Below are 54,770 nucleotides of genomic sequence, written 5' to 3' on the forward strand. Positions count from 1 at the left end.
AGGTGCGGGTGGGCCCGGCTCGCCAGGCCACTTCGGGCGCCGCCGAGGGCGGCCCGGGGTCAGGGGGTGGCCGTGAGGAGGGTCGCGGTGGCCGCGCGCGCGTGGGCCGCCGGGGCCGGGTCGCCGGTGATGGCGGCCGTCACGATGGCCCCCTCGGCGAGCAGGTGGACCGGTTCGACCACTGGCAGTCCGGTGGCGTGGACCCAGAGCGCGATCTGGTCGTGGAACGCCTGCTTGTGCGACCGGACTTCGGCCAGCACGGCCTCGGAGGTCGGGGCGAGTTCGCCGAACGCGTTGATCCAGGCGCAGCCGCGGAAGCCGGGCTCCGCGAACCACCCGGCGAGCCAGTCGAAGACCGCGAGCACCCGCTCACGCGGATCGCCGACCTGCTCGACGTGGGCGGCCAACTGTCCGCGCCACCGCTCGTCGCGGCGCCTGAGCACGGCCACGACGAGGTCCTCCTTCGCGGCGTAGAGCCGGTAGATGCGCTTCAGTGGCAGGCCGGAGGCGGTGCGGACCTCGTCCATGCCGACCGCCTGGATGCCCTTCTCGTAGTAGAGCCGCTCCGCGGCGTCGAGCAGTGCCTCGCGGTCCAGGCGGGTCTGCTCCTCGGTGATCGGGGCCGGCATGCGGGACTCCTTGACGTTGAGAACGGTCGTTTCCTATCGTAGGCGCCAGCGATGGAGAACGTACGTTCTCAACATGAGGAGGCCGTCATGACCGAAGCCCGTCCGCCCTATCCCCCCTTCACGCACGAGACCGCCCTGCAGAAGGTGCAGGCCGCCGAGGACGCCTGGAACACCCGCGATCCCCAGCGGGTCGCCCTCGCCTACACGCCGGACTCGCAGTGGCGGAACCGGGACGCGTTCGTCAGCGGCCGCGAGGAGATCGTCGCGTTCCTGACCCGCAAGTGGGAGCGCGAACAGGACTACGCGCTGCGCAAGAGCCTCTGGAGCTTCGACGGGAACCGGATCGCCGTCCGCTTCCAGTACGAGTGGCACGACGCGGACGGCCAGTGGTGGCGCAGCTACGGCAACGAGCTGTGGGAGTTCGACGGGCACGGCCTCATGCGGCGCCGCGAGGCGAGCATCAACGACGTCGCCATCACCGAGGCCGAGCGCCGCATCCTCGGCCCCCGGCCCGCGGACGAACGCGGGGTGGACATCCCGCTCCGTTAGGCCGGGGCGCTTCCGGGTCGGCCCCGGACCGGCCGGGACGCGGCGGTCGGTCAGCCCAGGTCGAACTGCCAGTACGCGGTCTCGCGGAAGCCGGCGGACTTCGGGGCGACCTGCACGGTGATCGGGCTCCCCGTCGTGCCGGGCCTGACCCGCACGGGCACGCTGAGCTTGCGGCCCTTCCCGAGCGGCGGCGCGAGAGCGGCTGCGCAGGCGTCCGGGTTCAGCCAGGTCAGGGCCGGGACGGTGGTGTGGTCGTCGAGGGACTTGCCCGCGCGGACGACGAGCGGGGCGGAGCCGGTCGTGCCGACGCTGCTGCCCGGCCCCGCCCCGCCCGGGCGGACCTCCTCGTCGGTGCCGTTGTCATAGGTGACCGTGAAGCCGTAGGAGCCGTCGGGCTCCTGCTTCGGCCGGCTGACGGTGATCTTCAGTCCGTCCTCGTACCGCGCCGTCGTCCCGGCGCCGAGCGGCTCGGCGACGCTTCCGGCGAGACCGCCCTCCAACTGCCCGTACCCGTCGATGCCCTTCTCGAACTCGGTCAGCGCCATGCCTCCCAGGCCGAACAGGACGAGGAGGACGATCGCCGCGATCGCACAGCAGTTGAACCCTCGCGAGCGTGGCCCGTCCGGCGCGGTGGTGGGGGTCTGGTCCGTGTTCATGCAGGTCACGCTAGGGAACGGCGGGCGTGCGCCACATGGGCGCAGGTACTCAACCAGCGGCTGAGTAGCCCGCGTTCCGCGGCGTGCCGCCGTTCCCGTCCGGCCGCGGCCGGTCGCCGACCGGTCGACGAACCCCGTACCGCTCGAGCGGTACCTCGGCTTCTGACCTGGACCGCACGGCGAGGACGAGGGAGCGCCGACCTGGCGCGGGCTCGCCGCAGAGCGTCGCATCCTGGGGAAGGGTGGTTCCCAGGGCAGGTTCCGCGGGGACCCCTCGCGCCGCTCACGCCGCGGCCCGCGGTCCCGCCGGCCGTCTCGGCCCGCCGGGGTCAGGCGTCCGGGTTCATCCCTTGCTGGACCTTCTTGATCCGTTCGGCCTGGAGTGCGGTGAACTGCTGCAGCGTCTTGTGGTCGCGCTCGTCCTCGTCGAGCTCGATCAGGGCCACCACGGCACCGACCCGCAGCACCATGGCCGAGGCGAGGGCCCCACCTGCCGAGTCACTCGAGTCGGCGGGCCTCTCGAAGCCCTGCGACTGCTCGGCGGCCACCTTCAGGCTGATCCGGCGCGCCTTGGCGTCGTCCTTCTCCATCGATGTCACCACTGCCTCGAAGGCGGGGCCCGCGTGCTCAGCGGTGTCGAAGGTCAGCAGGGTGAACCTGATGTCGTTGTCGGTGTTCGATGCCAGCTCGTACCGGGCGGTGCCGCCCAGCTGGATGCCGGAACAGCCGATGGACAGCTTCTTCTGGCAGTCTCTGGAAACATCGGCATGTTCGATGACCTTCGGCGGCTTCGCACCGGGGGCTTGGCGCCACCCCGGGGGGAGCGAGGACGGGCTCGGCAGCGCGTCCACCACCTGGTCCGGCTGTGACAGCACCACCGCGGCCCGGAACGGCAGCCCGCCGTCGCCGGAGCTGCACGCGCCCATCCCCAGGGCGAGCCCGGCGACCGTCCCTGCCAACGCGAGATCGCGTCCTCGTCGCTTCCATAGGTCCACGTCCATCGCGGTGCCTCCGTTTCGCTCTTCGCCTCGAAGACCGGCAGCGGCCATCAAACCATACGATCACCTGGGCTTTCTGGCTGATCGTCAGCATCCGAGTCCCTGGCCCGGACAGGGCCGCCCGGGGCGGGTCGAACGTCCGAAACCGCTGGTCCACCGCCGCCGGACGGGACTTCGACCGAGGCGCTACCGGAGTCAGCTCGAACGGACCGTCTTCCTCAACGGGCGCAGCTCGTCTTCGTATACCGGGAGTCACCGCGCCGGGTGCGGGTGGCCGCGATGCGCGCCCCATTCCTCGGCGAGGATGGCCATCGTGTGCCCGTCGATCCATTCGCCGTTCCAGCACAGCGCGTCGCGTCGGGTCCCCTCGTGGACGAATCCGATCTTCTCGTAGACGTGGCGGGCCCGGGGGTTGAAGGCGAAGACCTCCAACTCGATCCGGTGCAGGCCGACGGTGTCGAAGGCGTGGCCGAGGATCAGCCGGCTCGCCTCGGTGCCCAACCCCTGGCCGAAGAAACGGCGCTCGAACAGGCTGATGCGGAACGAGCAGGAGCGGTTGTGGACGTCGAGGCCCGACAGGACGACCTCGCCGACGCACACGCCGGCGGTTCGCTCCACCACGGCCAGGTCCAGCCGGTCGGGGTGCTCGGCACGGGAGCCGTACCAGCGTTCCAGCGTTTCGAGGCTGAACGTGCCATGGGTGCCGGTCAGCCGATCCGCTTCCGGATCGGCCGCCGACGCGGCGAGCGCGTCGGCCGTGCGGACCGGACGCAGAACCACGCGCTCGCCGGTGAGCGTCGGCTTCTCGACGAAGGAAATCTCGGGATGCATGAGAACGATCATGACTGCTGGCCGCCCGCCCCTGTCAACACGTTACTGACCGAACTCCCGCCGTACCGGACGAGAACCTCGCCCGCACGCTCGGCGCGATGACGGACCGCGTGGTGGAGAAGCCACCCCGACGCGGACCGGTCGGCCGTCGACAGGGCCGACCACGCCGCGCCTGACGGGCTCCCGGAGTCGTCAAGGAGCCGTGCCCGCGTTACGCGCCGGTCCGGTACCGGCCCGGGGTCGTGCCGACGAGGTCGGTGAAGGCCGCGATGAAGCCGCTGGGGTTGGCCCAGCCGCAGGCGTGGGCGGTGTGCGTGGTGTCGTGGCCCTCGGCCAGGAGCACGAGCGCGTGGTGCACCCGCAACTGCGTGCGCCACTCGTAGAACGTCATGCCGAGTTCGTCGCGCAACAGCCGGCTCAGGGTGCGGGCACTGGCCCCGACCTGCCGGCCGAGCCCGGCCAGCGTGGTGGAGTCGGCGGGAGTCCGGGACAAGATCCGCTCGATCGCCCGCAGCCGGTCGTCGCGCGGGTGCGGCAGGTGCAACGGCCGCTCGTCGGCCTCACGCAGCTCCTCGACCAGGACCCGCAGCAGGCGTTCACGCGCGGCGCGGCCGTAACCGGGCACCGCCCCGGCCCCGTCGCCCCCGTCGCCCGCGCTGCCCGAGCCGTCGCCGCGTGGGCCGGTCAGGGCGAGCAGGACCTCCCGCGCCAGGCCGGAGACGCAGAACACCGCCGGACGCTCCGGCACCAGCCGGGCCAGGGACGGCGGCAGGAACACGATCCGCATGTCCGTGTCCCCGTGGGCGCGGTGGCGGTGCGGGAACCCGGCGGGCGTCCAGGCGACCCGGTTGGCCGGGACGATCGACGTCCCGCTCTCGGTGTGCAGCACCAAAACACCCTTGGCCGCGTAGACCAGGTGCCCGCGCGCGTGCGCCCGGGTCTCGCTGCTGCCGCCCGAGGGCCACAGGTGACGCCCGCCGGAGGGCCACGTCAGCGACGTGGCGGCGGCGTCCGGGCGGGCTTGGCGGCGAACGGGCATCGGTTGGCATCCTATCGGTAGCACGCCATCACGCGGGCCGATGAGACTTTCCGTCATGAGCGGTGGCTCCCGGTGCCACGGCCGACGAAAAAGGGGGAAGTCCCATGGCGACGTTCGTTCTCGTACCCGGTGGTTGGCACGGCTCCTGGGCGTTCGAGGCGGTGGTCCCGCTGCTGGAACGGGCCGGCCACACCGTCCACCCCCTGACCCTGACCGGTCTGCGCCCCCACGACGACCCCGCCACGATCGCCTCCGCCAACCTCGACACCCACGCCGACGACGTGCTGCGCCTGCTGGAGCGCGCCCGGCTCGACGACGTGACGCTGGTCGGCCACAGCTACGGCGGCATGGTGATCACCGCCGCCGCAGACCGCGCCGGCGGCCGGGTCCGCCGCCTGGTGTACCTGGACGCCTGCGTGCCGCGCGACGGCGAGTCGTGCTGGTCGATCATGAACGAGGGCTACCGGCAGTCGTTCGTCGCCGGCGCCGCCACCACCGGCTACGCCGTCCAGCCCCCGTGGCGGCCGGACGGCGACCCGCGCCGCCGCCCCCATCCGCTCGCCGCCCTCCTGCAGGCCGTCCACCTCACGGGTGCTCACGCCGACGTCCCCCGCCGCGAGTTCGTCTACTGCGCGGGATGGGAGGACCGCACGCCGTTCGCCGGCCAGCGCACCCGGCTGCTGGCCGACCCGGGATGGACCGTCCACGACCTGCCGACCGCCCACAACGCGATGCGCGAGGCCCCGCGGGCGGTCGCCGCGCTCCTGCTCGACGAGGCAGACGGCCCCGGCGGACCTGCCGGACGCGGCGGACCTGGTGACTACGCCGCCCTCGTACCGGGCCGGACGGTCCAGCCGGGGGCGTGACGTGCCCTGCCGACCGGGCGACACGGGCACCAGGGGGCAGGACGACCGGTGACCTCCGGTCCTCGCTCCGGTGCACAACGGGCGCTGACCCTCGCGAGTTTCGTCGACCCGGTCGGCCACGGCCCGTTCACCAGGGTGCCGGGCCTCGCGCGATCATCTGATGCGCTGGAATGGGCAGAGAAGCCGCCGACGGCAGAGATCGTGCCAGCGAGGTCCGACTGCTCGGCGGCTGTGAGAGAAAGGGCCTGGCCGGTGCTGAACCCGTTGGATGCTCCTGCGGCGGTCGAGGCCGCGGCCGAGCCGCTCGGAGACCTGCTCGACGACCTCAACCACGGGGTGGTCGTGGACCTGTATCCGGTGGTCGGGGTGGCGGCATCCGGGCGGGACGACCTCGCGAAGCTCGCCCAGGCGGTGCTCGACGCGGGATGCCGGAAGGACCGCTTCCTCTCGGTCCTCTCCGTGGTGGAGCCGGCCCGAAGCTGGCGGGAGGTGCTGCGCCGGGACGCCACCGGGGGCGGGCTGATGCCCTGGTACCGGACCATCGACCGCACGCCCGAGCGGATCAGGCGGGCCGGCGAACTCGCGGACGGCATCGCCGACCTGATCGAGTCGCACCTCGGCCCGGTCCGGACCGCCGCCGAGGTCGCCGTGATCTTCGAGGGCCTGGGCGCCTTGTGGACGCGGCAACTCCTGCTGGTCTCCGACGAGTGGGCGACCATCCTGCACCTGTGGGCCGGGGACTGACGGCCCGACCTGGGGGTGGTCCCGTGCTCCTCATCGCCGCAGCGCAGAACCAGCGCAGAACCAGCCCACCGCACCCCACCCTGTGGCCGGCTTCGAGGCAGAGCCCGCTGTCCGCGCTGCCGTCCGGCGGCCCGTGCCGCGTGCGGCTTGGTGCTGCGCCGTGTGGTGCCTCGCACCTGTGGTGATGTGCAGAATTCGGGGGTCGGCCGGTCGAAGGGTCGAGCGGGCGAGTCGGTCGCGTGGTGGAGACGGGGGAGTGGAGTTGGCGGGGAAGTGGATGTCGGCGCGGGTGGCGGCCGGGGAACTGGCCGCATTGCTGGAGCGGCGCCGCCCAGGGGCTACGGCGGACCCGTCGGGGAGCTTGGCCGGGGCGTGGGAGCGGGTGCTGGCGTCGTTCGGGCCGGACGGGGATCGGGTCCGTCGGCTGCTGGCACCGCTGGTGCTGGCCGAGGGCCCCGCGGGCATGCCCGACGAGCTGAGGTTGCGGGCCGCCGCCGTGGTGTGCGGCGGAATGGCCGGTGCGCAGGAGTTCGCCGCGGCCGAGGACGCGATCGCACCGCTGGTGGCCCGGGAGGCGGGCGGTGCCCGGCTGGCGGACGCCGCGCTGGCGCAGGTGGCCGGGCGGGCCCTGGGCGCGGACCTGGCCGGGGTGCAGCGGAGCATCACCGAAGTGCTCCTGGCGTGCGTGCCGGCGGACGTGGACGCGGGCGTGGACGTGGACAGGGACGTGGACGTGGCGGCGGTGGCGGCCGGTCGGACGCTCCGCGCGGCGCAGGCGTACGCCCTGCGGTACGGCGCCGGGCACGCCCTGGCCGGCGGAGTGCTGGACACGTGGCTGGCCGACGCGGCCGCCGTCGTGCTGGGGGATCCTCAGGCGCTGGCCGAGGCCGCGGCGGCGGCCGGGGAGACCTCGGACCCGCCCGCGCGCCGGCGCCGCGGCGCGGTGGTCGAGGCGGTGCGGGGGTTCGGTGCGGAGCCGGGGCGGGGGATTGCCGAGCGGGTCGCCCGGCTGCGGTTCGCGGCCCAGGCCTGGGGCGACCACGACCTGGTCGCGGCGGTGGACGGGCTCGGCCTGCCGCTTCCGTGGCGGGCCGCGTGGGCGCGCTGGCGGCCGGTCGGGGTCTACGACCCGCGAGAGTTCGGCCCCGGCTGGACGGGGCCGGTGGACGTGGCGGGCTGGCGTCCCGGTGTGACGGGGGCGGCGTCCGGCGGCGAGGTCTGCCTGCGCTCGGAGTACGACGGGCGGTACCGCTGGTACGCCGTGGACGACGGCGAGCAGGTCGGCGGGCCACGGAGCGCGCCGCCGTCGGCGGATGTGCGTCCGGTCGGCGCGGACACCCCGGAGGTGGACGTCGAGAACGGGCTGATCGTGGCCCGGGCCGCCGGGGAGGACACGCGCGGGTACCCGCTCTGCGGCAGGGGCCCGGGTGCGTGGGCGCACCCGCTCCCGGGCGGCCGGGTGCTGCTCGCGGGGCACAGCGGCGCCGCCCTGGTCCACCTCGGTCCCACGGCGGCGGGGCCTGTCGCGGGGCCTCTTGCGTGGCCTGTCGAGGGGCCTCTTTCGTGGCCCGTTGCGGAGCGGGACCGGGCCGGGTGGCGGACCGACCCGGCGCTGCTGCCGGAGCCGGGCTGGTGGGCGGACGCCGAGGAACTGACGGCCGAGCAGCTCCACCCGTACTTCGCGGGCGGGGTGGTGCGGGCCGACCGGGAGCGGCTCGGCGCGGCCGGCGAGCGCCCGCGGGTGCTGCGGGCGCTGTGCGGGACCGGTCTGCCCGGGTTCCCGGTGTTCTGGCAGGCGACGGCCGGGTGCCTGGAGTCCCCGGTGACCCTGGAGGAGTACGAGGACGGGGAGTTCGCCGAGGAGGAGGGCGGGGGCGACGGGTACACCGTGATCGCGGTCTCGGCGGACGAGAGCACCCCGCTGTGCGTGGAGCACGCCACCGGCGCGGTGGTGCAGTGGGAGGGCGAGCCGGAGCCGGTCAACCGCTCGGTGGCGGCCTTCGCGGCCTGCCAGGCGCTGACCCGCTGGGCGTTGGCCGTCTCGGCGACCCGGCAGTTCGAGCAGCGGGCCGCGTTCGAGGCCTTCGTCCGTACGGCGCTGACCCGGATCGACCCGGGGACGGCGGCGCGGCAGGGGCGGGACTGGTGGTGGTTCCAGGCCGTCGAGGACGGGAGCATGTACACCCTCTACGGCTGACCGGCCCGTTGCGCGAGGCCGCTGCGGGTGCGTCGGGCCGTCAGGAGCCGCTGCCGACCCGGGGAGGGCACCCGGCCGCGAGTACCCCCGGCCGCGAGTACCCCCGGCGGCGGGCGCGCCGGCCCGCCGGCGTCCGCCCGCGTCCGCTGCGGCCCCGCCCCGGGGGGCCGTCAGGCCACCGCCGTCCCTCTCCGGTGCCTACACCTGCTCGAAGTGGAAGGAGCGGATGAAGCAGTCGCGCGGTTGGCCGATCGCGAAGAGGACGCAGTCGAGCACGGATCGGGCGGTCAGCGCGTCGTTCGCGGTTCGGGGGGCGTGCTCCCAGGTGGGGTGGAGCGGATCGCCGTCCGTGAAATCCGGCGGGTAGAGCGAGATGACCCGGATGCCTTCGGGGCGGAGCCGATGAGAGAGGACGTCCGCGAAGCCGGCCTGGGCGGCCTTCGCCGCGTAGAACGCGGGATGCGCCAGGGAGCGGTGGTTCTGGGCCTCTGCGGCCGAGGAGACCAGGTTGACCACATCCGCTCCCGCGGAAGCCCGCAACAGGGGCAGGAAGTGCTTGACCGCCAGCAGGGTGCCGGTGGCTCCGGAGGCGATGGTGTCGGTGATCGCGTCGTCCTCCGCGTCCCACAGGTCCGGGCCCTGCAAGTAACGGGCACCATTGTTGATCAGGACGTCCACCCGGTCGGTGTGGGCGGCAACCCCTTCCGCGAAGGCCCGCACGGTGGCCGGATCAGCCAGGTCACAGGCGAACGCGTCAACTTCCGCACCGCTGTCGGCCGCCGCTTCGTCGGCCACCCTCCGAGCACCAGCCACGGTGCGGGCAGACACGAACACGCGCGCACCCAAGCGGCCCGCCTGCAAGGCAACCGCCCTTCCGAACCCGCGCCCGGCCCCGGTGACCACCACGGTCCTCCCGGCGAGATCCATCCGTGCCCCTCCCCCTGCCCAGTCTTGATCACCGTCAGCCTAGCCGTGATGCCGGAAGCACCGACTTCCGCCTTGGCCCGGGCGCGGCCGGGGAGGTCCACCGGGCACGTCCGACGGACAGGCGCGAGAACGCGCAGGTCGGGGGCGCCGCTCGGAGCGGAGGGCATCACGGCAGGACCGGCACAGGTTCGAAAGCACACCGGGGTGACGCACGTCACGGGCCGTCCGTGTCACAACCCGGTGAGCTGCCGTGTCATAGATGTGCAACCGTCGGACAACGGCATTGGAGAGCATCGTGGAAGCACGCCTGAACCCCTTCACCAACCCGGTCCTGGGCAAGGTCTTCAAGCACATCATCGCCGCGGGCAAGGTACTTGAGGGCTCGACCTTGCCGGCCTCCACGCAGGAGCTGGTGAAGCTCCGCGCCAGCCAGATCAACGGCTGCGGCTTCTGCACCGACATGCACTTCAAGGACGCCGTGCACGCCGGGGAGTCCGCGGAACGCCTCAACCTGGTCGCGGCTTGGCGGGAGGCCACGGTGTTCACCGAGGCCGAGCGCGCGGCGCTGGAGCTGGCGGAGGAGGCCACGCGCATCGCCGATGCGGCCGGCGGCGTCCCGGACGCGGTCTGGGCGAACGCCGCCAAGCACTACGACGAGGACCAGCTCGCCGCCCTGGTGGGGGTCATCACCGTCATCAACGCCTTCAACCGCGGGAACGTCATGCTCCAGATGCCCGCGGGCGACTACCAGCCCGGCCAGTTCGGATGACCGGGAGCGCCGTCTGAGGCGACGGCTCCGCCCCGGAACCGGTCGGCTTGGACGGCATTCGAGCCGCGCAGGTCAACTGCCGCGGCTGCGGTCCTCCCGCTCGGGAGGACCGCGTCCACCGACTGCCCGGTGAAGCGGTTCACCTCCTCCCGCCCCCGGTCCGCACTCCGGACCGGGGGCACGGCAGTCTCCGCGCCGCCGGGCCAACCCGCGGGGCGGCGCCAAGGCGCTCCGGCTCGAACCGTGATCAGCCCGCTTCCGGAGCGTCGGACCGCTTTGCCGGCTCGGCAGCGACCTGGCCCAGCAGCACCGTGGGAGATGCCGTGACGGCGTACCAAGTGTTGGCGCTCTCGTCCGTGACCGGGGCCCAGGCCGCCATCACCGGGAGCTCGCAGTGGTCGCCGGCCTCCAACGAGGGCAGCGTCCAGGAGATGGCGTGGGAACCCACGCAGTCAACGCCCCAGCTGCTGAACGAATGGTCGTGCACCTCGTCGATCAGTGCCGCCCACCGCCGGGGTGCCTCGCCCTTGTCGGCCGCCCAGCAGATCGCCTCCTCGTCGTGGCCGCCGACGGTGAGCCGGGTCCTCTCGTCGTCCACCGTGATCGCGCACAGTCCCTGCCCCCCGTCCCACCCCGCATCGGCGTCCTCCGGGAGCGGCAACGGCAGCCCCGCCGAGAACTGCACCCGGCCGAGCGGCGCAAGAGCGTCTATTCGCCAGACCGCCGCCTGGCAGCCGGTCAGCGGCCCCCATTCCTCGGGGTCGAGCTCGGGATCGTGCGGGGTCAGGAGCAACTCGACGCGGGCCGCGGGATGGACCCAGCGGGCGACCGTGCGGCCGCCCGGCAGCTCGAACAGCTCGTCGGGCAGCAGCGGAAGGCCCGTGTACCCAAGGGTCGTCGTGAAGGTCAGCGGGCCGAACGGCGTGTCGATCGCCGGCCGAACGCCGACCCGCCGGCGGATGCGCGGAACACCGGGAAGCAGCATCGCCCCAGGGTAACGGGCCCCGTTCCCGGGGACCTTGTGAGACCCGCCTGGCTGCTGTCTCCGCTGCGTGCGTCTGTCGCCCGGTGGAGAAGGGAGCCACGCGGAGCACGGAAGCGACGACCACCCGGCGAGGCACGGGCCCGTGCGGTGTGGCCGGTGACGATCCGCCGGACAGCCCCCAAGTCCACAGAGGACCCCCTACCCGTGACCCGCAGGCCCACCCTCTACCTCCGCCACGGTGGCGCCGTCCTGGGCGACGAACGCCCGGTGGTCCAGCCAGCTTCGCGCCTGGGGAGAGCATCTGCCCTGGCCGACGGCGATCCTGATGTCTCCGCGCGCCGGGAGGACGCCCCGCTCACCATCGGCGCGACCACCACCGTGCCGCTCACCTACGACTTCCGGAGCCTGCTCGGGCGTTACTGCAGGGTCACCTACCCCGCCCCCTGAGCCCCTGACCTGCCGACACGTCCGAGGGCTCCTGCCCACATCGAGTGGTGGCGGTGGGCGCGGCGGATTGTCAGTCCCGGTCGGCAGGATGGGGGTGCCACAGCAGCCCGCACCGAGGAGTACCGTGACCGCCGCCGCCGAGCCGACCTACCACCCCGTTTTCCAGTCCCTCTGGTGCGCCACCGACCTCGGTCCGCACCGCCCGTGTCGTGGCACGTACGAGTGGTACGACCCCGAGGCGCTGCCGCCGCTGGACCCGGCCCGTTTCGACGGCGGGTTCGGGTGGCTCGGCGGTACGGGCCCGGTGGTGCCGGAGCTCGCCGGGCACCTCGACGCCGTTGCCGCCGAGCTGGCGGGCGCCGGGATCGTGCTGCCCGCCGACTTCGTCGCTTTCCAGACCGGCGCCGACAGCCACCGGGCCCTGGACGCGGTGTCGGCCACGGCCTGCTGGACGGACGTCTCCTCGCCGATGCCGAGCCCGGTGGAGCCCGGTGCCTTCCTGGTCCGCTTCCTGCGCGACCAGCAGGACTGCGTGCACTGGTACCTCTATCTGCGCCCCACCGGTGAGGCCTTCGTGGTGGCCTCCCCGCTGGACCTCGCGGATGCGCCCGCGTGGGACGAACCGGGTGTGCCGGTGGACTGGTTCGGGGCCATCGCCCAATGCGCTTCCTCGTTCGAGGAGTTCGCGTACCGCTTCTGGGTGGAGAACCGCCTGTGGTGCGCGCTGAACGGCTACGGCGGGGAGAGCATGGACGACGAACTCGCGGGGTACCTCGCGCACTACGAGCGGGCCTGATCCCGACGGCGACGAGCTCGACGGCCGGGAGGCCGGCCTGCTCGGCGAGGTCCGTCGCCGGGTGCGCAGCCGGGCGGCGGGGAGGACTCCGGCGAACATCGGGACGAGCTGGAGGTCGTCGGCCTGCTGCCCACACGTCGCCTCACGGTCAGGGCGCTCGCGTTCCACAAGCCGCGGACCGAGGCCCGGGCCGGCGCGACCATCGCCGTACCGGTCCCCGGCGTCACCCGCGTGTGGGTCTCGGCCGGCCAAGTCCTCCGCACCCCGGGCACGATCCGGCCGCACACCCGGCTGCGGGTCACGCTGCACGCCGAAACGGTACTCGGAGCAACCCTCCAGTTGCATTTCTCCCCGCACTCGCCGGCGGTGGATGCGACCGTGGACCTGCCGTGGGGCGCCGACCCGATCACACCCGGCGTCGACGTCGACGTCTCCCCGAGCCGGACGGTCGTCGGCGAGGAAGGGGCGGACTTCGGCGTGGTGACCGACACCGGCTACCCCATCCGCTCCACCCGCCGCGTCCTCACCGGCCGGATCACCGCGATACGCGACTGACCCCTGCCCGACGACGACGCCGACCGAGCGCCCGCCCACGTCGAACGCCGGCTGCCGGCCTGCGCGGGGGCCGGTGGTGTCTGCGGCGTCCGACGTCCGGCGTGTGTCGAACGGTTGCAGGCGGCACGGCGCGGAGAGACGCTCGGAGCGGCCCTGCTCACGGCTAGGAGCGCTCATGTCCACGATTCACCTGCACCAGACGATCGCCGCTACGCCCGAGGAGTTCGTCGCCGGGCTCACCGACTTCGGGCCCGGGCGCTCGGAGCTCTTCGGCAACAGTGCCGACAAGTACCTCAAGGTGCACGACCGGGGGCCCCACGAGGCCGATGTCACCGAGGGCTCGGCGGGAATCTGGGAACGGCTGCACTACGACTGGTCCGATCCCCACCGCGTCGTCATGACGACCACCGACTCCAACGTGTGGGGCGGCAGATCGGGCCACACGTACACGTTCACACCGAAGGCCGACGGGACGACAGAGGTGGACGCCGTCGTGGTCCGCGAGGGCAAGAACTTCAAGGGACGCGTGCTCGGCGCGGTCGTCGGCACCGTCGGCAAGCGCCATCTCTCGAAGGCCTTCGCCAACACCGGCAAGGCCATCGAGGCCCGGCACCGGACCGACGGAGGCGGGTGACCACCGAGCTCGCGGCACGGACCGGCTGCACAGCCCCGCGGGGGTTTCACCCGGGGGCCGTGCGACCGGCCGGCCGTACCGTACACGGCGAACGGTGTTCGGCCCGAGGCGGGCGGCTGCGAAGGGGTGTGAGCCGGTGCCGGTCGGTGACTGGGCGGCCGACCGGGCCCCTTCCGTGCGGGCCGTCGACGTCCTCGTCCCGGTCGCCTACGACGAACTGCGCGACGCCACAGCCCGGACGTTCATCCTGACCCTCCCGGAGCGTCGCGCCAGAGCCCTGCTCGCCATGCCACCACTGGACCCGGCTCGCCTCGACACCCGGCTCGCCCCGGAGAGCTGACCCCGGCGCTCCCGCGGGGCCGTCCCGGACCTCGCTCGCCCGGTCCTGCCCGCGGTCGGCCTGCTCCCGGGCGCCGTCGCCCGGTTCCGTGGGCTTCCGGTCCGGCTCCGCGGGTATCTCGCCGCCCGTCGTGCCGGCTCCGGTGCCGCGTTGGACGGCCGGGCCCGTGCGGCCTCGGGGCGCAGCGTCCGTTCAAGCGAGGACGGCGGTGGCTTCGACCTCGACGAGATGCTCGGGCACGTCCAGTGCCGCGACGCCCAGCAGCGTGGCCGGCGGGACCGGGGTGACCCCCAGCTTCGCGGCTGCCCGACCGAGGCCCTCCATGAGCAGGGGCATCTTGTCGGGGGTCCAGTCGACGACGTAGACGGTCAGTTTCGCCACGTCGTCGAAGGAGGCACCGACCTCGGCCAGGGCGGTGCCGATGTTGAGGTAGCACTGCTCGACCTGAGCGGCGAGGTCACCTTCGCCGACCGTGACCCCTTCGGCATCCCACGCGACCTGTCCTGCGAGGAAGACCAGCTTCGACCCGGTCGCGACCGACAGCTGCCGGTAGGCGGCGGTTTCCGGCAGTCCGCCGGGGTTGACGAGGGTGACGGCCATGCTGCTTGCCTCCATCGCTAGGAACGTCCGTGAGCTCGCTTCCGTCGAGCCCCGATGTGTTCGCTCTCTTGTGGTTACTGAGGAACCGTAGGAGAGTTGCCGTTGACGTGGAAGAACGCACTTTTCAGTGACTGGGGAACCTCGTGGTGACCAAGCAGTTCAGGGGCGCGCCCGACGAAGCGGATCTGAGGCGCGCGGATTCTCTGGCGCGGGAGATCTTCTCCGACATCGCCAACAAGTGGGCGCTCCTGATCATCGAGGCCCTGGGGGAGCACACCCGGCGTTTCGGCGAGCTGCGGAACGCGATCGAGGGCATCAGCCACAAGATGCTCACCCAGAACCTGCGCATGCTGGAGCGCAACGGCCTGGTCGAGCGGACGGTGCACCCTGTCGTCCCGCCACGGGTCGACTACACCCTGACCGAGCCGGGCCGGGCCCTGCGGGTGACGATCGACGGACTGTGTGACTGGACCCACCGGTACCTCGGTCAGATCGAGGAGTCCCGCCACCGCTTCGACAGCTGACGCGTGGAGCCCGCTCGTGCTGCTTCCGGGGGGGCGGCGGACCGTAGGTGAGTGCGCACGGGAGGCAGCGGAGCGCCAGGTCGGGGCAGGCGTGTGGACGGCGGCGCGGCCGAGTGCGGGCACCACACGGGGGACCCGCGCCGCCCGTCCCGGACACGTGTCGCGCTCATCTGCGCCGACCACGACGCGGTCGTGCACGGTCGGCAGGCCCACCCGGACGGCCCAGGACTCCGGGGCGGGCGCCACGAGGCCGGTCGCGGCGGGCGGAGGGGTGGATTGCTGGTTGATCTTGCTGGTGGGCTGGAGTGTGCGGATTGTTGAGAAGCCCCGGGGCGTCGGGTGTGTGCGGCTACGTCGTCCCTGGGGTGTTGTCGGTGAGCGTGTGGCCTTGGGCGCGGAGCCAGCGCCGGATTGCCTCCGTGTGGCGGACGGCGGTTGCGTGCAGGGCTGGACCGGTCCTGGCGGCGGCGGTCTCGCGGCCGATGCGGGCGGCGTCCTGTTCGGCGGCCTCGACGACGGCGCTCGCGACCCAGTCGTCGAGGACTCCGTCGTTCTTCCAGCGGGTGAGCCGGTTGCGCGCGGCGCGGTGGGCGGCCTGGGCGTCGGCCGCCTTCGTCTGTTGAGCGGCCCGCTCCCAGTACCGCGTGCGGTTGGTGAGGTATGCGTCGATGGCGCTGCGGGCCATGGCCTCGTCCCGTTGGGGATCGTGCTGGGGGCTCGTCATGCGGGAAGAATAAGGGCGGCGTCGAGGGTCGGCCCGCCGTCCGGTCCGGCGGGTGACCGGGTATCTGATCCGTCCCGACTGAGGGGTCGCGCGCAGGTGTGGTCGAGTGGGTCGGTGGAGGAGACCGCCTGCGCCGCCCGGGCCGTGACCGGGCGGTCCCCATCGCCGCTGCCCTGTCGCTGTCGGCCACGGCATCAGCGGGGGCTCGGGCCGCCCAGCAGGTCCGCGGCGCGAGGGGTCTGCTGGTACAGGACGTGTGGCCCGGTCCGGGTACGGGTGATCAGCCCGGTGCGGTGCAGGATGCCGAGGTGGTAGGAGACCGTGCTGGAGGCCAGGAAGTGCCGCTCGCCCAACTCCGTGGTGGTGCGGGCGGTGTGGAGGTCCGACAGCAGGCGTGCCCGGGTGACCCCGAGCAGGGCGTGGACCGTCGCCCCGGAGCCGGTGTCAGGCCCGGGCCGGGAGGGGTAGCTGAACATGGGCTCCCGCCCGGCGGGTGCCGCCGGGACCGAGTCGATGACCATGCGCAAGTCGGTGGCGAACACCGAGGGCGTCAGGACCAGACCGGTGCTGCCGGGGACCCGGCCCCGGAAGCGGCTGACCAGGCTCAGTTGGTCGTCGCTCCACAGCACCCGGGGGTGCAGGGTGGCCAGCATCCCGGACAGGCCGTGCCAGGCGATGGTCTGCGCCCGGTGGGCGATGTCCTCCTCCATGCGGGTGCGCAGGGCCATCCACTGCGGGGCTATGGCCGACTCCCACAGCCGGTACATCTCCGCCGCCACCCGCTCGGCGAAGTCCCGCTCGCCCCGCTCCAGGGCCTCGCGAAGGACCACCGGGACCGCCCGGCCGACCAGACGCTCCTCGACCACGCCCTGAGCCATGACCTGCAGCTCCCAGCACAGGCGGGCGGAGTCGGTGCTGGCCACGGCGTGCAGTTCCTCCTGCACCGCGGTCTCCGGGGCCGGCGGCTGCGGGGTGAGGAAGTCCGGCACGTAGTCCCACGCACCGCTGAACAGCGCGCCCAGCAGGACCAGCTTCCGCTCCCGCACCGCGTCCTGCACCCGCCACCGCCAACCGCCGCCGCCCACACGCACCTTGTCGCGCAGGAGCCAGAGCGCGCCGGCCGTTGTGGCGAGCGGCGAGATCGCGAACCGGGTGTTCGCGAGCGCGGCGCGGTCCATGTCGAGGCTGAGCATGGCACCCCCCGGGGCGAGCCGCCGGCCGGCCGAGCAGCCGGCGCCAATGGGTGTTCGAACCTCATCGAATCACTCGAGGGGCGGGCACGCCACCCGGCACCGTAGGTGTCCAACGGATCGTCAACTACGGTAAACGGAGGAGACAGTGAGGATGATCAGCATCAGGCCGAAGGTGGCCGCCGCCGTACTCGCCCTGACCGGGGCACTCGCCCTCGGCATGACGTCGCAGGCGGCCGCCGACCCCAACCCGAACAACCACGGCTCCGCCCCCCAGTGGATCCAGCTGAACACCAGCTACCACGCGCGTGTCTTCGGCGACGCCACGCAGAACCACCCGACCAACACGCTCCTCTCCAACGGAGACTACGTCTGGGCGGACTGCTGGGTGGCCGGCGACTACGTCGGCGACGCCGGCAACGTCTGGTACCACACGACCTTCGTCTACCAGTACGGCCAGGTCACCGGGGTCGGGTCGTCCTGGACGTTCGCGCCGTTCGTCGACGGCGCCGCAACGTTCCACGCCGTGCCCGGCGTTCCCCACTGCTGACAGCCGGCGCCCGCGCGGTGGCCCCGCACCCTGTTCCCGGGTGCGGGGCCACCCCGCCGTCCTCGGCCCCGGCCTGCCGCGCCCTGGCGCGGCCGTGCTGCCGCCGCTTCCCCGCGCGCCGGGGGCCGCCGCGCCTACGCGCCGCACGGTCGGGAACCCATTCCGCCATGGTTGTCTGTTCTCCCTGGCCGTGGACCGCCGCTCGAATCCCGGGTAACCCGGGACGGCATGGTCTCCCCCGTGGACAGGAAGAACCTACTGCCCGTCGGGCAGTTCGCGCAGGGCCAGGGGTGCGTCCAGCCGATGACGGGACAGAGCCGATGACCGTACCGGCACGCCCGGCAATGCGACGGACGAGGCCGCCCGCTCGGCTTCCTCCTGACCGGCGGCGACACCAACGACTGCATCCGCCTCGAAGCCGTCCTGGAGACGATCCGGGTCCCACGGGTCGGGCCGGGGCGCTCGCGCACCCGGCCCGATCACCTCATCGCCGACAAGGGCTACAGCTCCCGCAAGATCCGCGCCTACCTGCGCCGACGCGGCATCCCACACACCCTCCCCGGACGCGTCGACCAGGCCGACGGCCGTCTCGCCCCCGTCGACGGCCCGGCCGGCTGGGTGGCCGTGGTCAGAAGGGCACCCGGTTGTCAGTTGCCAGTACGTCGCCCGGCACCGTCGAGCCCACCTGGCGCCGCAGAGCGCCGATCGCCGGATCGGAGATGGAGACCGTGAGCCGGTAGGGCGGCTGGCCGCTGATGGTGTTGTGCGAGTCGGTCGGCGCCGTCAGGCGTTGCTGGACGGCGAAGCCGTCGAAGCCCGGGCACAGGGCCTCGACGGGGAGGGTCACCTGTACGGACGCGCCGTTCTCGGGTCCGACACGGACGGTGCCGCCCGCGTCGGCCGGGGTGTCGTCGGCCGGGGCGTCGTCGTCGCGCGTGAGCGGGAGACCGTGGGCCCCGCCGACCAGGCCGTCCGGGCCCTCGATCTCCACCGCCACGCCCTGCGGGCCGAGTGGCGCGGACAGGTCCAGCGTGCGGTCGCCGGCGCCCGGACCGAGGTGCAGGCCGATGGTGAAGTGCCCGGGGTCTTTCGCCGAGATCCGTGAGAACCCGTAGGAGCCGAGCACGAGTTGCGGTCCTGGCAGGGGGATGTCCGGCTGTGGTCCGGTGGCGAAGGTGAAGGACGCGGGCGCTGGTTCGAAGTGGTGGAAGCCCTTGGTGCCGCACCTGGTGGCGTCGGAGACCCCGCCGCCGGGCAGCGCGACGTCCACGGTCGGCCGGGGCGATGCGGGAACGGCCCGCGGGTTGCGCGCCGCCGGACTGTCCCTGTTCAGCAGACCGGCCGGGTCCGCCGCGACCGCGACGGCCAGCAGCGCCGCGAAAGCGGTGACCGCGATCAGCACGGTGCGCCGGCGTCCGGGCCGGGGCCGACGTGAGCGGGCCGCGCCGGGGGCCGCCCCGGGTGCCCAGCGGCGGCCTCCCGGGTCCACCGGCGGCTCCTGACGCCACCGCGCGGCGAGCATCCGGGTTCGGGCGGTCGGCTCCTTGACGGCGGCGTCCTTGACGAACCGCTCGTCCAGGACGAGTCCTTCGAACGGGTCGGGTGTTGCCCGGCCCGGCGCTATCGGCTCCGGCTCACGGGAAGGGGGCTGATGGGGTTCCTCGGCGATCGGCACGGCGCCAGTATGCCCGCCCGCTCGGACACACCGACCCGGCGAAGGGGACCGGAGCGTCCGGTGGCTCGGACACCGACGGCCACTCAGCCTTCGGCGTCCCCCGTGACCGTCACCGTCATCGGCATCGGCATCGGCATCGGCATCGTCACCGTCATCGGCATCGGCACAGGCACCGGCATCGGCCGCAACGCCGCATTCCGTCAAGGTCCGCGACACCGGCCCGGCCCGCCCGGACGAGGAGCCGGCCGACCGCCCGGCGCCCTGGCGGCGCCGGGCCCGTCCCGGGGCACAGCCGCGCCGGATTCCCCGCCGGTGGCCCTGATGGTCACCAAGGCAAGGGATCCCACCGCCCTCACCAACCGGCAGCGGGCCGTCGCGGACCTGTCCGCCGACTGCCGGCGGGGTCCATGGCGGACCGTCCCCTCCCGCGCGTGCGAGGACAGCTGCTGGTCCGTCCCTGATGTCCCGGGCGGCCGGCCGACGCGTGCGGTCGGGTGGCCGAGTGGCTCGGGAATCCGCAGTGGGAATGCTCGCGGTGGAGGGCGACGTCAGGTTTGGCGGGCAGAGGCTGCGAGCCGGTCGGCGAGCGCGCTGACGAGGCCTCGGAGTTCGGCCGGTCGCTCGATGACGAACGGCCGGTCGAGCGAGGCGAGGACGGGAGGCAACCAGTCGAGCCGCTCTGCTCTCAGTTCGACGTGGAGCCAACGCTCGGCGTGCGGATCCGCGCCTTCCGCGGGCGCGGGCTCCTCCACGCTCGCGATGCTGGCGGGCAGCCGGGCACGGATCTGTTCGACCGTCCCGTGGATCCGCAGGGTCACTTCGTGCCGGTACGCGGCCTTGGCGAGCCCCGACAGGACGCGCTGCGCCGGATCGAGTCCGGCGGGCGGCTCGAACGAGCCCGGCAGCGTCCTCGCGTCCGCGATGCGGTCGAGCCGGAACGTCCGGTCCTGGCCGATCCCGGGATCGGTGCCCGTGACGTACCACCGGCCCGCATGGGTGACGATCCCGTACGGGTGCAGCGTGCGTTCGCTGCGTCGGCCGTCCCGGGTGGTGTACCTGATCGAGACCGGGCGGCGATGGCGTACCGCATCGGCGATGGCGAGCAGGACCCCCGCCTCCGGGGTGGCCAGTTCGCCGGGCGCGGCCGTGAAGGCGAGGGATTCCAGGACGGCGTCGAGCCGACGGGCCAGACGCTCGGGCAGCACCCGGCGGATCTTGGCCGCCGCCGTCTCGCCCGCGGTCTCGGTCGCCGTCAGCAACCCCGTCCTGCGACCGGCGACGAGGCCGAGCAGCACGGCGAGCGCCTCGTCCTCGTCGAGCATGAGCGGAGGCAGTCGGTACCCGGGGGCGAGCCGGTACCCGCCGTAGCGGCCACGGACCGCCTCGACGGGGATGCCGAGGTCGACCAGGTGGTCCACGTACCGCCGCACGGTGCGCCCGTCGACGCCGAGCCGGTCGGCGAGTTCGGCCACCGTTCTGATGCCGCCCGACTGCAGGAGTTCGAGGAGGGTGAGCACGCGGCCGGTGGGTCGAACCATGTCCACGAGCCTAGCGTTGATACCGGACCGATTCTGTCCACTATGTGCTCTAGCGTCCGGGGTGCAACGTCTTCCGCCCACCTGAGGAGAGCACCATGGACTTCGTTTCGACCCGGATCATCACCGACGACGTCGCGCGCCTCGTCGGCTTCTACGAGCGGGCCACCGGCGTGCGGGCGGACTGGTCCACCGAGGACTTCGCCGAACTGCGGACCGCCGGCGCGACCCTCGCGATCGGCAGCACCCGTACCGTGGCCCTGTTCGCACCCGGCTCCGCCCGGCCGGCGGACAACCGCACCGTGATTATGGAGTTCCTCGTCGCCGACGTGGACGGCGTGTACCGCAACCTCGCCGATGTCGTCGCCGACTTCGTGACGGAGCCCACCACGATGCCCTGGGGCAACCGCTCGCTCCTGCTTCGCGACCCCGACGGCAACCTCGTCAACTTCTTCACCCCTGTCACGCCGGCAGCCATCGCGAAGTTCGCGCACTGACGACAGCGCGGCCGCCCCGGGCGGGGGCCGGTCCAGGCGGCAAGGGTCACCGGGTCCGGCACACCGGCCGTCGGAGCCCACCGGCCGTCGGGGTCGGGCGGGCTGCTCGCCGGGGTCCGGCTGTGGCGGTGGCCGGGCCATGGGGCAGGATTGGCAGTCCATTCGGAATTCGAACATCCGCGCTCCAGTGCGGCTGCGAGCAATACGATCTGACAGGCGACAAGGTGACGACACAGCACGTACGGCGGCCGGCGGCGGCCCGTTCCCTGGCCCTCCACGCTGCGGGAGCGGGACGGTGACCCGGGGCTTGGTCCTGCACGACTGGGTGGTGGCCGGCATCGCCCTGGCCTGCGGCTGCGTGGCCGCTCTGGTGCTGCGGGCGCTGATGAAGTGGCTGGGCAAGCACGCGAGCAGGACCAAGTGGAGCGGGGACGACATCATCGTCGACGCGCTGCGTACCATCGTCCCCTGGGCGGCCGTGATCGCCGGGGCCGAGGTGGCCGCTTCGGCCCTGCCGCTCACCGCGCGGACCGGGGGGCTGGTCGACCAGTCGCTGACGGCCGTGCTCATCGTCATCGCGACGCTCAGCGCGGCCCGGGTGGTGGCCGGGCTGGTGCAGTCGGTGGCCGCGTCCCGGACGGGCGTCGCGGCGTCCGCGTCGATCTTCGTCAACATCACCCGGGTCGTGGTGCTGTCGATGGGCGTCCTCGTGGCCCTGGAGACCCTCGGGGTGTCCATCGCCCCGCTGGTCACCGCCCTCGGGGTGGGCGGTCTCGCGGTCGCGCTGGCGTTGCAGGACACCCTCGCCAACCTCTTCGCGGGTGTGCACATCCTCGCCTCGAAGACGGTCCAGCCGGGGGACTACATCCGGCTCACCAGCGGGGAGGAGGGGTACGTCGTCGACATCAACTGGCGCAACAGCGTGGTGCGCAACCTGTCGAACAACCTGGTGATCATCCCCAACGGCCGCCTGGCGCGGACGAACATGACGAACTACTCCCAGCCCGAGCAGAAGCTGTCGATCCTGGTCCAGGTCGGGGTCGGCTACGACAGCGACCTGGAGCACGTGGAGAAGGTCACCCTCGACGTCGTCGACACCGTGATGGCCGAGGTCAGCGGTGGCGTGCCCGACCACGAGGCCGTCGTGCGCTTCCACACCTTCGCGGACTCCAGGATCAACTTCACGGTGATCCTGGGTGTCGGCGAGTTCAGCGACCAGTACCGGATCAAGCACGAGTTCATCAAGCGCCTGCACCAGCGGTACCGGACGGAGGGCATCTCGATCCCCGCGCCCACGCGCACGGTCTCGCTCCAGCAGGACGGGGCTGGCGCGCCCTCGTCCCTCCCGCCGGTTCCGCACCAGTGGGAAGCGCCTTCCGAGGCGCTGGCGGACCAGCCGCGGTAGCCGACGCAGGGGCCGGGGCCGTCTTCGAACTCCCGCCTGCCGGGCGCTCGAAGACGGCCCCCAGGTGCCAAAGTGCTGGTCGCAGGGGAGACCGGGCCGGGCCGGAACGGCAGCCGGCAGCTCGGCGACGGCTGGGGTCTCCTCGGCGGCCGGTTGCAGGTCCGCCACCGCCGAGCGCGCCCGGGTGCCCACCGTGCCGACCAGGACCACCAGCGGCCCGGGGGGAAGGAGCACCGGCGCTGCTCGCATGCCCGTCCCGACCCGTCCGGGCCCGGCCTGCTCCCACCGCTGAGTGCGGGCCGCTGCGCCGTGGTCCGTTCGGCGCCGGTGTGGGGGGCGTTCGGCGAAGGCCCGCAGCCGGTGGCGCTGGTCCTCGGCGCGCCGTCTACGTCCGACCCTGCGCCTGTCGGCGCTCGGCAAGCGGTGCCCCGTGCCAGCGCCATTCCTTTCGGCGTGGGCGATCGGGCGTGTCGATGCGCCCGGTGGCCCAGAGAAGTGTTGACCAGGCGCTGCCGATGACGGGGACGTCGGGGAACAGTCGTGCGAGGGCCCGTTCGCACAGGTCCTCCGGTGGCTCCCAGGCGCGGTCCGCGCGTTGGACGACGTCGTGGGTGTGGACGAGGGCCTCCACGACACCCATCGCGGCGAAGCCCTCGGAGTCGGAGGCCCCGAATACGTGCGGGGCCAGAGTGGTCGCGTCGGCGATGTCCACGGAGGCCGCGAGCAGCCCGCCGCACGCCTGCACGACGGTCAGCAGCCCCAGGGGGCCTGCCTCTTGGTCAGCGAAGATCACGTTGGCCGGGCCACCCGATCGGTCTTCGGAGACGCGCAGCGGGACGCGTGGTACGGCGCTGGGTCGGGCGAGCCCGAAGCGCAGGGCGTAGGTGAGCAGATCGTCCGCGATGTGCTCGACGGTCTCCCAGCACGTCCACTCCAGGCTGCCGGCCCGTTCGTGCCACAGCGCCGCCGGAACGCTTTCGAGGGCGTCCACGCAGCAGGCGACGGCCTGGCGTATGTGATCCCCGCTCACCAGTGGGTGCTGCTGTCCGGATTGTGCCATGCCGGGAGCCTACAAGGCCGCGGCGAGCGGCCCGCCGTGGCCCACCGCCGTGCTGCTGCGCCGGGTCCGGCCACGGGGTGGGCAAGCTCTGGCGGGTGGATCCCTACGGCGACACCCAGTTCAACGAGCAGGAGGCACGAGCCGCGCTCGGTGAGATCACCGATCTGCTGCAGCTGTGTGCCGACGCGGCGCAGACGACTGCCGTGACCGACCTGGCCGTGCTGCTGAAGTCCTGTGCGACGACGCCGGGAAGCTACTTGTGGTTCATCGGGGACTGATGGACCTGGTTCATGATCGTCGGCCAGGTCCAGGAAACCGTGCGGAACCGCCCGATCACACCGATCGCGACAGACCCCATGCGCGTGCACGCGGCTGGACGCTTCCCGCCGGCTGAAGTCGTGCTCCCGGATTCCGCCTTCCCGGAGTCATCGGATCGCGGTGCGCCGTCTACGATGATCCCGTCATGATCACATTTAAGGTGCTCGGCTCGTTCCGGGTCGAGGTCGACGGCCGTGCGGTCGACCCGGGCGGGCGGCTCGCCCGGATGATTCTGGTCCAGCTGCTGCTCGCCGGCGGGGCGGTCGTGCCCACGGACCAGATGGTCGAGCGGTTGTGGCCGACACGGATCCCGTCGAGCTCACAGGCATCGCTGCACGCCTACATCGCGCGGCTGCGGCGCCTCCTCGAACCGGAACGGGCGCCCCGGGCGCCCGCGCGGCTGCTGGTCAGCGCGCCGTACGGCTACGCCCTCGCCGTGGAGCAGGACGCGGTGGACGCCCGGGTGTTCGAACGGCGGGTGGCGGCCTGCTCGGGGGTGGACGTGCCCGCTCGTCTCGCCGCCGAGGGCCTGGCCGCAGCGCTCGCCTCGTGGGGCGGGCAGCCGTACGCGGAGTTCCTGGACGAGCCGTGGACCGCCGGTGAACGCGCCCGTCTGGAGGAGGTGCACCGCACCGCCCGGGAGCGGCTCGCCGCGGCACGGCTCGGCAGCGGGCAGGCGGCGAATGCCCTCGCCGACGTCCTCGCGCTGACCCGGGAGCAGCCGTTGCACGAGGAGGGCTGGCGGCTGCTGGCCCTGGCGTTGTGGGCCCGCGACCGCCAAGGTGACGCCCTGGCCGCGCTCCGGCAGGCCCGGCGCACCCTCGGGGAGGAACTCGGCATCGAGCCCGGGCCGGCCCTCCTGGAGCTTGAGCAGGCCCTCCTGCACCAGCGTCTGGACGTGCTTCGGCTGGCGACCGGGGCACCCGCCGTGGCCACCGTGCGCGCCGAGGCGTCCACCGCCGTGGCCACCGCACGTGCCGAGGCGTCCACCGCCGCGGCCACCGTGCGCGCCGAGGCGTCCACCGCCGTGGCTGCGATGCGGGGCCCGGTGGCGGGCCCCGGCCCCGGGACGCCGGCCGTCCTGGCGGCGGGCCGGCTGCTGGGCCGTGACGAGGAGTTGGCCGGGCTCGCCGCCGCGGCGGACCGGGCACGGGCAGGCCTGGCCCAGGTGGTCCTGGTCTCCGGCGAGCCCGGCATCGGCAAGTCGAGCCTCCTGGAGGCGGCCGTCCGTCAACTGCCGCAGCAGGGTTGGCTGGCCGGGTCCGGGCAGTGCCCAGAGACCGAGGGCGCCCCGCCCGGCCGGGCATGGTTCGACATGCTGCCGAGTCTGGCGGAGGCCGCGCCACCGGGCCGGTACGCCGACGAACTCGCCCCGCTCCTGGCTCCGGGCGGCGCGGGCGACCCGGGGCAGCCGGACGGCAGCCCGGCCCGGCGCTTCCGCCTGCACAGGGCGCTGCTCGGATGGCTCCGCGAAACGGCCCTTCGCCAGCCGCTGCTGATCGTGCTGGACGACCTGCACCGGGGTGACCAGGAGAGCGTCGAGCTCTTCCTGCTCTGCGCCGAGCACCTGCGCGACGCGCCGCTCCTCCTGGTGGGCTCGTACCGCACCGGCGAGGGCGACCTGACCGGGGCACTGGCGCGGCTGGCCGCCTGCTCGCCCGTGCGGATGGCACTCGGCGGGCTGTCCGACGCCCAGGCGAAGGAGCTGCTGCGGCGCACCGCGACCACCATGAGCGAGCGGGCCGCGTCGGCCCTGGCCGAACGGGCCGGGGGGAACCCCTTCCACCTGCGGGAGAGTTCGCTCCTGCTCGCCGGAGAGGGCGAGCAGCAGGCTCTGGCCCGTGTCCCGCAAGGAGTCCTGGACGTGCTGCGGCGGCGGCTCGCCCTGCTCGCGCCGACCGTCACGGCCGGACTGCGGCTGGCTGCCGTCGCCGGTCGCGAAGCCCAGGTGGCCCTCCTCGTCCACGCCGCGGACAGCGACGCCGAGCAGCTCCTCGACGCCCTGGACGCGGGAGTCACCGCCGGACTGCTCAGCGAGCCGCGTCCCGGCACGGTCCGGTTCAGCCACGCCCTCGTCAGGGACGCGCTGGAGGCGGACCTCACGCGCCTCCGGCTGGCCCGGATGCATTCCCGGCTGGGCAGGAGCCTGATCGCCCTCGGCTCCGACGACGTCGCCGCGACGGCCCACCACCTCCTGCACGCGGCCGCCGTCGTGACCGCCGACGCCGGGCCGGCCGTCCACTACGCCCGGCTGGCGTGCGAGCAGGCGGTGCGCCGCTACGCGCCGCAGAACGCCGAGGCGCTCCTGAACGCGGCCCTCGGTCTCCTGGCCGATCATCCGGCCGCCTTCGCCGGTCAGGACGCCGCCCTGTTGCGGGTGCTGCTCTTGGGTCAGCTGGTGGACTGCCGGATCCGGATGGGAGCCGTGGAACCCGCCCGCGAGGCACAACAGCAGGCCGTACAGGTGGCCCGTGCGGAGGGCCGCGCCGACCTGCTGATCGCCGCCTACACGACGTGGACCGAACCGACGCCGTGGCGCGTCCGCGCGTACGCGGCGTCCGACCCCGAGGCCGTGGCGGAACTCGCCGGACTGCTGGAGAGCCCGGACCTGGCCGACCGGCAGAGGTGCCTGCTCCTCGACCAGCTGGCCGACGCGCTCGACGACACCGATCCGCGCGCCGTGGCCGTGGGGCGCCAGGCCGTGGAGCTCGCCCGGTCCGCGGGCGAGCCCCGGCTGCGGGGCCTGACGCTCACCTCGCTGCTGCGCCGGGTCGACGGCGAACTCGAGCCCGACGCCTACCTGGAGCTCCACCGGGAACTCGCCGAGGTGGCCGACTCCCAGGACAGCCCCGAGTACTCCTGGATGAGCGCCTACACGGCGGCCCGGATCGCCGCCGGCCGCAACGACCCGGCGGAGATGGAGCGGTGTCTCGTGCGTGCCGACGAGATCGCCCGCACCTACGAGCTCCAGGGCGCGTTCGCGGTGGCCAGGTTGCGCCACCCCATGCTCGCCATGGCCCGGGGGCGTTTCGACGAGGCGGAGCAGGCCCTGGGGGCGGCGGTCGCGGAGTTGCGGGAACGGGGGGCGGTGGACCTCAGCGGACTGGCGGGTCTGGCCGTCGGATGCATCCGGTGGCAACAGGGCCGGCTCGCCGAGGTGCTGCCCGTGCTGCTCGCGGTGTGGGAGCGGTACCACCCGCACAACGAGTCGCTCACCGCGCTGTCGCTGCTGGCCGCGGGCCGTCCCGACCAGGCCCGGGAGGTCTTCGGCCGGCGCGTGCCGATCCGGCGCGACTTCGCGTACCCCGTGCTGGCCGGGCTGCGCGGCATGGCCGCCGTCGCCTTCGGCGACCGGGCCGCGGCCGCCGAGGTGTACCGGGACCTGCTGCCCCTCGGACACCTGGCGGGCGGTGCGAGCAGCCTCAGCATCGTCTTCCGGCCCGTCGCGCAGACCCTGGGCGAACTGGCCGAGTTCCTGGACCGTCCGGAACAGGCCCGGCAGCACTACCTCGAAGCCGCGCGGGTGGCGGCCGCCTGGGACTCCGCGCACTGGGCGGAGACGGCCCGGACCGCCCTGGCCGCACTGGCGCCGGGGCCCGCGTAGCGGCGTCCCCCACGGCAGGGGCAGCCGGGGCCGGGACGGCTCGTCGACGTCCTCCCGGCCCTCAAGGACCGGTATTCCCCTCAGCCGGTCAGCTCAGCTCAGCCGGTCAGCTCAGCCAGGAACGCCGCCGCCAGGTCGAGGTACTCCTCGGGCGAGTCCGTGGTCAGCTGCAGGTCGACGAGCACCTCGTCGGTCTCCGCCTCGCACATCACCCGGAGGTGGTCACAGATCTGGCGCACCGTCCCGCGGTGATGGGCCTCCTCGGGGCCCGCACCGGCCGTGGTGACCTCCGGGTTCACCCGGAACACCCGGCGCAGTCCCGCCGGGTCCCGTCCGGCCCGCTCGGCCGCCTCGGCGGCCACCGCCCACAGGCCGCCGAAGTACGGGAGCGGCATCGAGGCCCCCAGCCAGCCGTCCGCGCGCCGGCCGACCCGCTCCAGCGCGGGCGGGGTGAACCCGCCCAGCAGGAGGGGCGGCCTCGGGCCCTGGAGGGGCTTGGGGAGCACGGTCGACCCGGGAACCGTCCACAACGGGCCGGTGTGGCTGACCGTGTCCGAGCCCCACACGGCTTCGAGGACGTCGAGGGTCTCCTCCAGCCGCGCGCCGCGGCCCCGCCAGGGCACCCCGGCGGCCTCGTACTCCTCGCGCATCCAGCCCAGCCCGAGCCCGACGTCCAGGCGGCCGTGGCTGATCAGGTCGAGGGTCGTCAGGGCGCGGGCGAGCACGACGGGCGGCTGCCACAGGGCGTTGAGCGTGCTGCTGCCGAGCCGCACCCGTTCCGTCGCCGCGGCCGCCACCCCCAGGGCGAGCAGCGGGTCGAGGTGGGTGGCGTACCGGGCGGGCATCGCCTTGCCGCCCGGGTAGCCGTCGGGCGGGGTCAGCGGAGCCAGGAGCCGGTCGGCCACCCAGAGGCTGTGGCAGCCCAGTTCCTCCAGGGCCGCGCACATCGCGGCGGTGCGGTCGGGATCGGCGAACGGGCCGAACTGGGGGACGGAGAATCCGATGCGCATCGGTGACGTTTCCTCGATCGGTAGGAGCGGGCCGGGCAGCCGGTGCCGGCCCCCGGGACGGGCGGCCGGACGGGGCGGCACACCTCAGGCGGTCGTACGCGGACCGCGGACCCGGTCGGTCTCGCGGCGGTACTGCCGCTGCCCGACGAGCTTCCACAGCACCCGGGCCGGGAAGGGCAGCCGCGCGAGGAACTCCCGGCGCTCCTCCGGCGGGGTGTCCTCCAGGATGGCGCCCAGGGCGATCATCAGCCGGTTCCTCGGCGTCTCGGCGAGGCCCCGCTCGCCCACGGCGTGCCACTGCTGCTCGTTCACGTGGAGCGCGACGAGCGGCATGACCTCCCGCTCCTCCTCGTCGAGGTGGGCGCACAGCTGCCGGTGGTGCCTGTACAGCGCCTCGGTGAGCTCGTCGCGGTCCTCGGACAGGGCCTGCGCCTGCCACCGCTCCATCAGCCGCTGGACCTCGGCGAGCCCGTCGGACAGTTCGCGGTGCTGCGCCTCCATCGCCAGCACCTGCTCGGCATCGAGGTCCAGGTGGGGCAGCAGGACCGGCCAGAGCATCTCGTCCTCGCCGGTGTGGTGGGCGTGCAGGCCGATGGCGTACTGCCGCCAGTGCTCGGCGAGGATCCGGGCGCGTGCGGTGTCGCCGGGCCGCACGTCCTGGACGAGTTCGGCGAGCAGGCGCGACTCGCGGCGGAACACCTGGTGGATCATCGCCATCTCGCGGGTGTAGGGGTGGAGAGTGGAGTGGGAGTTGTTGCTCGAAGTCATGACACCCAGTCTCCGCGGCCCGATTGCAGGGCCCTTGCAGCCGACTTGCTCCGGCCGGCCGGCGCCGAGCAGGCCTGCGCGGAGCCGACCACGGTCGGCGGCGGCGTGCTCGATGCCCCCACTACCCGCGCCGTGGTCGACGTACACCGCCCCCGCCGGTCGGATCGGGCGGCAGCCTCCGCACCGCCGTCGGAGGCCGGCTTGCCGCCGGCTGCCGCTGACCCGGCCCGACCGCCCTGCCCTGTTCGACGGACGGACCCGGTCAGCGTGCTCGGGCGCCGCGCGACGGGCCGAAGATCAGCGGCTCGGCCGTGCCGGCGATCAGTTCCTCGTCGGCCTCGTCGGCCTCGTCGGCCGCGTCGGCCGCGTCGGCGGAGGTGCCGGCGGCCGGGGTGCCGGCGTCACGGTCCGTCGGCGGCTCACCCGGGGCCGGGCCGTGGTCACGCGACGCGGGCGTCGGCCCCCCTCCCGAACGACCGGGGTCCGGGTGGCGGCCGGGAGGGCGACCGACGGGGCCGTGCCGGGCCGCTGCCCGGCACGGCCCCGTCGGTGGCTCAGGCGTTCAGGGTGGTGATGTTCCACCAGCGCTCGTCGCCGAGGTCGAGGGTGACGGGTGCCGGCGCGCCCGTGGTGCGGTGCAGCAGCGCGTCGTAGCTGCGGGCGGGCAGCGGGCGGGTGGTCCAGGGCAGGCCGCCGTGGCCGTCGTCGGGGACGGCGGGGAGGGTCAGCTCCGGGGCGCTCGCCAGGTCGGCCTGGGTGACCCCGTCCGGCACCCGCTGCAGGGTGATGATCTGCTCGAAGTGCGGGCGCTGGACCAGGCGGTGGGTCAGGTGGGCCTCCTCGCCCTTCCCGAACAGCAGGTAGGTGAGGTGCGCCGGGAACGGCTCGTCGCTGAAGCGGCGGAAGTTCAGCACCCGCCGGATCCGCGCGGTGAAGCCGCCCGAGATGGGCTCCCAGATCCGGTCCTCGCCGTTGCCGGTCTGGGTGACCCGGTCCAGCCGGGCCGGGTACTCGGTCACCGAACCGTCGCCGATCGGCGGCAGCACCATGTTCTCGGTGTTGCGCACCGCGTGCCAGCTCGCGGGGCGGTCGGCCCGGTCCTTGAGGTAGATGTCGACGATGTCGGTGGGCAGGTCGTACTCGACCAGCACCTGGTAGCGGTGCTCGGCCATGCCGAACATGGCCAGGTGGTGCCCGAAGAGGGTGTCCTTGCCGGCCAGGATGAAGGAGTGGACCGAGGGGTCCTCGTGGTCGTGGTCGTGACGGGTCGTCATGCTGTTTCTTCCTTCCGGGGTTTCTGCGGGGGTGGGGAGAGGAGGCGGCGGCGTCGCCAGAACGGCCGCTCGCTCCAGCGGCCCTCGGCGGCGTACACCGCGTGGTGGTTGCGCCGGTAGGCGGCCAGCAGCGCGGCGACCCCGGCGTGGTGGGCGTCCAGCGCGCCGGCGTCGCCGCTGAGGTGGGCGTGGACGGCCGCGGCGCCGGTCGCACCGGTGTGCAGGGCGGTGAGGATGCCCTGCGAGGAGACCGGGTCGAAGGCCGCGACGGCGTCCCCGACGGCGGTCCAGCCCGGACCGCTCGACCGGTCGAGGCGGGCCGAGTGGGCGGGCGCCCGACGGGGGCGGCCCGTGCCGGCGTGCGGATGGGCGGCTGCGCGGGCCGCGATGTGCCCGGTGGTGCCCATGAGCCGCAGGAAGCCGTCCCGGGTGCGCAGTTCGGGGGGCGCGAGGTCGGCGTCGGTGAAGTACGCGACCAGGCGCCGGCCGCCCGGCAGCAGCGTGGTGTACCACCAGCCGTCCGCGGCGGCCTCCACCAGCGAGGAGCTCTCGCCGGGCCTGCCGCGCGGGTCGGGGTCGAGCTCCAGGCAGGTGGCGAGCAGCCGGTCGGCCGGGTCTCCTTCCGGCGGGCCGGCCGTGATCGGCCCGCGGCCGGCCCGGGCTTCGGTGGCCCGGGCTTCGGTGGCCGGGGTTTCGGTGGCCGGGGCTTCGGTGGCCCGGCAGGCGGAGACCACCGCGCGGCGGCGGCCGGTGGCGTCCACCAGCCAGTCGCAGCGGACGGTGCGCTCGCCCGCCGGCCCGCGCAGGGCGACCAGCCAGCCGCCGTCCGGGTGGCGGGCGGCCGGACGGACCGTGGTACGGGCGGCGGCCTCGGCACCGGACGCTGCGGCCGCCTCGCGCAGCCGGCGGTCGAAGCGCGCGCGGTCCAGGTGCCAGCCCGGCCCGTTCGGGTCACGGATGAAGTCCGTGCCGTGCAGGGCGGCCGAGCCCCAGGAGGACAGGTTGGCGTAGCAGGCCAGGTGGCCGTCGGCGAGCGGGAGTTCACCGGCGCCCAGGTCGCGCAGCAGGACCCGGGCCACCGAGGGCAGGGCCTCGCCCACCTTGGGCGGCCCGGTGCCGGCGTCGGCGAGCAGGACCCGCCGCCCGGCCCGGGCCAGGGTGAGCGCGGCGGCGGCCCCGGCCGGGCCGCCGCCCGCGACCACCACCTCGTAGTGGCCGTTCCCGCCGGTGCGGCGGGCCGCCATCAGGCCTCGTCGCGGTAGCGCGCGACCTTGTCGATGTAGCCGGCCGTGACCTCTTCGGCCGTGTAGCCGCTGACCGCGATCGCCTGCTCGATGGCGGCCGTGGCGATCGCCGGGTCGGCGGCCTGCGGGACGTGCAGCGTGACCAGGTTCTGGGTGTGCGGCACGCCCGCGAGGTCGATGGACGGGGTGGACTCCACCTGGAGCCGTTCGGGGAAGCCCGGCGCGCCCTCGCGGACCTCCACGATCCCCAGCCGGAACCAGTCGTCGATCATCTGGTTGAGCTGCTCGGTGTTCTGGCCGCGCAGGCCGCGAAGCCACACCGCCCGCCGCTCGAACGCCTCCTCACGCTCGGCGGGCGGCCGGCCCTCGTCCACGACGATCCGGTAGTCGTCCTCGGTGAGCACGTGGTTGGGCACCCGGGCGGGCCAGAAGCTCGGCAGGTAGGGGTCGTGCCGGGGGTTGAGGGCCAGCTCGTAGCCGGAACGGCAGCTGGCGGTGTCGGCCTGCCAGGGCACCGCCATCCACCGGGTGAGGGCGCCCGGGGGCTGGGCGTACAGCGGCCCGTTCACCGACAGCGCCTCCTCCGGGGTGAGGACCGTGCCGTACGAGGGCTCGGGATGGTCGGAGGAGCGGTGGCGGATCCGGAACGGCGCCGTGTACATCGTGGCGTGCCGGATCGGCCAGGTGACCTCGCAGCCCGGGTGGAACGCGTCGGCGAGGCAGAAGTCCAGCGCCGCGCGGTCCAGCGCGTGCGGCCGCTCGCCGATCGGCAGGTCGTCGAGCTCGCGCGGCGGCGGTACGGAGCCCAGGGTGTCCCAGTCGTCCTCGAACTCGCCCTGCGCCCACAGCTGGAACATCTTGTACTGGGTGGGGGAGAGCGCCATGTGCTGGAGCTCGGTGCGCGGCGGCACGGCCATGCCGTCCCCGTACAGCCAGGGCCAGGGGACGGGCGAGGTGCGGTCGGTGGCGAAGTCCCGCAGCGCGTCGAAGACGGCCTGGCGCAGCGGGCGGCGGGCCCGGCCGGCGTCGCTGAGCCGGGCGAGCAGCTCGGGGGTGAAGGAGTGGCCCACGCCGCCGTGGCCGAAGTGGGCGGCGAAGCCCTGGTTCACCCACTGGTGCTCGTCGAAGCGGCGCAGCACCGGGGCGATGTCGCGGCTGAAGGAGACCCGCTCGGGGAAGGGCAGCGAGCCGCTGGAGACGAACACGTCGAACAGCAGGTCGTAGAGGGTGCGGATGCCCTTGAGGGCCGGCGCGTAGTTCGGCGGGGCGACCACCACCCAGGCGGGGTCGACCGGGATCTCGCGGCCGCCGATGGTGACGGTCGCGGTGACCGGGCCGTCGCCGGTGTCGTCGTGCCAGCCGTCGTTGTTGGCGAAGGTGTTGACCGGCCGGCCGTCGTAGGAGGCGGACGCGCCGAAGCCGCCGAGGACCAGCAGCCGGCCGTCCTCGTCGGTGCGCAGCTCGCCGAGGTAGACCTCCTTGCCCATGAAGGTGCCGTTGCGGAACTGGTAGTCCGGGCCGGCCGTGCCGCGCCCGGTGATGGCGAGCCGGCCCGCGTCGATGACCAGGTCCTTGCGGCGGTCCCCGGTGATGTCCGCGTTGCGCAGCCCGGACGGCTTGGCGAGCGCCGCGTCCGGGATGTCCAGGGCGAGCTGGAACTGGTACCAGGCGGCCTTCTGGTTCGCCAGGTGCGCCGTCCAGCGGATGTCGGCGTTGTCGGCGGTGAGTTCGGCGACCGCCTCGCCCTGCGCGTTGTAGCCGTAGATCCGGAACCGGGCCGCCTCGCGTTTGATCGCGCCCGCGGCGTCCTTGTAGGAGCCGGGCTCCTGCGGGTGCGGGTCGGGGACCTCGGGCGCGAGGTAGTACTCCTCGGGGGAGTTGCCGACCCGGGCGAATCCGATGGCGGGGTGGATGGCTGCGCGGACGATCTCGTCGGACATCTGGCCTGCTTCCAGCGATGGCAATGGTGGTGGCAATGGTGGTGGCGTGGCCGCCCGGGGGCGGTTCGTCAACGAAACGCTAGGGCAGGCAGGCGTGCTCCGATCGGACGGACACGATCAATCGCTCGCGAGGGTGATTCTGATGATGGGCGACTCGTCGTACCGCGACGTGGTCGGTGTCCCGCGGCTCGGTGCCTTGCGGGTCGGTGCTCCGCGGGTCGGCGTCCTGCGGCTCGGTGTCCCGCGGGTCGGCGCCCGCCCTTGGGGGTCGACGCAGCAGCCCTCCGGGTGCGCGCACCCGGCCCGGGCGCTCAACGGCCGGGGCCGGGGGAGACGCGGCACGGCTCCCTCGGCAGCCCGCAGGGCCGGCGCCGCCGAGGCATCCGCGGACGGCTCGGGCGGATCTGCCCGTTTCGCGAACCGGGGCCTGGAGAGACGCCGGGAAGGTGACCCCCGGTACAGCCTTCGAGGAGTGGCGATGAGAGCCCTGACCTGGCACGGCAGGCGAGACGTCCGTGTCGACACCGTTCCCGATCCGGCCATCAAGGATCCGACCGATGTGATCATCAAGGTGACCACCAGCGGACTGTGCGGATCCGACCTCCACCTCTACGAGGTCCTCGGTCCCTTCCTCGACGTCGGCGACATCCTCGGCCACGAGCCCATGGGCATCGTCCAGGAGAGCGGGCCCGAGGTCACCGCCGTCCGCGTGGGCGACCGGGTGGTGATCCCGTTCAACGTGTCCTGCGGCACCTGCCACACCTGCGCACGGGGCCTGCACTCGCAGTGCGAGACCACCCAGGTGCGGGAGTACGGCAGCGGCGCCGCGCTGTTCGGCTACACCAAGCTCTACGGGCAGGTCCCCGGCGGCCAGGCCGAGCTGCTGCGCGTCCCGTTCGGGAACACCCTGCCGATCAAGGTGCCCCACGGACCCGAGGACGACCGCTTCGTCCTCCTCTCCGACGTGCTGCCCACCGCGTGGCAGGCCGTCGAGTACGCGTCCGTGCCCGAGGGTGGCAGCCTCGTCGTCCTGGGCCTGGGGCCGATCGGCGACATGAGCTGCCGGATCGCCCTGCACCGGGGCGTGGCCCAGGTGATCGGCGTCGACCTCGTCGACGAACGCCTCACACGGGCGCGACGCCGCGGCGTGCAGGTCCTGAACCTCCACGAGCACGGCAAGGGCCTCGCCGACGTCGTCCGCGGCCTCACCGACGGACGCGGCCCGGACGCGGTCATCGACGCGGTCGGGATGGAAGCCCACGGCTCGCCCGGCGCGAAGCTCGCCGCCCAGGCCACGAACCTGCTGCCGAGCGCACTGGCCGCCAAGATGATGGAACACGTCGGCATCGACCGCCTCCACGCCCTCTACCTCGCCATCGACATCGTGCGACGCGGCGGCACGATCTCCCTCTCGGGCGTCTACGGCGGCCAGACCGACCCGTTGCCGCTGCTCACCATGTTCGACAAGCAGATCCAGCTCCGCATGGGCCAGGCCAACGTGCACCGCTGGGCCGCCGACATCCTCCCCCTGCTCACGGACGACGACCCGCTGGGTGTCGACACCTTCGCCACCCACCACGTCCCGCTCGACGACGCCCCCGCGGCGTACGAGATGTTCCAGAAGAAGCAGGACGGCGCCGTCAAGGTGCTCTTCAAACCCTGAGCACCCCGCCGTCGGCCGGGTCCCGGTGCCCCTCTACGGCGAGCCACTGCCCCGCCCGGCGAAGGCGGCGGGTCCTGGTGGACCCCGGCGGACACGGCGTCCACCCCACGGTGGCCGCGGCCCGGAGCACCCGATGGCCGGTCAGTGCCCGTCCAGCTCCGGGTAGTAGCCGCGTTGGTACAGGGACAGGTCGGAGATGCTCAACTCGCCGTCACCCCAGCAGATGGCGCAGGCCCTCGTGGTACGGCACTCCCCGCACCGGCTCTTCTGACCGGTCTGACCGGTCCGGCCGAGCACCCACCCGCGGCCACCGCATCCGGGACACCGGCCGAGGCCGTGGCACTCGTAGCAGAGGACGAAACCAGGTGTGGGGGACAACGGCGTTGGCGTTGGCGTGGGCGTTGGCGTTGGCGTTTGCACCGCCTCCGGTTGCCGGATCGGTTGCGGCGGGGACAGGGCCAGCGCCGGCGTCTGTCCGCGGAACGCGACGGCGGGTGTGCCCTCGCTCGTCATGATGCGGATGCCGTTGCCGTCCCGGTGAGCGACGACCACCGTCCAGAGGATCCCGTCGTCATCCTCCTCTGACGTCGTGACGTCCCATCCGGCCGCGCGGAGGAGGAGGACCGCACGGGAGGCCGTACCGGCGGCGGTGGCGGTCGCCGGACGATTGCCCTGGTACACCGTCGAATAGTGGTAGCGCAGCGGATCGCGCGGGTCGGCGACCTTCGGCTTGTCGAGGGTCAGCCGGCGGAGGTGGACGCGAATGGTCAAATCCTTGATCAGCGTGACCAGTTGCCCGCGCAGGGACCGGCCCAGCCGGTCCAGTTCATCCCGCGCTTTCGAAGTCTCATCCACGTCGGCCCCTTTACTCGGAACGTACCACAGGGCCGACCTGCGTGGCCGTGGTCATCTCCGTCGGCTTGCCTGCCGCAAAGCCCGTTCACACAGGGACGTCCGGCCTCTCCCGGCCGGCTGGCGGTCAGCTCACCCACCCACGCTTGACCGGTGGCCGCGAGCCGACTCGGGCACCTCCTCTGTCCGAGGGAAGAAGGCACCCGCACGCGGATCACACTTGGCCACCGGCAGGCTGGTCCCCTCGGCCTGCCGTCAGACCCCGCCTCGCGTGAGGAAGAGTTCGTCCAGGTGGTGGGCGAGGATCGCCAGCGCGGCGTCGCCCGTGCGCTGGCCGCCCAGCACGCTTGAGCCCAGTCCGTTGACCATGGCCAGTAGTCCGGCAGCGGTGATCTCCGGGTCCCTGTCGGGGTCGATCTCCCCTGCCTGCTGGGCCGCGCGGATCTGCTTGGCGAGAAAGCCCTCCAGCAGTTCTGGCTGTCGCGCGCCGTGCTTTTCCAGTACCTCGGGGTCGTTGAGCACCAGGGTGTAGTAGGCGGCATAGGTTCTGGTGATCCGCCGGCTTTCCGGGTCGGTCGGCAGGATGCACGACAGGACCGCGGTCACGATGCCGCGCGGTGTGGGCGGGGCGCCCGCCGCGCCGATCCACTTCTCCATGCGGGCCTGAAGTTGGGCGCCGAGCCTGGCCAGTGCGTCGAGCAGCAGCCCTTGCTTGGTGTCGAAGTAGTACTGCACCAGCCGCAGGGAGACGCCGGCCTCGGCCGCGACCGCCCGCATGCTGGCCGACTGCAGGCCCTGGGTGTCAGCGATCCGCAACAGTGCCTCGGCGATCTGCCGTCGGCGCTCCTCGTGATCGACCCGCGCGTTCATGATCCCACCTCCCTGGTACACCCGTATCATGCCGTGATACACATGTATCATGCGAATTGGTGAGTTCAAGAACGACCAAGCCAGAGACCGGTTCCGTGCCGCATACCAGCAGACCCTGGCTGAACTGTGGCCGGGGCCGCGGGCGACACTGGACCTTCCGACCGCGTTCGGGACCACTCGCGTCTACCGGACCGGACCACAGAACGGCGAGCCGATCGTGCTGCTACCCGGATCCGGCGGAAACGCGCTGATGTGGCATCGGTACATCGACACGCTGGCCCGGCACCGTCCGGTCATCGCCGTCGACACGGTCGGCGAGCCAGGCGCGAGCGTGCAAACCGCCCCGATCCGCGACGGCCGGGACGGCGCTTCCTGGCTGGACGAAGTCCTGGCAGCGTTGGAGGTGACGGCCGCCCAGGTCGTCGGCTGCTCCTACGGCGGCTGGCTGGCGATCAACCACCAGATCCACCGTCCCGGACGGGCCGCTTCCCTCACCTTGGTGGACCCCGCGGGCTTCGCCGATGTCGGGCCGCGGTTCTATGCCTGGCTGATCGCCGGCGGGCTCGCCGCAGCCGCGCCCCGCCCGCTCCGCCCCCGTCTGGCCCGCCTGGTCGGCAACAGCGCGATCCTGGAGAGCGAACTGATGGGCCTGATGCGCGCGTCGATGGGCTTCCGGCGCGCACTCCCGGTACCACCGGTCCTCACCGACGAGGAACTGCGCCGCCTGCGCGTTCCTTCGCTGTTCCTGCTCGGGGCGCGCAGCGCCATGCACGACCCGCACACGGTCGCCGACCGCCTCGGCAGGCTCGCGCCCTCGGCCAGGGTGGAGATCGTGCCTGGCGCCGGCCACGCGCTGCCGACCGATAAGCCGGAACTGGTGGCCGAGCGCATCCTCCACGGCATCGGCCAGTAGCGCCCCGGGGTATCCCCGATCCCCGGGGCTGGTGGGAAACGCCCGGGGGCTGGTGAGTCTGCGCGTCCTGTGGCCCGCCCGGGTCTGGTGAGAGGCCTGGGGTACCCGGACGTGGCCTTCGGGGCCGCGAACGTCCGCGCTACGCGGCTGGCTGTGCGGGCCGTTCGGGCCGTGACCAGCGAGTTCTGGTTGATCCCTCGGCAGCCTGCTCGGTGCGGCCCCTCGCGCGGGTGTGGCGCGAGGGGCCGGGCGCGGAGTGGTTCACCGCGGGCTTTGGTGCCGTTGGGCCACACGCAGGGGGAGGAGAAGCCGATGACGAGCGTCCCGTACGAACTGCCGATGCCGTCGGTGGAGCCGGTGAACTTGTTGGTCGGGTTGGTGAAGTGGGCGGAGGTTCGCAGGGCTCCGGAGTCGTCCCGCTGGAATCCCATGGACTCGATCCGGGCCCGGAGGTGTTCGACGTATTCGGCCTGGCGGTCCGTCGGGATGCCGGAGAGCCGCCTTTCGGTGACCTCGACGACCCGGCCGTCGTACTCCGAGGGGGCGTCGTTCTTGAAGCAGTTGGTGCCGTTCTCCCGCTCGCTGGCGGCCCGGTCGCCTGGGCCCGGGGCCGATCCGGTGGTCGTGGTGCCGTCCGTGGCCCGGTTGGCTGCCGGTTGGGCGGGTAACCGGGAGTTATGGGTACTGGTGTCGGCATGACAGGCGGTGACGGCGGGCTCACGGTGGATGCGGGTGGGCGTCCGACTGTCGGTGTGGAGGAGGAGTATCTGCTGATCGATCCGGACAGTGGTCTGCCGTTGCCGTATGTCGATGCGGTGCGGGATGCGGCGGGGCTGCATCCTGCCGTGCACCACAGCGAGTTGCAGAACGAGTTGCTGCAGGCGCAGGTGGAGGTGGCCACCCCGGTCTGCGGGGATCTGGCCGAGGTCGGTGGTCATCTGTTGCGTCTGCGGCACGCGCTGGCGGCCGCCGCGGAGGGTGCCGATTGCCGGCTCGCCGCGTGTGGCACCGCCCCGTACGCCCTCTCCACGCCTCCGGCGATCGTCGACGCCCCGCGTTACCGCTCGATCAGGCGGAACATGTCGCGGCTGGCCGACGAGGCGCTGATCAACGGCATGCACGTGCACGTGGCCGTGCCCGATCCGCGGGCGGGTGTCGAGGTGCTGAACCGCCTGCGGCCCTGGCTGCCGGTGCTGACCGCGTTGTCGGCGAACTCGCCGCTGTGGTACGGCTCCGACACCGGCTACGCGAGTTGGCGCACGGTGGTCTTCAGCCGCTGGCCGATCAGCGGGATCCCGCCGTACTTCGCGGACGCGCGGGACTACGAGCGCCGCATCGAACACCTGCTGGAGGCCGGGCTGATCCGTGACCGCGGACAGCTGTACTGGCAGGCCCGGCTCTCGGCGAAGTTCCCGACCGTCGAGCTGCGCGCGATGGACGTCCAGCTGCGGGTCGACGAGGCGGTGATGTTGGCCGGGCTGGTGCGCGCGCTGGTCGTCACGGCGATGCGGGAGGCGGCCGCGGGGCGTCCGGTGCCGGAGCGGACGCCGGAGAGCCTGGACGGCGCGGGGTGGCACGCCGCCCGGTACGGCATGGGCGCCACCTTGCACGATCCGGCGACGGGGCTGTCGCGGCCGGCGGGCGAGCTCGTCGGCTCGATGCTGGCCGCGCTCGCTCCGGTCATGGACGAGCTGGGTGACACCCGCGCGGTGATCCCGCTGGTCGCCCGCCTGCTGGACGTGGGCAACGGTGCCGAACGGCAGCGTCGGCAGCTGGCGGAGCACGGGCGCTCGGGACTGATCGCGATGATCGCGGCGGAGAGCGCGGCGGCCTGAGTGGGGTGACCTGAGTGGGATGACTGGAGCGGGACGGTCTGAGCGTGTCGGCCGCAGATCCGGCCGGCTGAGCTCGCCCGGCTGCCCGCCGGGGCACGGCTGGACGGCTGAGGGGCTCGCTCATACCCGCACCGGCGTCCGGCCCGGACGCCCGGCTCGGCCGCCGCGGAGATGGCCCACCCCGGCGGCCGGTCGGGAGCTCCCCCCACCCGCGGCAGCCGCCGCTCAAGCGGTCCTGCGCTGCCGCTTCGAAACCGGCGAACAGTTCTCGCGGCACCACTTCCGGGACCCGGCGACGGGCGAGCCTTTTGCGCCTCTGCGTGACCTTGCCAAAAGGCCGACGGTCCGGACGCGGATCGGGATCGACACTCTGCCGCTGCTCGTTGACCTGCCGGTCGAATCCGACCTGTCCTCGGCCACATGGAAGGACGAGGACAGGCCCGGGGATCCGTGGTGGGAGCCGCCCTGCTCCGCGAGGGCCTTGCCCCGCCTGGAAGCGCTCCGCGTGGTTTGTCTCCGGTTCAGGGCGTCTGTACGGGGGCTCCTGGGCCGGGGGTCTGCGGGGGTGGGGCCGGTCGCTGGCCGGACTCGCCGGAGGCGGCCTGGAGGTCGCCGGCCGGGGGCCGGAGGCCGTGGGCTTGATCGTCGGGGTGTTGGCATCTGGGGCAGAGCTCGTGGCGGCCCTCCGATGTGATCACGGTGCCCCAGCTGCGGCATTCTTCGCAGTCGCGGGCGCGGTCGATGTTGGCGCGGACGGTAGGAGCGTGGGGGTGGGCTCCATGTGTCATGGGTGATTTTCCTCTGTAGAGCACTATCACTTCCGCCCAGTTTGCCATGGTTCGTATAGATATGCGGCATGGGTCGGGGCTCGTGATCTGCCCGGGGGGCAGGGCACAGGTCCGGGGCGGGTGCAAGGTGCGCCCGGACACGGCGCTCCCGGCCGCTGCCGTGGTCCCGGCGAGGAACGCGGGGCTACCGCCCGGGGGAGGGCCGGCGGGGGTCGAGGACCCGGTCGAGGACACGCCGTCCTGGCCCACCACACGATCTTCCACGCCAACCGCGCGGGCCTCCCCCTGGAAGACCAGAGCGCCATGTCAGCACCAGCGAAAGCAGCAGTCATGGGAACGGGTGACATCTCCGCGTCGTCGCCGACGACGAACCCCGGCCGCACTAGCCTCGGCGAGGTGAACAGCGACACGATCGACGAGACCGCCACCACCGCCGAACACCTCCGCAACGCCCTGGTCGACCAGATCATCGAGGAGGGACGCGTCCAGACGCCTCGCATCGAGACGACCATGCGCACCGTCCCCCGCCACCGGTTCGTCCCCAACGCACCCCTCGAAGAGGCCTACGCCAACTGGACCGTCGACATCAAGCAGGACGACAACGGCGCCTCCATCAGCTGCGCCTCGCAGCCCGGCGTCGTCGGCCTCATGCTCGAACAGCTCCAGCCCCGGCCCGGCGACAGGATCCTCGAACTCGGCGCCGGCAGCGGCTACAACGCCGCCCTCCTCGCCCACCTGGTCGGCCACCGCGGTCACGTCACCACCATCGACGTCGACGACGACCTCGTGGACGGCGCCCGCGCGAACCTGACCGCCGCAGGCTTCGACAACGTCACCGTCCTGCGCGCCGACGGAGCACTCGGCCACCCCAACGGCGCACCCTACGACCGCGTCGTCGCCACCGTCGGCGCCCACGGAATCCCCCGCGCCTGGCTCGACCAACTCGCCTCCGGCGGCCTGCTGCTCGTACCCCAGCGACTGCGCGGCAGCGTCTCCCGCTCCATCGCCTACCAGCGCCGCCCCGACGGCGTGTGGGCCTCCACCAGCAGCGCGATGAACACCTTCATGCCGCTGCGCCGGGGCATCGCCGACGACGCGCGCCGCATGATCCCGGTGACCGTCGACGGCTCGGTGCACCTGCAGACCAACAGCGAGCAGACGGTCGACTCCGAGGCTCTGGCTGACGTCCTCGGTCAGCCCCGCACGGAGCTCTGGGCCGACGTCTACTACCGGGCCATGGAGTCGCCGGAGTGGATGGAGCTCTTCCTGTCCTGCTCGCTGCCCAGCGGCCTGAACCGGATGCCGTTCGAGCAGGAGGCCCGCGGCAGCCTGCTCACCGACGACCCGTACCCGAGCTCCACCGCGGCGTTCGAGGGCGGCGCCCTCACCTACCTCGCCCGGCGCCCGTCCGACAAGCGCACCCCCGAGGGCGGCAAGCTCTGGGAGTTCGGGGTCGTCGGCCACGGGCCCGGCAGCGACGAACTGGCCGCCGGGGTCGCCGAGACGATGCGCACCTGGGACCGCGAGTACCGCGGCCACGAGGCCCGCTTCGAGCTCCACCCGCTCGACGCCGCGCCCGTCGAGCCCGCCTCCGGCCGTTTCTCCTTCGACACCCCGCTCAACCGGATCGTCGTCGACTGGCACTGAGCCGGTTCCGGCCCCGTGGTACGGCGGTTCCCGCCGGTCACGGACGCGGGACCGGCGTGACGAGCCCCATCTCATAGGCGGTGATGACGAGTTGGACGCGGTCCCGGGCGCCCAGTTTGGTGAGCAGCCGTGACACGTGCGACTTGGCGGTGGCCACCGTGATGAAGAGGTCCTCGGCGATCTCGCTGTTCGACCGGCCGCGTCCGACCAGGGTCAACACTTCCCGTTCCCGCTCGGTGATGCCCTCGGCCGGCCGGGGGGAGCGCTCCGGGACAGCCGCAGGACGCCCGATGAAGCCGGCGATCAGACGGCGCGTCACACCCGGCGCGATCAGTGCGTCACCGGCGGCGACCACGCGGACCGCCGTGAGGATGTCGTCCAGCGCCATGTCCTTGACCACGAAGCCGCTCGCGCCGGCCCGGAGCGCGCCGTAGACGTAGTCGTCCTCGTCGAAGGTGGTCAGGACGAGCACCCGCGTCGTGGCCCGGTCGGCCGTGATCAGTCGGGTGGCCTCGATTCCGTCCATGCCGGGCATCCGGATGTCCATCACCACGACGTCGGGACGGACATCCCTGACCAGTTGGACGGCCTCGGCACCGGTGGCGGCTTCACCGACCACCTCCAGATCGGGGTGATCGGCCATGATCACACGTAGACCGGACCGAACCAACGGCTGGTCGTCGGCGAGCACCACCCGGACGGTCATCGGGCCTCCACCGGAACTCCGACGGGCGCGGGCAGCGGCAGCTTGGCCGCCACCCGGAAGCCGCCCTCGGGGCGCGGCCCGACGCTGAGGTGGCCGTGCAGCAGACCGACCCGCTCCCGCATCCCGATGATGCCGAAGCCGTGGGCCGAGCCGTTGCCGGTGGCGCCGCGCCCGTCGTCGACGACCTCCACTGACAGCTCCTCGTCCCCGTAGTCGATGGCCACCCGGCAACGCCCGGTGCCCGCGTGCCGGACCACGTTGGTCAGCGCCTCCTGCACGATCCGATAGGCGGACAGGTCGATGTCGGCCGGCACGGAACGCTGCCCCCCGCTGCGGCGCACGTCGACGCGTACGCCCGCATCCGCGGTCGCTGCCGCCAGCCGTTCGACGTCCGCCAGCCCCGGCGCGGGTGCGAGCGGTGACTGCTCCGCAGCGGTCGCGCCCCGGTCGGCCTGACGGAGCGACACCAGCGTGCGCCGAAGGCCCGCCAGGGTCTCCCTACTGGTGGCCTCGATGGCGCGCAGGGCTTCGCGCGCCTCCGCCGGCTGGGTCTGGATGACTCGGCTGCCCACACCGGCCTGGATGGCGATGATGCCGATGCTGTGCGCGACCATGTCGTGCAGTTCCCGTGCGATTCGCAGCCGTTCGGCGGTCACGGCCTCGGCCACCTCCTGTGCGCGCAACGCCACGACGTGCTCGCGGCGCCCGCGGCTCAGCAGACCGGCCATACAGGATGCGGCCATCGCCAGGAGGGCGATGACCCCGTTGACGGTCAGGTTGTCCCCGTGCGCGAAGCCGCCGATCACCAGGAGTTGTACGGCGACGGACACGGCCACGGCGACGACCGAAGCGCGCTGCGCGCAGGTGGCGACGACGAAGCCCAGCACGAGGTCCACTGCCAGATACGACAGGAACTGGCCCTGGTACGACGCCGCCAGGCCTTCATGGGACGCCGCCGCCAGGCCCTCATGGGTGGAGCTCGGAGTGCCCACCACCACAGCCGTGGATCCGAAGAGTGCCAGGGCCAGAGCCAGCAGCGGCATCCGCCGCACCACGCCGACGAGCAGGCTCACGGCCAGTAGTGACCCGACAGCGTGGACCGTGCCCGACGCGCGCGTCGCGCCCCCCACCAGCAGACCCACCATGAGGAGGTAGGAGGCACCCCCCGCCCAGGCCACGGCCTTCGTCCTCGTCATCGGCGGCGCGCCCTCTCGGGAACGGGGCCTCGGTGCGCAACGCGCGCGGGCAACGGAGTGATCGTTTCGGGGTTCACGCCGCGAGACTAACCGGCTGTCGCCCGTGCGGCCATCGGCCTGGGGACTTACGCCCACGGGCTAATGCGGCCGCACGATTGCCGCCCACGGCCCGATGCCCGGGCGGCGGTCCTCCCGGCAGTGTGGGTGCCGTGATCGAAGTCAACGAACTCACCAAGCGCTACGGCGGCAAGACGGCCGTGGACCATCTGTCCTTCACCGTGCGACCGGGCCAGGTCACCGGATTCCTCGGCCCCAACGGGGCCGGCAAGTCCACCACCCTGCGGATGATCCTCGGCCTGGACGCGCCCACCGCTGGCAGCGCCACCGTCAGCGGCGTCCCCTTCCGCCACCACCCGCGCGGACTGCGGCACGTCGGCGCCCTCCTCGACGCCGGACAGGTCCACGGCGGACGCAGCGCCGCCGCCCACCTGTCCGCGCTGGCCCGCAGCAACGGCATCCCGCGGCGTCGGGTGGACGAGGTGCTGCACGAGGTGGGGCTGACCGAGGTGGCGACCCGCCGCATCGGCGGCTTCTCCCTCGGCATGAAGCAGCGCCTCGGCATCGCCACCGCCCTGCTGGGCGACCCGCCCGTGCTCATGTTCGACGAGCCGGTCAACGGCATGGACCCGGAGGGCGTGCTCTGGGTACGCCGGCTCTTCCGGCGCCTGGCCGCCGAGGGGCGCACGGTCTTCCTCTCCAGCCACCTGATGTCGGAGATGGAGCACACAGCCGACCAACTGGTCGTCATCGGCCGGGGCCGCCTCATCGCCGCCGAGCCGCTACGGGACTTCGCGGCCCGCGGCACCCGTAACAACGTCGTGGTCGGCACGCCGCAGGCCGCCGAGCTGGCAGCCGTGCTGACGGCGGCGGGCGCCTCGGTGGCGCCGGAGGGCTCGGCGGGCGCCGAGAAGCTCGCCGTCACCGGGCTCCCGGCGGACCGGATCGGAGCGCTCGCCTTCGAGAACCACATCCGAGTGGACGAGCTGACCACGCGTACCGCCTCACTGGAGACGGCCTTCATGGAACTCACCGCCGACAGCGTCGACCACTTGGCAGGACAGCCCCGATGACCACACCCGCCTCCGTCCCCCCGACCATCCCCGTCCCCCCGACCATCCCCGTCGCCACGCCGCCCGCCCGCTTCCGCGACCTGTTCGCCTCCGAGTGGATCAAGACGCGGTCCCTGCGCTCCACCCAGTGGACGGTCGCGCTCACCGTCCTGTTCGTCATCGGGGCCGCCGCCGTGGCCACGCTGACGGACAAGGCCGCCCGCTCCGGCCCCGCTGAGTTCCTGCCCTACGACGCCTATCCGGCGGCCGGCTACTGGACGCTGATGCTCGTCGCCAGCACCATGGGCGCCCTCACCGTCGTGAGCGAATACAGCAGCGGTCTGATCCGCACCACCACCATGGCCGTCCCCGCCCGCGGCTCGGTCGTGCTGGGCAAGGCGGCCGTCACCGCCGCATTGTGGACCGCGGTCGGCACGGCCGTCTCCACCGGTTCCTTCCTGGTCTCCCAGGCCATCCTGGACGGGCACCATGCCGGCGTTCCGATCACCCACCCCGGGGTGTTCCGGGCGCTGGTGGCATCCGCGTTGCTGGCTCCGGCCTGCGCCCTGGTCGGTCTGGGCCTCGGCGTTCTGCTCCGGAACGCCGCCGGGACCGTGGCCACCAGCGTCTTCACGCTGCTGATGCTGCCCACCATGTTCTCGGAGAGCAACCGCTGGTCGGCGGACCTCAAACACGCGCTGGTGTCGGCCGCCTGGAACCGCCTGGTCCGACCCTGGGAGCCGGACCCCGGATCCCTGGGCTACACCGCGACGGTCCCCGGCTCCTGGATCGTGTACACGCTCTGGCCGCTGATCACGGTCGCACTCGCCGTGCTCGTCGTGAGGCGCCGCGACGTGTGAGCGTGCCTCCAGGTCTTCCAGGGCACGAGCATCGCGGCCCGGAGGCACGATCCGGAGGCGAGGCGCGGTAGTTCGTCACGCGGTTGACGGTCTCTCATAGACGGTCAGGAGGCTCGGGCGGGGAGCGCGCGGTGGTGCCGACTCCCGCCTACTGCTTCGGGTAGGTGGCGAGGTAGTTCAGGACGGCGGAGAACACGCTCACCATCTCGTTCAGGTCGACCGCTTTCCGAAGCACCACGGAGCTTCCGTGCCCGCCGCCTTCGTAACCGTAGTAGTCCGGGTGGCCCTTGCCTGATTTCTTCTTGAAGCCGTCGTGGTCCGGATCCGTCACGAGTGCCTGCACGCCGGTGCCTGCGTGCTGGACGAAGCTGGTGCGGGCGAGCCATTCTCGACGGCGGTCGGCGAGCGCCCCGTTCGCGGCGGACGTGGCCTCTGGAGTCTGCACCATGATGCGGATCTCGAAGGGGCTGTCCGTTCCACGCCTCGGCTTCAGGCGCTGGATCTCGGCGACGACGTAGCCGTCGCCCGTTTCCCGCCAGGCGCAGATGTTCGGTGCTCCCATCTGGGAGCGCTGTCGCACGTTGAACTCCGTGCCCGAAGGGGCGGCAGCCTGTGTGAGTCGTGCCAGTCGCCGCAGCCGCAGGGCGTCGCTGAGCGCGATGGACGCCCTGTCCGCAGGGCCGGTCGCCTCGGCCTCCAACACGACGAGCTGCTCAAGCGCACGGGCAGCCAGCGGACGAGCGAGGTCGTCCGATGATGTGTCCCAGCCGCCGAGGAGGCCGGCGAGGGTGAGCCGACGGGACCAGGTAGCCGGGCCATCGGGGATCGGGTCGGCATTCGGGCCCACGAGGTAGCGATCAGCTGCCGATATGCCCTTCGCCTCCGCCCAGGCGTCGTACGCGGCGAACTGTTCGCCGTGAGCACCCGCGCCGAGCTTCATCTCCATCAGAGCGCGCTCGACACCGTCCAGCAGGATGACAAGGTCGACCCGGCCCGTAGGCGCCCCTGTATCCGCTCTCACCCGGACCTCGCGCCGGACGGTGATGGTGCCCGACCCCAAGCGCAAGGCCGCCCGGAGCGGCTCTGGATCAAGCTCGGCGAGGAAGCACAGCAAGTCCGACCAGTCGTCTTCGGAACGCAGCAGGCGCGTCAGTCCGTACGTCACGCCCGCACGCTACACGTCGCCGCTGACACGCCGTTGAGAAGGATCGTTTGAGACGGTCTGTCACGTTCGCGTGATCGGATCCGGCTCCTCGGCCACGGTGAGCCGCACGGTGCTTCACCGTTGCCTTGCAGGAGTGAGGCGCGATGGGCCGGCGGTCGAAGCGGTGGTGGACCACAGGCTCGCCCGGCGCGCGTCTCTGCTGGGCCGGGCCGTTCTCCGCCCGACTGCATCCTTTGGACTACCGCGCTTTCGGCCCTGGGGAGGACGATCTTGCGGCACCGCCGCGAGAGGGTCGATCCGTGCGAACAACCATCGGATACACCGTCGAAAGCATCGGCTACGTCGTAGGAGCCCAGGGGCTGGTCAGCTTCGCCTCGCAGACCTTCTTCGGCACGGAGTGGGGCTGGATGCACAAGGTCGTCGACCTTCCGACCACCGCTTACCTCGGCATCGTCGCCGTAGGGCTGGCGCTCATCGTCGGCGGGGTGAAGATGCGGAAGACGCCCCAGCGCCAGAAGGTCGCCTGACCGGCGGGCCTTTCAGCCCGCAAGGAACCCGGTGGTGGTGCCGGACAACCGACTCTCCCGCGGCGAAGCGGTCAAGTGCCCGGAGACGCGAGCCTGCTTGCCAGCCTCGGCCTCGAGCAGCCAGGAGCCAACCGACGTCCTCGGGCACGTACCACAAAGACAACAGAGCCTCCGGGAACCACTCGGAATGGGACCGCACCCCCGAGCTGCCTGGAGGCCCCGCTTTCACGCGCGGAAACCGCCGCCGTCACCCGATCGAGACTCCCGTTCGATCGACAGCCTTCGAGGTCGGTACGGGCGACAAGCACTTACGCGTCGGGGTGCTCAGGCAGGGCGAGCCAGTCCGACCAGGAGATCTCGCGGCCGAGGAAGCGCGGCTGCTCGAACGGCCAGTCGGCGGCGATCCACTGCGGCCCCAGCGCGTCGAGGGCCTGCTCGACCTTGCTGCCCACCAGCTCGTCCACCACCCACCAGCAGATCTCGCCGTCCGCGCCGGCCCTCTCCGGTGGGTCGATGTAGACACAGCCGAGCAGAGCTGTCTCCGCCGCGTCGAACAGCGCGTAGTTGAAGGACTGGTGTGCGGCGATCTCCTTCTCGTGCCGCAACAGGTCGGCCTGGTCGGCCTCGTAGGTCATGGTGGCCGCGGGCCAGCCCCAGGCCGGGCCGAAGATGGTCCACAGCCGCTCGCGCGAACCCATCACAGCCGGATAGTCGAGCGGGGTGTCCGCCTCCCGGATCGGCCGCAGGTGATGGCCACCGCCCGGCAGCGGTACCAGGACGGGGTGGACGAAGTCATCGGGAAGCCAGCTCATGGCGCCCGACCGTAGCAGCGCGCGGCCGTCCGCTCCCCTGGATTTCCCCCGTACACCGCCAGGCCCGGCTCTCACAGCGGGCAGGGCCCGCGGTCACCCGACCGAGACTCCCGTTCGATCGACAGACTCCGTGATCGGTATGGCAACGGCTTCTTGGCTTGTTGTTCAACCTCGCAGATCACCCGAACCTGCTGATCTGCGGATTCTTCCCGGGACAGCAGAGGCGGCCGTTTTCCATGCGTCGAGATGGCGAGTCATGAAGCGCGAGAGAACGGCCGCCGCATATGAGTCTCCCCGCCGACGCGACGTCTACGGGTGCGGCGACCGCAGGACGGATGGCAGTACAGCCGGTCGTCGCTGGTCGGGGCGTCAGGGCGGGGCCAGTTGCTCACGTCGACGGCCAGTACGATCCGCTCATCGTCCGCCTTGGGCAGGTGGTGCTGGTCGGGCGGCCATGCCTGGACCGCGTCGTGCTCCGTGACCCGGGCCGGCCCAGGTCGGGACTGGGAGGTGCTGACACACCCCCAGGGCTGACGCCTCCTCGCCGGGCCCTGATCGATGTCCCCGCGACGGTCGACCTGCCCTCCGCTCGGCGGCCGGCCTGCCGCCCGCAAGGGCACCAGATCGCGGCGGACCGGTGCCGCAGGCGAGGGGGTTGGGTGAGGCTGGTCGCCATGAATGCGGAGGGCAAAATGTGCCGTGTATGGGGGTTTTCGCGAAAAGTGATTTTACGAAGGCCTGGCCCACATCGTAGGCTCCGCCCTCGTGATCGATTCCCCCTCAAAGCGTCACTGGCGCATGTCGGTATTCCTCTGGATCGGCCTGCCCTTCATAGCCCTGATCGGCATTGCCAAGGCCGCGCCTGATCTCGTGCCGGCGTGGAAGGCGCAGAGCGGCAGCGGAGTCACCGGGACATTCACTGCCGCCCGGGAGTCCTGCAGCCACGGATCCTGTGACTATTACGGCGGCTGGAAGGCGGCGGATGGTACTTCCGTGCGCACGAATGTCCTTCTTTACGACGGACCGGATTCCATGCGGATCGGAGACACGGCCGTAGCCCTGGATTCGGGTGCCGCCGGAGGCGTCTTCTCCACGACGGGCGGCTCCTCCTACCTGCTGGTGACGGGCTTTGCCGTCGGCGGTGTGGTGGCGGCAATTGCCTGGCCGGTGTTTCTCTGGCGTACCTGGCGTACCTGGCGCTCTTCGCGTGGGCACCGAACTTCTTCACGGGGGGAGTCGGCTGAAATAGCCGCGTGACCTGGAATCGCGAATGAACGCGCTCCCGTAGGTCGCTGAACCGGGCTGAGTCGGAGTCTGGCCCCGCCGCGCGAGCGGCGGGGCCAGACTCGTTTCCGTGCTGGGCCAGGGACGTTGACCGGTTCCCGCACGGGGTGTTTGGTCGCTGCGCGTCGGCGGTGGTGCACCTGGGCCGGCAGGGTTGTCAGGGTGTGGGTTCGGCGATTTCTTGGGTGCCGATGACCGTGAGGAGGTCGAGGAGGCCGGAGCTGTCGGTACCGGCTACGGGGGTGAACCAGAGCAGGCGTTGCCGGCCGTCCTCGCTGAACAGGTTGAGGCAGTTGACCTCGATCAGGCCGAGTGTGGGGTGGTTGAGGCGCTTTCGGTCGTCGCGCCGGAACGCCACGTCGTGGTCGGCCCACAGTGAGGCGAATTCGGGGGAGAGGCCGAGCAGCGAATGGATCATCGAGGTGGCTTCGGTGTCCTTCGCGTTCCTGCGCGCGGCAGCGGCCCGTAGATCCGCGACGAAGGCGCGGGACTGGGTTTCGTGATCGGGTTCGGGGTAGAGACGGCGGGCGTCGGGTTCGGTGAACCACCGGTGGACGAAGCTGGCCCGAGGCCCTCGGAAACCGGATTGGTCTCCGAGGAGGGCCACGGCGGCCGGGTTCTGCACGAGGGTGACGTGCAGGTCGGTGATGACTTGTGCCGGTGTCGATGCCAGACGGTCGAGGAGGTCGAGCATGCCGGGGTGGACGTGCGAGGCGGCTCCGCCCTGCACGGGCACGGGGCGGTCCGCGAGGTGGAACAGGTAGTCGCGTTCGTCGGCGCTCAGGCGCAGGGCCCGTGCCAGCGCGGCGATCATTTGCTCGGACGGCTGGGAGCCGGCTCCACGTTCGAGCTCGTTGTAGTAGTCCACCGATGCTCCGGCGAGCTGGGCGACCTCTTCGCGGCGCAGTCCGGGAACCCGGCGCCGGGGCCCGGTCGGGAGCCCGATGTCGGCCGGGCGGATGCGTTCACGGCGCGAACGCAGGAACGCTCCCAGTTCGGTGTACTTCGCAGGACTCATGCCCTCATTCTGTGCTCGGGCGGGCCGTCGGCCCAGGGGATGACATCCCCTGGTTGCGCTGGTCACGGCCGCGCATCGTGGAGGACATGACGACGAACCACGAAGCTCGAACTCGTGAACCGGCGGCCGTGCGGGTTGCGGTCGTTACCGGAGGATCACGCGGCATCGGCCGGGCGGTCTCCCGCAGGCTCGCCCGGGACGGCCTGGCCGTCGTGGTGAACTACGCCCACGACGCGGCTGCCGCCGAGGAGACGGTGGCAGCGATCACCGCTTGCGGTGGGCGGGCGATCAGCGTGCGGGCGGACGTGGCGGACGAGCGTGCGGTCGCCGCGGTGTTCGACCGGGCGGAGCGGGAGTTCGGCGGTGTGGACGTCGTCGTGCACTCCGCCGGTCGACTCGCTCTGTCGCCCATCGCCGACCTCGACCTCGCCGTGCTCGACGCCGTGCACCGCACCAACATCCGCGGCACTTTCGTCGTCGCCCAGCAGGCGGCCCGGCGCCTGCGCGCGGGCGGCTCCTTCGTGGGGTTCTCGACCTCCGTGGTCGGTACTCAGTTCCCCGCTTACGGCGCGTACGCGGCGAGTAAGGGGGCCATCGAGTCGATCACGCTGATCCTCGCCCGCGAGTTGCGCGGACGGGACGTCACGGTGAACACCATCGCGCCCGGGCCCACCGCCACGGACCTGTTCCTCGACGGCAAGACGCCCGAGCAGATCGACCGGCTCGCCAAGACCCCGCCGCTGGAGCGACTGGGCACCCCCGAGGACATCGCCAACGTGGTCGCCTTCCTCGCGGGCCCGGAAGGGCACTGGGTCAACGGTCAGGTGCTGCGGGCCAACGGGGGCCTGGTGTGAGTGTGCGGCCGAAGGTCGTGGTGATCACGGACGCATCCGGTGGCTTCGGGACCTCACCGTGCGGGCCTCGGCCGGGGCCGGCCACATCGTCCCGCCCGGGACGTGAGGCCCGGTAGTGGCTGACGAAATCGTCCGTGTCGCCGGCCTGCCCCATGACGAACGACCGTTGCGCATCCATGTCGTCCCAGCCGTGACGGCAGCGAAGTGATCCCCGTCGTGCACGACCGGATTCGCGCGGAGCTCTTCCACCGCGTCGGCATCGACGAAATGTCGGCCTTCCCCTCGGACACAGGCTTCCGATCCCACGGAAGAAACCCACTCAAAAGGAGAACGACCCATGCCTTTCGCCAACTTCAAGGTTCCCGCAGGCACCCTCACCGCCGAAGAGAAGAAGAAGATCGTCGAGCGCACCACCGACCTGTACGCGGAGATCTACGGTGAGCGGGCTCGTCCCACCACCGTCGTGCTCATCGACGAGGTCGTGGACGGCGGCTGGGGCGTCGCCGGCAACGTCCTGACCGCCGCCATGCTCAACGGCGACGCCTGACGCCGACCTCCTGCGTGGGGCCCGGTGCAGCGCCGGGCCCCACGCAGCCGCCGGTCCGGGAGATCAAGGGTCGCGGACACGCCGGCAGCCTCGACCTCCTCTACCGGACCATCACTCAGGGCCGGGCCGATCGCGACCGCCCGGTGATCAGAGCGCGCCGACTCGCCCGCCTCATGCTCACCCACCCCGACCGGCCACGGGACGAGACGCCGACCTGCTCAAGGTCCTCACCGCCGTCTTCCCGGGGATGACCGGGCTCGCAGGGCTCCTCCGCTCGTTCGCCGAACTCCTCGCCCCGGCTCCCGTCAACGACGCCAAGCCCGCTGAAGGCCCGGACTGTGCCGGGTCCGCTCGTCGCGACGGTTCTGCTGCCGCTGACCGCAGGTTGGTTGAGAAGGACCAGGCTGTAGCGGGTTTGTCCGGGTGGTCTGGGCCAGGTGGGGTGTCGCGGCTGGGGTTCTCAGCGGTCTTCGCTGGGCGGTGTGCCGCAGCTGGGGCCGCTCGGGCCGTCGAACTGGACGGAGCTGAAGAAGTCCCGGTAGGCCGGGAAGAAGTCGCCCTTGCCGGTCGGGCCGGAGGAGGTGACGGTCGTGCAGCCGGTGTAGTGGGCGTCGGACCACAGGTGGATGGTCGAGGAGGTCCGGTTCCAGTCCGATCGGGCCCGGTCGTTCATGCCGAGGGCAGCGAGGTCCGGCGTGTTTCCTCGCAGCTTGATCATGTCACCGGTGCCGTTGAGGCCGGAGAACATGCAGTAGTACCCGGCAGGGCAGCGGTCGTATCCGTCGGCGGCGTGAGCGGGCGCGGCCAGGGTGAGGCCGGTGATGGTGGCGACGGCGAGTGCGGTGATCGTCTTCACGCCTGGGGAACGAGCCGGCGGCGGGGCGGTCACGGTGTCCGTTCGGGTGCGGGGTCGGCCGATGTGCTGGGGACGCCGGCCGTGTGCGGGCCGGCCGTGGAGCTCCGGGCGCGGCCGGCCCCTGTAGGCCCGCTCCCTCCCCGCCCGGCCGGCGCCGCGGGCCAGGGCCCGGCGCTCCCCGCCGCGGGGCCGGCGGTGGTGTGGTCGATCCCGTGCGAGGACTTCCCACCGGCGTCTGCTCGCGCACCGCCACCCGGGGCCGGCCGGCGAAAACTTCTGCGGTCGTGTTGTCACATCCGGTGCCTGCGGCGGGTCAGTGGAGTGTCCGAGCAAGTGCAACGAAGCAGGGGCGGAGCTCCTCCGGCCCGCCCCACTCCACACGAAACAGGGGTATCACCGTGTCTGTCGCCCATGTCGTCCTCGTCGTCGTCAGCGCCCTGTGGGTCGGTTTCTCCGGGGTTTCCCTGGCCCGCCGCGCCGAGTTCGTCACCCAGCCGCTGATCGAGTACGGCGTGCCCCGCGCGTGGTGGACCTGGCTCGCGCTGGCCAAGCTCGCCGGCGCCGCCGGCCTGCTGGTCGGCCTCGCGGTCCCGGCCCTCGGCACCGCCGCCGCGGTCGGCCTGATCCTCTACTTCGCCGGCGCCGTGGTCACCAACGTGCGGGCCCGCTCGTACAAGACCGTGCACTTCCCGCTCCTGTACCTCGCCCCCGTCGCGGTCACCCTCGCCCTCGGGTTCGCCGCCTGACCGGGCTGCGCCCGGGCGATCGGCTACCTGGCCATGAACCACCGGGGCGACACCCGGCACGAGGGCGCCGGCACCGTCCGCTCGACGCGCCGGACGACCCGGGCACTCGCGCCGCCTACGACCGGCGCCAGGCCGACCGGGGGAAGGAGGCCTGTCAGGCTCCCGCGGGTACGGGATCCAGGGCAAGTGGACCCGGCCGCTGCTGCCGGCGCGGGCCCGAGTAGCATGTGAGCCCACGGCGGGACACGGTGTGGGACCACGGGGGGTGGCGTGACGGAGTCCGCGGGTTTCGGGTGCGGGGCGTGCTGTGCCGAGGACGCCTCGGTGGCGCGGGCGCACCACCAGAGCCACACCGGGGTCCGGCTCGAGAAGATGATCCGGGACGACTCGCACTTCATCGTGTCCGTCCAGCGCTGCGGCCTCTGTTCGCAGGCCTTCGTGAGTGTCTTCACCGAGTACGTCGACTGGGTCGCCTCGCGGGACGCGCAGTACCGGACGGTGCTGCCGATCACCGACGCCGAGGCGGACGACCTGATGGCGGGTCGGCTGAGTCCGCACCGGGCCGGCGCCCTGGGACGCGGCCGCCGCCGTCTGCAGAGCGACTGGCCGAGCGAGGCCGACGAGCCGTCCGTGTACTGGGAC

The 54,770-nt window shown here is 72.6% G+C and carries 54 protein-coding genes and 2 pseudogenes (1 of these 56 running past the window's edge); 30 read left to right on the forward strand and 26 right to left on the reverse strand.

The annotated features are described in order from the left end of the window. Window positions 1-59 precede the first annotated feature (59 nt). Window positions 60-629, reverse strand: coding sequence for a TetR/AcrR family transcriptional regulator (locus ACFVHB_RS08885; protein WP_380317373.1), 570 nt, complete (start codon window positions 627-629; stop codon window positions 60-62). Window positions 630-716: 87 nt separating this feature from the next. On the opposite strand from ACFVHB_RS08885, the gene ACFVHB_RS08890 reads away from it, so the two are divergent. Continuing rightward, window positions 717-1,178: a DUF1348 family protein gene (locus ACFVHB_RS08890; protein ID WP_380317375.1), complete on the forward strand. Its 462-nt coding sequence runs from the start codon at window positions 717-719 to the stop codon at window positions 1,176-1,178. Between the two features lie 50 nt (window positions 1,179-1,228). On the opposite strand, the gene ACFVHB_RS08895 is transcribed toward ACFVHB_RS08890, so the two are convergent. The 4 genes from ACFVHB_RS08895 to ACFVHB_RS08910 form a co-directional block, all read right to left on the reverse strand. After that, window positions 1,229-1,834 carry a hypothetical protein gene (locus ACFVHB_RS08895; RefSeq protein WP_380317378.1) on the reverse strand — a complete coding sequence of 202 codons (606 nt, stop codon included), beginning with the start codon at window positions 1,832-1,834 and terminating at the stop codon, window positions 1,229-1,231. Window positions 1,835-2,163: 329 nt separating this feature from the next. Then, entirely contained in the window at window positions 2,164-2,883 is a 720-nt protein-coding gene (locus tag ACFVHB_RS08900; protein ID WP_380317381.1) for a hypothetical protein, read from the reverse strand. Window positions 2,884-3,084: 201 nt separating this feature from the next. Then, a complete protein-coding gene (locus ACFVHB_RS08905; RefSeq protein WP_380317383.1) occupies window positions 3,085-3,675 on the reverse strand; it encodes a GNAT family N-acetyltransferase in 591 nt (196 codons plus the stop codon). A gap of 199 nt (window positions 3,676-3,874) precedes the next feature. Further along, complete coding sequence (locus ACFVHB_RS08910; RefSeq protein ID WP_380317386.1) at window positions 3,875-4,702, reverse strand: AraC family transcriptional regulator; 828 nt, start codon at window positions 4,700-4,702, stop codon at window positions 3,875-3,877. 104 nt (window positions 4,703-4,806) lie between these two features. Between ACFVHB_RS08910 and ACFVHB_RS08915 the strand changes: the two genes are divergently transcribed. The 3 genes from ACFVHB_RS08915 to ACFVHB_RS08925 all read left to right on the forward strand — a co-directional run bounded on the left by ACFVHB_RS08915 (window position 4,807) and on the right by ACFVHB_RS08925 (window position 8,509). Continuing rightward, complete coding sequence (locus ACFVHB_RS08915; RefSeq protein WP_380317389.1) at window positions 4,807-5,568, forward strand: alpha/beta fold hydrolase; 762 nt, start codon at window positions 4,807-4,809, stop codon at window positions 5,566-5,568. Between the two features lie 252 nt (window positions 5,569-5,820). Further along, complete coding sequence (locus ACFVHB_RS08920) at window positions 5,821-6,312, forward strand: hypothetical protein (RefSeq protein ID WP_380317392.1); 492 nt, start codon at window positions 5,821-5,823, stop codon at window positions 6,310-6,312. 262 nt (window positions 6,313-6,574) lie between these two features. After that, window positions 6,575-8,509, forward strand: coding sequence for an SUKH-4 family immunity protein (locus ACFVHB_RS08925; RefSeq protein WP_380317395.1), 1,935 nt, complete (start codon window positions 6,575-6,577; stop codon window positions 8,507-8,509). 198 nt (window positions 8,510-8,707) lie between these two features. On the opposite strand, the gene ACFVHB_RS08930 is transcribed toward ACFVHB_RS08925, so the two are convergent. Then, window positions 8,708-9,436 carry an SDR family oxidoreductase gene (locus tag ACFVHB_RS08930; RefSeq protein WP_380317398.1) on the reverse strand — a complete coding sequence of 243 codons (729 nt, stop codon included), beginning with the start codon at window positions 9,434-9,436 and terminating at the stop codon, window positions 8,708-8,710. A gap of 295 nt (window positions 9,437-9,731) precedes the next feature. On the opposite strand from ACFVHB_RS08930, the gene ACFVHB_RS08935 reads away from it, so the two are divergent. Beyond that, window positions 9,732-10,205 carry a carboxymuconolactone decarboxylase family protein gene (locus ACFVHB_RS08935; RefSeq protein WP_380317401.1) on the forward strand — a complete coding sequence of 158 codons (474 nt, stop codon included), beginning with the start codon at window positions 9,732-9,734 and terminating at the stop codon, window positions 10,203-10,205. A gap of 247 nt (window positions 10,206-10,452) precedes the next feature. Here the strand turns inward: ACFVHB_RS08935 and ACFVHB_RS08940 are convergent, their stop codons facing one another. Further along, a complete protein-coding gene (locus tag ACFVHB_RS08940; RefSeq protein WP_380317404.1) occupies window positions 10,453-11,190 on the reverse strand; it encodes a hypothetical protein in 738 nt (245 codons plus the stop codon). 204 nt (window positions 11,191-11,394) lie between these two features. Between ACFVHB_RS08940 and ACFVHB_RS08945 the strand changes: the two genes are divergently transcribed. The 5 genes from ACFVHB_RS08945 to ACFVHB_RS08965 all read left to right on the forward strand — a co-directional run bounded on the left by ACFVHB_RS08945 (window position 11,395) and on the right by ACFVHB_RS08965 (window position 13,962). Further along, on the forward strand, window positions 11,395-11,637 hold the full coding sequence (locus tag ACFVHB_RS08945; protein WP_380317407.1) for a hypothetical protein: 243 nt from the start codon (window positions 11,395-11,397) through the stop codon (window positions 11,635-11,637). Between the two features lie 124 nt (window positions 11,638-11,761). Further along, window positions 11,762-12,433 (forward strand): hypothetical protein, encoded by a 672-nt coding sequence (locus ACFVHB_RS08950; RefSeq protein ID WP_380317410.1) that lies wholly within the window; start codon window positions 11,762-11,764, stop codon window positions 12,431-12,433. Window positions 12,434-12,811: 378 nt separating this feature from the next. Next, window positions 12,812-12,988, forward strand: a complete 177-nt coding sequence (locus tag ACFVHB_RS08955; RefSeq protein WP_380317413.1) for a hypothetical protein — start codon at window positions 12,812-12,814, stop codon at window positions 12,986-12,988. Between the two features lie 175 nt (window positions 12,989-13,163). Further along, the gene (locus ACFVHB_RS08960) at window positions 13,164-13,622 is read left to right on the forward strand and encodes an SRPBCC family protein (protein ID WP_380317420.1); all 459 of its coding nucleotides are present in this window, start codon (window positions 13,164-13,166) and stop codon (window positions 13,620-13,622) included. A gap of 136 nt (window positions 13,623-13,758) precedes the next feature. Next, the gene (locus ACFVHB_RS08965; RefSeq protein WP_380317422.1) at window positions 13,759-13,962 is read left to right on the forward strand and encodes a hypothetical protein; all 204 of its coding nucleotides are present in this window, start codon (window positions 13,759-13,761) and stop codon (window positions 13,960-13,962) included. A 192-nt stretch (window positions 13,963-14,154) separates the two neighbouring features. Here ACFVHB_RS08965 and ACFVHB_RS08970 read toward each other — a convergent pair whose 3' ends face one another. Beyond that, window positions 14,155-14,562, reverse strand: coding sequence for a RidA family protein (locus ACFVHB_RS08970; protein WP_380317425.1), 408 nt, complete (start codon window positions 14,560-14,562; stop codon window positions 14,155-14,157). A gap of 143 nt (window positions 14,563-14,705) precedes the next feature. Between ACFVHB_RS08970 and ACFVHB_RS08975 the strand changes: the two genes are divergently transcribed. Beyond that, complete coding sequence (locus tag ACFVHB_RS08975) at window positions 14,706-15,086, forward strand: winged helix-turn-helix transcriptional regulator (RefSeq protein ID WP_380317428.1); 381 nt, start codon at window positions 14,706-14,708, stop codon at window positions 15,084-15,086. A 349-nt stretch (window positions 15,087-15,435) separates the two neighbouring features. On the opposite strand, the gene ACFVHB_RS08980 is transcribed toward ACFVHB_RS08975, so the two are convergent. Together ACFVHB_RS08980 and ACFVHB_RS08985 are read right to left on the reverse strand one after the other, a co-directional pair. After that, a complete protein-coding gene (locus ACFVHB_RS08980) occupies window positions 15,436-15,810 on the reverse strand; it encodes a hypothetical protein (protein WP_380317431.1) in 375 nt (124 codons plus the stop codon). Window positions 15,811-16,004: 194 nt separating this feature from the next. Beyond that, window positions 16,005-17,003 carry an ArsR/SmtB family transcription factor gene (locus ACFVHB_RS08985; protein ID WP_380317434.1) on the reverse strand — a complete coding sequence of 333 codons (999 nt, stop codon included), beginning with the start codon at window positions 17,001-17,003 and terminating at the stop codon, window positions 16,005-16,007. 151 nt (window positions 17,004-17,154) lie between these two features. Between ACFVHB_RS08985 and ACFVHB_RS08990 the strand changes: the two genes are divergently transcribed. Both ACFVHB_RS08990 and ACFVHB_RS08995 read left to right on the forward strand, forming a co-directional pair. Next, entirely contained in the window at window positions 17,155-17,550 is a 396-nt protein-coding gene (locus ACFVHB_RS08990) for a hypothetical protein (protein ID WP_380317436.1), read from the forward strand. A 357-nt stretch (window positions 17,551-17,907) separates the two neighbouring features. Continuing rightward, window positions 17,908-18,282 (forward strand): annotated as a pseudogene (locus ACFVHB_RS08995) (transposase); the annotation flags it as partial. Here the strand turns inward: ACFVHB_RS08995 and ACFVHB_RS09000 are convergent. Continuing rightward, window positions 18,179-19,225: a hypothetical protein gene (locus ACFVHB_RS09000; protein WP_380317439.1), complete on the reverse strand. Its 1,047-nt coding sequence runs from the start codon at window positions 19,223-19,225 to the stop codon at window positions 18,179-18,181. The pseudogene ACFVHB_RS08995 and the gene ACFVHB_RS09000 sit on opposite strands and share 104 nt — an antisense overlap. Window positions 19,226-19,773: 548 nt before the next feature. Further along, window positions 19,774-20,763, reverse strand: a complete 990-nt coding sequence (locus ACFVHB_RS09005) for a helix-turn-helix transcriptional regulator (RefSeq protein WP_380317442.1) — start codon at window positions 20,761-20,763, stop codon at window positions 19,774-19,776. A 95-nt stretch (window positions 20,764-20,858) separates the two neighbouring features. Here ACFVHB_RS09005 and ACFVHB_RS09010 point away from each other — a divergent pair, with 95 nt between their 5' ends. Both ACFVHB_RS09010 and ACFVHB_RS09015 read left to right on the forward strand, forming a co-directional pair. Next, on the forward strand, window positions 20,859-21,257 hold the full coding sequence (locus tag ACFVHB_RS09010) for a VOC family protein (RefSeq protein ID WP_380317445.1): 399 nt from the start codon (window positions 20,859-20,861) through the stop codon (window positions 21,255-21,257). Between the two features lie 295 nt (window positions 21,258-21,552). Continuing rightward, the gene (locus tag ACFVHB_RS09015) at window positions 21,553-22,662 is read left to right on the forward strand and encodes a mechanosensitive ion channel family protein (RefSeq protein WP_380317448.1); all 1,110 of its coding nucleotides are present in this window, start codon (window positions 21,553-21,555) and stop codon (window positions 22,660-22,662) included. Window positions 22,663-23,047: 385 nt separating this feature from the next. Here ACFVHB_RS09015 and ACFVHB_RS09020 read toward each other — a convergent pair whose 3' ends face one another. Continuing rightward, complete coding sequence (locus tag ACFVHB_RS09020; RefSeq protein ID WP_380317451.1) at window positions 23,048-23,722, reverse strand: hypothetical protein; 675 nt, start codon at window positions 23,720-23,722, stop codon at window positions 23,048-23,050. A 77-nt stretch (window positions 23,723-23,799) separates the two neighbouring features. On the opposite strand from ACFVHB_RS09020, the gene ACFVHB_RS09025 reads away from it, so the two are divergent. Both ACFVHB_RS09025 and ACFVHB_RS09030 read left to right on the forward strand, forming a co-directional pair. Beyond that, window positions 23,800-24,000, forward strand: coding sequence for a hypothetical protein (locus ACFVHB_RS09025; RefSeq protein WP_380317454.1), 201 nt, complete (start codon window positions 23,800-23,802; stop codon window positions 23,998-24,000). Between the two features lie 185 nt (window positions 24,001-24,185). After that, window positions 24,186-27,644: a BTAD domain-containing putative transcriptional regulator gene (locus ACFVHB_RS09030; protein WP_380317457.1), complete on the forward strand. Its 3,459-nt coding sequence runs from the start codon at window positions 24,186-24,188 to the stop codon at window positions 27,642-27,644. Between the two features lie 98 nt (window positions 27,645-27,742). On the opposite strand, the gene ACFVHB_RS09035 is transcribed toward ACFVHB_RS09030, so the two are convergent. The 5 genes from ACFVHB_RS09035 to ACFVHB_RS09055 form a co-directional block, all read right to left on the reverse strand. Next, the gene (locus ACFVHB_RS09035) at window positions 27,743-28,654 is read right to left on the reverse strand and encodes a TIGR03619 family F420-dependent LLM class oxidoreductase (protein WP_380317461.1); all 912 of its coding nucleotides are present in this window, start codon (window positions 28,652-28,654) and stop codon (window positions 27,743-27,745) included. 84 nt (window positions 28,655-28,738) lie between these two features. Beyond that, window positions 28,739-29,422 (reverse strand): hemerythrin domain-containing protein, encoded by a 684-nt coding sequence (locus tag ACFVHB_RS09040; protein ID WP_380317464.1) that lies wholly within the window; start codon window positions 29,420-29,422, stop codon window positions 28,739-28,741. Between the two features lie 554 nt (window positions 29,423-29,976). Beyond that, the gene (locus ACFVHB_RS09045; RefSeq protein WP_380317467.1) at window positions 29,977-30,696 is read right to left on the reverse strand and encodes a hypothetical protein; all 720 of its coding nucleotides are present in this window, start codon (window positions 30,694-30,696) and stop codon (window positions 29,977-29,979) included. Then, window positions 30,693-31,940 (reverse strand): NAD(P)/FAD-dependent oxidoreductase, encoded by a 1,248-nt coding sequence (locus ACFVHB_RS09050; protein WP_380317470.1) that lies wholly within the window; start codon window positions 31,938-31,940, stop codon window positions 30,693-30,695. The genes ACFVHB_RS09045 and ACFVHB_RS09050 overlap by 4 nt, the downstream gene beginning before the upstream one ends. Then, on the reverse strand, window positions 31,940-33,880 hold the full coding sequence (locus ACFVHB_RS09055; RefSeq protein WP_380317473.1) for a LodA/GoxA family CTQ-dependent oxidase: 1,941 nt from the start codon (window positions 33,878-33,880) through the stop codon (window positions 31,940-31,942). The genes ACFVHB_RS09050 and ACFVHB_RS09055 overlap by 1 nt, the downstream gene beginning before the upstream one ends. A gap of 478 nt (window positions 33,881-34,358) precedes the next feature. Between ACFVHB_RS09055 and ACFVHB_RS09060 the strand changes: the two genes are divergently transcribed. Next, a complete protein-coding gene (locus tag ACFVHB_RS09060; protein ID WP_380317476.1) occupies window positions 34,359-35,543 on the forward strand; it encodes an alcohol dehydrogenase catalytic domain-containing protein in 1,185 nt (394 codons plus the stop codon). Window positions 35,544-35,684: 141 nt separating this feature from the next. Here the strand turns inward: ACFVHB_RS09060 and ACFVHB_RS09065 are convergent, their stop codons facing one another. Together ACFVHB_RS09065 and ACFVHB_RS09070 are read right to left on the reverse strand one after the other, a co-directional pair. Then, window positions 35,685-36,398 (reverse strand): hypothetical protein, encoded by a 714-nt coding sequence (locus ACFVHB_RS09065; protein WP_380317479.1) that lies wholly within the window; start codon window positions 36,396-36,398, stop codon window positions 35,685-35,687. Between the two features lie 252 nt (window positions 36,399-36,650). After that, complete coding sequence (locus ACFVHB_RS09070; protein ID WP_380317482.1) at window positions 36,651-37,265, reverse strand: TetR/AcrR family transcriptional regulator; 615 nt, start codon at window positions 37,263-37,265, stop codon at window positions 36,651-36,653. A gap of 49 nt (window positions 37,266-37,314) precedes the next feature. Here ACFVHB_RS09070 and ACFVHB_RS09075 point away from each other — a divergent pair, with 49 nt between their 5' ends. The 4 genes and pseudogenes from ACFVHB_RS09075 to fxlM form a co-directional block, all read left to right on the forward strand. After that, entirely contained in the window at window positions 37,315-38,178 is an 864-nt protein-coding gene (locus ACFVHB_RS09075; RefSeq protein ID WP_380317485.1) for an alpha/beta fold hydrolase, read from the forward strand. A gap of 312 nt (window positions 38,179-38,490) precedes the next feature. Next, window positions 38,491-38,877 carry a hypothetical protein gene (locus ACFVHB_RS09080; RefSeq protein WP_380317488.1) on the forward strand — a complete coding sequence of 129 codons (387 nt, stop codon included), beginning with the start codon at window positions 38,491-38,493 and terminating at the stop codon, window positions 38,875-38,877. Continuing rightward, window positions 38,856-40,013, forward strand: a complete 1,158-nt coding sequence (locus ACFVHB_RS09085) for a glutamate--cysteine ligase (protein ID WP_380317491.1) — start codon at window positions 38,856-38,858, stop codon at window positions 40,011-40,013. The genes ACFVHB_RS09080 and ACFVHB_RS09085 overlap by 22 nt, the downstream gene beginning before the upstream one ends. Before the next feature lie 959 nt (window positions 40,014-40,972). Continuing rightward, window positions 40,973-42,448: pseudogene (gene fxlM, locus ACFVHB_RS09090) on the forward strand (methyltransferase, FxLD system); the annotation flags it as partial. A gap of 37 nt (window positions 42,449-42,485) precedes the next feature. Here fxlM and ACFVHB_RS09095 read toward each other — a convergent pair. Together ACFVHB_RS09095 and ACFVHB_RS09100 are read right to left on the reverse strand one after the other, a co-directional pair. After that, the gene (locus ACFVHB_RS09095; protein ID WP_380317494.1) at window positions 42,486-43,154 is read right to left on the reverse strand and encodes a response regulator; all 669 of its coding nucleotides are present in this window, start codon (window positions 43,152-43,154) and stop codon (window positions 42,486-42,488) included. After that, entirely contained in the window at window positions 43,151-44,227 is a 1,077-nt protein-coding gene (locus ACFVHB_RS09100) for a sensor histidine kinase (RefSeq protein WP_380317497.1), read from the reverse strand. The genes ACFVHB_RS09095 and ACFVHB_RS09100 overlap by 4 nt, the downstream gene beginning before the upstream one ends. Before the next feature lie 332 nt (window positions 44,228-44,559). Between ACFVHB_RS09100 and ACFVHB_RS09105 the strand changes: the two genes are divergently transcribed. Both ACFVHB_RS09105 and ACFVHB_RS09110 read left to right on the forward strand, forming a co-directional pair. Then, entirely contained in the window at window positions 44,560-45,480 is a 921-nt protein-coding gene (locus ACFVHB_RS09105) for an ATP-binding cassette domain-containing protein (RefSeq protein WP_380317500.1), read from the forward strand. Then, window positions 45,477-46,319 (forward strand): ABC transporter permease, encoded by an 843-nt coding sequence (locus ACFVHB_RS09110; protein WP_380317503.1) that lies wholly within the window; start codon window positions 45,477-45,479, stop codon window positions 46,317-46,319. Before ACFVHB_RS09105 ends, ACFVHB_RS09110 begins: the two co-directional genes overlap by 4 nt. Window positions 46,320-46,467: 148 nt before the next feature. Here the strand turns inward: ACFVHB_RS09110 and ACFVHB_RS09115 are convergent, their stop codons facing one another. Continuing rightward, the gene (locus ACFVHB_RS09115; protein ID WP_380317506.1) at window positions 46,468-47,484 is read right to left on the reverse strand and encodes a hypothetical protein; all 1,017 of its coding nucleotides are present in this window, start codon (window positions 47,482-47,484) and stop codon (window positions 46,468-46,470) included. A 299-nt stretch (window positions 47,485-47,783) separates the two neighbouring features. Between ACFVHB_RS09115 and ACFVHB_RS09120 the strand changes: the two genes are divergently transcribed. Continuing rightward, on the forward strand, window positions 47,784-48,011 hold the full coding sequence (locus ACFVHB_RS09120) for a hypothetical protein (protein WP_380317509.1): 228 nt from the start codon (window positions 47,784-47,786) through the stop codon (window positions 48,009-48,011). A gap of 308 nt (window positions 48,012-48,319) precedes the next feature. Here ACFVHB_RS09120 and ACFVHB_RS09125 read toward each other — a convergent pair whose 3' ends face one another. Further along, complete coding sequence (locus ACFVHB_RS09125; RefSeq protein WP_380317512.1) at window positions 48,320-48,823, reverse strand: N-acetyltransferase; 504 nt, start codon at window positions 48,821-48,823, stop codon at window positions 48,320-48,322. 765 nt (window positions 48,824-49,588) lie between these two features. Here ACFVHB_RS09125 and ACFVHB_RS09130 point away from each other — a divergent pair. Continuing rightward, on the forward strand, window positions 49,589-50,080 hold the full coding sequence (locus ACFVHB_RS09130; protein ID WP_380317515.1) for a hypothetical protein: 492 nt from the start codon (window positions 49,589-49,591) through the stop codon (window positions 50,078-50,080). A gap of 184 nt (window positions 50,081-50,264) precedes the next feature. On the opposite strand, the gene ACFVHB_RS09135 is transcribed toward ACFVHB_RS09130, so the two are convergent. Beyond that, the gene (locus ACFVHB_RS09135; RefSeq protein WP_380317777.1) at window positions 50,265-51,125 is read right to left on the reverse strand and encodes a helix-turn-helix transcriptional regulator; all 861 of its coding nucleotides are present in this window, start codon (window positions 51,123-51,125) and stop codon (window positions 50,265-50,267) included. Window positions 51,126-51,211: 86 nt separating this feature from the next. Between ACFVHB_RS09135 and ACFVHB_RS09140 the strand changes: the two genes are divergently transcribed. Continuing rightward, window positions 51,212-51,979 carry an SDR family oxidoreductase gene (locus tag ACFVHB_RS09140; RefSeq protein WP_380317518.1) on the forward strand — a complete coding sequence of 256 codons (768 nt, stop codon included), beginning with the start codon at window positions 51,212-51,214 and terminating at the stop codon, window positions 51,977-51,979. 337 nt (window positions 51,980-52,316) lie between these two features. Continuing rightward, on the forward strand, window positions 52,317-52,526 hold the full coding sequence (locus ACFVHB_RS09145) for a 4-oxalocrotonate tautomerase family protein (protein WP_380317521.1): 210 nt from the start codon (window positions 52,317-52,319) through the stop codon (window positions 52,524-52,526). A 460-nt stretch (window positions 52,527-52,986) separates the two neighbouring features. On the opposite strand, the gene ACFVHB_RS09150 is transcribed toward ACFVHB_RS09145, so the two are convergent. Further along, on the reverse strand, window positions 52,987-53,382 hold the full coding sequence (locus ACFVHB_RS09150; RefSeq protein WP_380317524.1) for a peptidase inhibitor family I36 protein: 396 nt from the start codon (window positions 53,380-53,382) through the stop codon (window positions 52,987-52,989). Window positions 53,383-53,780: 398 nt separating this feature from the next. Between ACFVHB_RS09150 and ACFVHB_RS09155 the strand changes: the two genes are divergently transcribed. Next, the gene (locus tag ACFVHB_RS09155; protein WP_380317527.1) at window positions 53,781-54,128 is read left to right on the forward strand and encodes a DoxX family protein; all 348 of its coding nucleotides are present in this window, start codon (window positions 53,781-53,783) and stop codon (window positions 54,126-54,128) included. A gap of 270 nt (window positions 54,129-54,398) precedes the next feature. Continuing rightward, window positions 54,399-54,770: the 5' portion of a hypothetical protein gene (locus ACFVHB_RS09160; RefSeq protein WP_380317530.1), read on the forward strand. Its footprint extends 33 nt past the window's final position; only the first 372 of its 405 coding nucleotides appear in the window; the start codon lies at window positions 54,399-54,401; its stop codon lies beyond the right edge, outside the window.

Source organism: Kitasatospora sp. NPDC127111 (assembly GCF_042677465.1).
In the GTDB taxonomy this organism is placed as follows: domain Bacteria; phylum Actinomycetota; class Actinomycetes; order Streptomycetales; family Streptomycetaceae; genus Kitasatospora.

What these genes read in the sequence shown, in the direction of transcription:
- ACFVHB_RS09005 (WP_380317442.1), bottom strand. Translation starts at nt 20,763, where the DNA reads ATGGTTCGACCCACCGGCCGCGTGCTCACCCTCCTCGAACTCCTGCAG.
- ACFVHB_RS08890 (WP_380317375.1), top strand. Translation starts at nt 717, where the DNA reads ATGACCGAAGCCCGTCCGCCCTATCCCCCCTTCACGCACGAGACCGCC.
- ACFVHB_RS09035 (WP_380317461.1), bottom strand. Translation starts at nt 28,654, where the DNA reads ATGCGCATCGGATTCTCCGTCCCCCAGTTCGGCCCGTTCGCCGATCCC.
- ACFVHB_RS09125 (WP_380317512.1), bottom strand. Translation starts at nt 48,823, where the DNA reads ATGAGCTGGCTTCCCGATGACTTCGTCCACCCCGTCCTGGTACCGCTG.
- ACFVHB_RS08960 (WP_380317420.1), top strand. Translation starts at nt 13,164, where the DNA reads ATGTCCACGATTCACCTGCACCAGACGATCGCCGCTACGCCCGAGGAG.
- ACFVHB_RS08980 (WP_380317431.1), bottom strand. Translation starts at nt 15,810, where the DNA reads ATGACGAGCCCCCAGCACGATCCCCAACGGGACGAGGCCATGGCCCGC.
- ACFVHB_RS09040 (WP_380317464.1), bottom strand. Translation starts at nt 29,422, where the DNA reads ATGACTTCGAGCAACAACTCCCACTCCACTCTCCACCCCTACACCCGC.
- ACFVHB_RS08910 (WP_380317386.1), bottom strand. Translation starts at nt 4,702, where the DNA reads ATGCCCGTTCGCCGCCAAGCCCGCCCGGACGCCGCCGCCACGTCGCTG.
- ACFVHB_RS08895 (WP_380317378.1), bottom strand. Translation starts at nt 1,834, where the DNA reads ATGAACACGGACCAGACCCCCACCACCGCGCCGGACGGGCCACGCTCG.
- ACFVHB_RS09030 (WP_380317457.1), top strand. Translation starts at nt 24,186, where the DNA reads ATGATCACATTTAAGGTGCTCGGCTCGTTCCGGGTCGAGGTCGACGGC.
- ACFVHB_RS09145 (WP_380317521.1), top strand. Translation starts at nt 52,317, where the DNA reads ATGCCTTTCGCCAACTTCAAGGTTCCCGCAGGCACCCTCACCGCCGAA.
- ACFVHB_RS09010 (WP_380317445.1), top strand. Translation starts at nt 20,859, where the DNA reads ATGGACTTCGTTTCGACCCGGATCATCACCGACGACGTCGCGCGCCTC.
- ACFVHB_RS08930 (WP_380317398.1), bottom strand. Translation starts at nt 9,436, where the DNA reads ATGGATCTCGCCGGGAGGACCGTGGTGGTCACCGGGGCCGGGCGCGGG.
- ACFVHB_RS09095 (WP_380317494.1), bottom strand. Translation starts at nt 43,154, where the DNA reads ATGACCGTCCGGGTGGTGCTCGCCGACGACCAGCCGTTGGTTCGGTCC.
- ACFVHB_RS09110 (WP_380317503.1), top strand. Translation starts at nt 45,477, where the DNA reads ATGACCACACCCGCCTCCGTCCCCCCGACCATCCCCGTCCCCCCGACC.
- ACFVHB_RS08885 (WP_380317373.1), bottom strand. Translation starts at nt 629, where the DNA reads ATGCCGGCCCCGATCACCGAGGAGCAGACCCGCCTGGACCGCGAGGCA.
- ACFVHB_RS09080 (WP_380317488.1), top strand. Translation starts at nt 38,491, where the DNA reads ATGACGAGCGTCCCGTACGAACTGCCGATGCCGTCGGTGGAGCCGGTG.
- ACFVHB_RS09050 (WP_380317470.1), bottom strand. Translation starts at nt 31,940, where the DNA reads ATGGCGGCCCGCCGCACCGGCGGGAACGGCCACTACGAGGTGGTGGTC.
- ACFVHB_RS09085 (WP_380317491.1), top strand. Translation starts at nt 38,856, where the DNA reads ATGGGTACTGGTGTCGGCATGACAGGCGGTGACGGCGGGCTCACGGTG.
- ACFVHB_RS08990 (WP_380317436.1), top strand. Translation starts at nt 17,155, where the DNA reads ATGATCAGCATCAGGCCGAAGGTGGCCGCCGCCGTACTCGCCCTGACC.
- ACFVHB_RS09055 (WP_380317473.1), bottom strand. Translation starts at nt 33,880, where the DNA reads ATGTCCGACGAGATCGTCCGCGCAGCCATCCACCCCGCCATCGGATTC.
- ACFVHB_RS09140 (WP_380317518.1), top strand. Translation starts at nt 51,212, where the DNA reads ATGACGACGAACCACGAAGCTCGAACTCGTGAACCGGCGGCCGTGCGG.
- ACFVHB_RS09135 (WP_380317777.1), bottom strand. Translation starts at nt 51,125, where the DNA reads ATGAGTCCTGCGAAGTACACCGAACTGGGAGCGTTCCTGCGTTCGCGC.
- ACFVHB_RS09045 (WP_380317467.1), bottom strand. Translation starts at nt 30,696, where the DNA reads ATGACGACCCGTCACGACCACGACCACGAGGACCCCTCGGTCCACTCC.
- ACFVHB_RS08900 (WP_380317381.1), bottom strand. Translation starts at nt 2,883, where the DNA reads ATGGCCGCTGCCGGTCTTCGAGGCGAAGAGCGAAACGGAGGCACCGCG.
- ACFVHB_RS08905 (WP_380317383.1), bottom strand. Translation starts at nt 3,675, where the DNA reads ATGATCGTTCTCATGCATCCCGAGATTTCCTTCGTCGAGAAGCCGACG.
- ACFVHB_RS09075 (WP_380317485.1), top strand. Translation starts at nt 37,315, where the DNA reads ATGCGAATTGGTGAGTTCAAGAACGACCAAGCCAGAGACCGGTTCCGT.
- ACFVHB_RS09060 (WP_380317476.1), top strand. Translation starts at nt 34,359, where the DNA reads ATGAGAGCCCTGACCTGGCACGGCAGGCGAGACGTCCGTGTCGACACC.
- ACFVHB_RS09020 (WP_380317451.1), bottom strand. Translation starts at nt 23,722, where the DNA reads ATGGCACAATCCGGACAGCAGCACCCACTGGTGAGCGGGGATCACATA.
- ACFVHB_RS08985 (WP_380317434.1), bottom strand. Translation starts at nt 17,003, where the DNA reads ATGCTCAGCCTCGACATGGACCGCGCCGCGCTCGCGAACACCCGGTTC.
- ACFVHB_RS08970 (WP_380317425.1), bottom strand. Translation starts at nt 14,562, where the DNA reads ATGGCCGTCACCCTCGTCAACCCCGGCGGACTGCCGGAAACCGCCGCC.
- ACFVHB_RS09070 (WP_380317482.1), bottom strand. Translation starts at nt 37,265, where the DNA reads ATGAACGCGCGGGTCGATCACGAGGAGCGCCGACGGCAGATCGCCGAG.
- ACFVHB_RS08940 (WP_380317404.1), bottom strand. Translation starts at nt 11,190, where the DNA reads ATGCTGCTTCCCGGTGTTCCGCGCATCCGCCGGCGGGTCGGCGTTCGG.
- ACFVHB_RS08915 (WP_380317389.1), top strand. Translation starts at nt 4,807, where the DNA reads ATGGCGACGTTCGTTCTCGTACCCGGTGGTTGGCACGGCTCCTGGGCG.